Annotated in this window: 54 protein-coding genes and 2 pseudogenes (1 of these 56 running past the window's edge); 32 read left to right on the top strand and 24 right to left on the bottom strand. The window is 70.1% G+C overall.

All coding sequences use genetic code 11. The features are described 5' to 3' along the window. The 5 genes from ACZ52C_RS38655 to ACZ52C_RS38635 form a co-directional block, all read left to right on the top strand. A protein-coding gene (locus ACZ52C_RS38655; protein ID WP_469079222.1) for a hypothetical protein crosses the window boundary here: on the top strand, nt 1-718 show its 3' portion. The gene continues 539 nt to the left of window position 1, outside the view; 718 of the gene's 1257 nt are visible here — the last part of the coding sequence; the start codon falls outside the window, past its left edge; its stop codon occupies nt 716-718. A gap of 282 nt (nt 719-1000) precedes the next feature. Next, nucleotides 1001-1735: an LmeA family phospholipid-binding protein gene (locus tag ACZ52C_RS38650; protein WP_469079221.1), complete on the top strand. Its 735-nt coding sequence runs from the start codon at nt 1001-1003 to the stop codon at nt 1733-1735. Between the two features lie 463 nt (nt 1736-2198). Continuing rightward, on the top strand, nt 2199-3038 hold the full coding sequence (locus ACZ52C_RS38645) for a sulfurtransferase (RefSeq protein ID WP_469079220.1): 840 nt from the start codon (nt 2199-2201) through the stop codon (nt 3036-3038). Between the two features lie 77 nt (nt 3039-3115). Next, nucleotides 3116-3403, top strand: a complete 288-nt coding sequence (locus ACZ52C_RS38640; protein WP_019755963.1) for a DUF1416 domain-containing protein — start codon at nt 3116-3118, stop codon at nt 3401-3403. Between the two features lie 85 nt (nt 3404-3488). After that, nucleotides 3489-3749, top strand: coding sequence for a DUF3099 domain-containing protein (locus tag ACZ52C_RS38635; RefSeq protein WP_469079219.1), 261 nt, complete (start codon nt 3489-3491; stop codon nt 3747-3749). A gap of 54 nt (nt 3750-3803) precedes the next feature. Here ACZ52C_RS38635 and ACZ52C_RS38630 read toward each other — a convergent pair whose 3' ends face one another. Further along, a complete protein-coding gene (locus ACZ52C_RS38630) occupies nt 3804-4166 on the bottom strand; it encodes a DsrE family protein (RefSeq protein WP_033526014.1) in 363 nt (120 codons plus the stop codon). Nucleotides 4167-4484: 318 nt separating this feature from the next. Between ACZ52C_RS38630 and ACZ52C_RS38625 the strand changes: the two genes are divergently transcribed. Genes ACZ52C_RS38625 through ygfZ form a run of 3 tightly spaced genes read left to right on the top strand, consistent with a single transcriptional unit; the run spans nt 4485 to nt 6488 of the window. Further along, on the top strand, nt 4485-5060 hold the full coding sequence (locus ACZ52C_RS38625) for a heme-binding beta-barrel domain-containing protein (protein WP_469079218.1): 576 nt from the start codon (nt 4485-4487) through the stop codon (nt 5058-5060). A 15-nt stretch (nt 5061-5075) separates the two neighbouring features. Next, nucleotides 5076-5513 carry a Fur family transcriptional regulator gene (locus ACZ52C_RS38620; protein WP_045555945.1) on the top strand — a complete coding sequence of 146 codons (438 nt, stop codon included), beginning with the start codon at nt 5076-5078 and terminating at the stop codon, nt 5511-5513. A gap of 9 nt (nt 5514-5522) precedes the next feature. Then, nucleotides 5523-6488 (top strand): CAF17-like 4Fe-4S cluster assembly/insertion protein YgfZ, encoded by a 966-nt coding sequence (ygfZ, locus tag ACZ52C_RS38615; RefSeq protein ID WP_469079217.1) that lies wholly within the window; start codon nt 5523-5525, stop codon nt 6486-6488. A gap of 65 nt (nt 6489-6553) precedes the next feature. Here the strand turns inward: ygfZ and dtd are convergent, their stop codons facing one another. Further along, nucleotides 6554-6979, bottom strand: a complete 426-nt coding sequence (dtd, locus tag ACZ52C_RS38610) for a D-aminoacyl-tRNA deacylase (protein WP_469079216.1) — start codon at nt 6977-6979, stop codon at nt 6554-6556. Nucleotides 6980-7195: 216 nt separating this feature from the next. Here dtd and ACZ52C_RS38605 point away from each other — a divergent pair, with 216 nt between their 5' ends. The 3 genes from ACZ52C_RS38605 (at nt 7196) to ACZ52C_RS38595 (ending at nt 10636) form a co-directional block, all read left to right on the top strand. Further along, a complete protein-coding gene (locus ACZ52C_RS38605) occupies nt 7196-7843 on the top strand; it encodes an RsiG family protein (protein WP_469079215.1) in 648 nt (215 codons plus the stop codon). A gap of 286 nt (nt 7844-8129) precedes the next feature. Then, the gene (locus tag ACZ52C_RS38600; RefSeq protein WP_469079214.1) at nt 8130-9395 is read left to right on the top strand and encodes a GNAT family N-acetyltransferase; all 1266 of its coding nucleotides are present in this window, start codon (nt 8130-8132) and stop codon (nt 9393-9395) included. Between the two features lie 323 nt (nt 9396-9718). After that, nucleotides 9719-10636 (top strand): winged helix-turn-helix domain-containing protein, encoded by a 918-nt coding sequence (locus ACZ52C_RS38595; RefSeq protein ID WP_408990577.1) that lies wholly within the window; start codon nt 9719-9721, stop codon nt 10634-10636. Between the two features lie 11 nt (nt 10637-10647). Here the strand turns inward: ACZ52C_RS38595 and ACZ52C_RS38590 are convergent, their stop codons facing one another. Next, nucleotides 10648-10839, bottom strand: a complete 192-nt coding sequence (locus tag ACZ52C_RS38590) for a hypothetical protein (protein ID WP_469079213.1) — start codon at nt 10837-10839, stop codon at nt 10648-10650. A 236-nt stretch (nt 10840-11075) separates the two neighbouring features. Here ACZ52C_RS38590 and ACZ52C_RS38585 point away from each other — a divergent pair, with 236 nt between their 5' ends. Then, nucleotides 11076-11966: a GntR family transcriptional regulator gene (locus ACZ52C_RS38585; protein ID WP_469079212.1), complete on the top strand. Its 891-nt coding sequence runs from the start codon at nt 11076-11078 to the stop codon at nt 11964-11966. Between the two features lie 38 nt (nt 11967-12004). After that, nucleotides 12005-12733 carry an HAD family hydrolase gene (locus ACZ52C_RS38580; RefSeq protein WP_469079211.1) on the top strand — a complete coding sequence of 243 codons (729 nt, stop codon included), beginning with the start codon at nt 12005-12007 and terminating at the stop codon, nt 12731-12733. Here the strand turns inward: ACZ52C_RS38580 and ACZ52C_RS38575 are convergent. Next, a complete protein-coding gene (locus tag ACZ52C_RS38575; RefSeq protein WP_469079210.1) occupies nt 12724-12906 on the bottom strand; it encodes a hypothetical protein in 183 nt (60 codons plus the stop codon). The genes ACZ52C_RS38580 and ACZ52C_RS38575 overlap by 10 nt on opposite strands. Before the next feature lie 169 nt (nt 12907-13075). Here ACZ52C_RS38575 and ACZ52C_RS38570 point away from each other — a divergent pair, with 169 nt between their 5' ends. After that, nucleotides 13076-13957 carry a winged helix-turn-helix domain-containing protein gene (locus tag ACZ52C_RS38570; RefSeq protein WP_469079209.1) on the top strand — a complete coding sequence of 294 codons (882 nt, stop codon included), beginning with the start codon at nt 13076-13078 and terminating at the stop codon, nt 13955-13957. Here ACZ52C_RS38570 and ACZ52C_RS38565 read toward each other — a convergent pair. Then, nucleotides 13920-14732: an HAD family hydrolase gene (locus tag ACZ52C_RS38565; protein WP_469079208.1), complete on the bottom strand. Its 813-nt coding sequence runs from the start codon at nt 14730-14732 to the stop codon at nt 13920-13922. The genes ACZ52C_RS38570 and ACZ52C_RS38565 overlap by 38 nt on opposite strands. A gap of 229 nt (nt 14733-14961) precedes the next feature. On the opposite strand from ACZ52C_RS38565, the gene ACZ52C_RS38560 reads away from it, so the two are divergent. The 3 genes from ACZ52C_RS38560 to ACZ52C_RS38550 all read left to right on the top strand — a co-directional run bounded on the left by ACZ52C_RS38560 (nt 14962) and on the right by ACZ52C_RS38550 (nt 19048). Continuing rightward, complete coding sequence (locus ACZ52C_RS38560) at nt 14962-16080, top strand: phosphotransferase (protein ID WP_469079207.1); 1119 nt, start codon at nt 14962-14964, stop codon at nt 16078-16080. Between the two features lie 10 nt (nt 16081-16090). Continuing rightward, complete coding sequence (locus tag ACZ52C_RS38555) at nt 16091-16786, top strand: TetR family transcriptional regulator (protein WP_469079206.1); 696 nt, start codon at nt 16091-16093, stop codon at nt 16784-16786. 87 nt (nt 16787-16873) lie between these two features. Then, entirely contained in the window at nt 16874-19048 is a 2175-nt protein-coding gene (locus ACZ52C_RS38550; protein ID WP_469079205.1) for a HelD family protein, read from the top strand. Nucleotides 19049-19239: 191 nt separating this feature from the next. Here ACZ52C_RS38550 and ACZ52C_RS38545 read toward each other — a convergent pair whose 3' ends face one another. The 3 genes from ACZ52C_RS38545 to ACZ52C_RS38535 all read right to left on the bottom strand — a co-directional run bounded on the left by ACZ52C_RS38545 (nt 19240) and on the right by ACZ52C_RS38535 (nt 22305). Beyond that, on the bottom strand, nt 19240-20136 hold the full coding sequence (locus ACZ52C_RS38545) for a nitroreductase/quinone reductase family protein (RefSeq protein ID WP_469079204.1): 897 nt from the start codon (nt 20134-20136) through the stop codon (nt 19240-19242). Nucleotides 20137-20673: 537 nt separating this feature from the next. Continuing rightward, complete coding sequence (locus ACZ52C_RS38540) at nt 20674-21273, bottom strand: DinB family protein (RefSeq protein ID WP_469079203.1); 600 nt, start codon at nt 21271-21273, stop codon at nt 20674-20676. Between the two features lie 87 nt (nt 21274-21360). Beyond that, nucleotides 21361-22305 carry a GNAT family N-acetyltransferase gene (locus ACZ52C_RS38535; protein WP_469079202.1) on the bottom strand — a complete coding sequence of 315 codons (945 nt, stop codon included), beginning with the start codon at nt 22303-22305 and terminating at the stop codon, nt 21361-21363. Between the two features lie 543 nt (nt 22306-22848). Between ACZ52C_RS38535 and ACZ52C_RS38530 the strand changes: the two genes are divergently transcribed. The 4 genes from ACZ52C_RS38530 to ACZ52C_RS38515 all read left to right on the top strand — a co-directional run bounded on the left by ACZ52C_RS38530 (nt 22849) and on the right by ACZ52C_RS38515 (nt 26349). Further along, entirely contained in the window at nt 22849-23379 is a 531-nt protein-coding gene (locus tag ACZ52C_RS38530; RefSeq protein ID WP_469079201.1) for a toxin-antitoxin system HicB family antitoxin, read from the top strand. A 110-nt stretch (nt 23380-23489) separates the two neighbouring features. After that, nucleotides 23490-24326, top strand: a complete 837-nt coding sequence (locus ACZ52C_RS38525; protein WP_469079200.1) for a DUF4097 family beta strand repeat-containing protein — start codon at nt 23490-23492, stop codon at nt 24324-24326. Between the two features lie 137 nt (nt 24327-24463). Further along, the gene (locus tag ACZ52C_RS38520; protein WP_469079199.1) at nt 24464-25543 is read left to right on the top strand and encodes an ATP-binding cassette domain-containing protein; all 1080 of its coding nucleotides are present in this window, start codon (nt 24464-24466) and stop codon (nt 25541-25543) included. Next, the gene (locus tag ACZ52C_RS38515) at nt 25540-26349 is read left to right on the top strand and encodes an ABC transporter permease (RefSeq protein ID WP_469079198.1); all 810 of its coding nucleotides are present in this window, start codon (nt 25540-25542) and stop codon (nt 26347-26349) included. Before ACZ52C_RS38520 ends, ACZ52C_RS38515 begins: the two co-directional genes overlap by 4 nt. Nucleotides 26350-26583: 234 nt before the next feature. On the opposite strand, the pseudogene ACZ52C_RS38510 reads toward ACZ52C_RS38515, so the two are convergent. Beyond that, nucleotides 26584-26787, bottom strand: a pseudogene (locus ACZ52C_RS38510) (TetR/AcrR family transcriptional regulator); the annotation flags it as partial. A gap of 315 nt (nt 26788-27102) precedes the next feature. Further along, nucleotides 27103-27882, bottom strand: a complete 780-nt coding sequence (locus tag ACZ52C_RS38505) for a hypothetical protein (protein WP_469079197.1) — start codon at nt 27880-27882, stop codon at nt 27103-27105. Nucleotides 27883-28093: 211 nt separating this feature from the next. On the opposite strand from ACZ52C_RS38505, the gene ACZ52C_RS38500 reads away from it, so the two are divergent. From ACZ52C_RS38500 to ACZ52C_RS38490, 3 genes are all read left to right on the top strand, one after another. Continuing rightward, the gene (locus ACZ52C_RS38500; protein WP_469079196.1) at nt 28094-28618 is read left to right on the top strand and encodes a helix-turn-helix domain-containing protein; all 525 of its coding nucleotides are present in this window, start codon (nt 28094-28096) and stop codon (nt 28616-28618) included. A gap of 140 nt (nt 28619-28758) precedes the next feature. Beyond that, on the top strand, nt 28759-29370 hold the full coding sequence (locus ACZ52C_RS38495; protein WP_469079195.1) for a hypothetical protein: 612 nt from the start codon (nt 28759-28761) through the stop codon (nt 29368-29370). A 211-nt stretch (nt 29371-29581) separates the two neighbouring features. After that, a complete protein-coding gene (locus ACZ52C_RS38490) occupies nt 29582-29926 on the top strand; it encodes a DUF2516 family protein (RefSeq protein ID WP_093789906.1) in 345 nt (114 codons plus the stop codon). Nucleotides 29927-29938: 12 nt separating this feature from the next. On the opposite strand, the gene ACZ52C_RS38485 is transcribed toward ACZ52C_RS38490, so the two are convergent. From ACZ52C_RS38485 to ACZ52C_RS38475, 3 genes are all read right to left on the bottom strand, one after another. Beyond that, nucleotides 29939-31354 carry a PP2C family protein-serine/threonine phosphatase gene (locus ACZ52C_RS38485; RefSeq protein WP_469079194.1) on the bottom strand — a complete coding sequence of 472 codons (1416 nt, stop codon included), beginning with the start codon at nt 31352-31354 and terminating at the stop codon, nt 29939-29941. A 496-nt stretch (nt 31355-31850) separates the two neighbouring features. Continuing rightward, on the bottom strand, nt 31851-32960 hold the full coding sequence (locus ACZ52C_RS38480) for a C40 family peptidase (protein ID WP_469079193.1): 1110 nt from the start codon (nt 32958-32960) through the stop codon (nt 31851-31853). Nucleotides 32961-33326: 366 nt separating this feature from the next. Then, nucleotides 33327-34220 (bottom strand): class I SAM-dependent methyltransferase, encoded by an 894-nt coding sequence (locus ACZ52C_RS38475; RefSeq protein ID WP_469079192.1) that lies wholly within the window; start codon nt 34218-34220, stop codon nt 33327-33329. Nucleotides 34221-34472: 252 nt separating this feature from the next. On the opposite strand from ACZ52C_RS38475, the gene mshA reads away from it, so the two are divergent. Next, nucleotides 34473-35813: a D-inositol-3-phosphate glycosyltransferase gene (mshA, locus tag ACZ52C_RS38470; protein ID WP_469079191.1), complete on the top strand. Its 1341-nt coding sequence runs from the start codon at nt 34473-34475 to the stop codon at nt 35811-35813. 38 nt (nt 35814-35851) lie between these two features. Continuing rightward, nucleotides 35852-36367, top strand: a complete 516-nt coding sequence (locus ACZ52C_RS38465; RefSeq protein ID WP_086798311.1) for a type III secretion system chaperone family protein — start codon at nt 35852-35854, stop codon at nt 36365-36367. Here ACZ52C_RS38465 and ACZ52C_RS38460 read toward each other — a convergent pair. Continuing rightward, nucleotides 36312-37256 carry a helix-turn-helix transcriptional regulator gene (locus ACZ52C_RS38460; protein WP_469079190.1) on the bottom strand — a complete coding sequence of 315 codons (945 nt, stop codon included), beginning with the start codon at nt 37254-37256 and terminating at the stop codon, nt 36312-36314. The two genes, ACZ52C_RS38465 and ACZ52C_RS38460, sit on opposite strands and share 56 nt — an antisense overlap. Before the next feature lie 49 nt (nt 37257-37305). Between ACZ52C_RS38460 and ACZ52C_RS38455 the strand changes: the two genes are divergently transcribed. Continuing rightward, on the top strand, nt 37306-37782 hold the full coding sequence (locus ACZ52C_RS38455; RefSeq protein WP_469079189.1) for a DUF2000 family protein: 477 nt from the start codon (nt 37306-37308) through the stop codon (nt 37780-37782). 242 nt (nt 37783-38024) lie between these two features. Here ACZ52C_RS38455 and ACZ52C_RS38450 read toward each other — a convergent pair whose 3' ends face one another. Next, on the bottom strand, nt 38025-39554 hold the full coding sequence (locus ACZ52C_RS38450; RefSeq protein WP_469079188.1) for an MDR family MFS transporter: 1530 nt from the start codon (nt 39552-39554) through the stop codon (nt 38025-38027). A 175-nt stretch (nt 39555-39729) separates the two neighbouring features. On the opposite strand from ACZ52C_RS38450, the gene ACZ52C_RS38445 reads away from it, so the two are divergent. Further along, the gene (locus tag ACZ52C_RS38445; protein ID WP_469079187.1) at nt 39730-40491 is read left to right on the top strand and encodes a phosphoglyceromutase; all 762 of its coding nucleotides are present in this window, start codon (nt 39730-39732) and stop codon (nt 40489-40491) included. Between the two features lie 78 nt (nt 40492-40569). Here ACZ52C_RS38445 and ACZ52C_RS38440 read toward each other — a convergent pair whose 3' ends face one another. The 5 genes from ACZ52C_RS38440 to ACZ52C_RS38420 form a co-directional block, all read right to left on the bottom strand. Then, the gene (locus ACZ52C_RS38440; RefSeq protein ID WP_469079186.1) at nt 40570-41805 is read right to left on the bottom strand and encodes a tyrosine-type recombinase/integrase; all 1236 of its coding nucleotides are present in this window, start codon (nt 41803-41805) and stop codon (nt 40570-40572) included. A gap of 586 nt (nt 41806-42391) precedes the next feature. Then, on the bottom strand, nt 42392-42631 hold the full coding sequence (locus ACZ52C_RS38435; RefSeq protein WP_469079185.1) for a helix-turn-helix transcriptional regulator: 240 nt from the start codon (nt 42629-42631) through the stop codon (nt 42392-42394). Nucleotides 42632-42881: 250 nt separating this feature from the next. Next, nucleotides 42882-44567: an ATP-binding protein gene (locus tag ACZ52C_RS38430; protein ID WP_469079184.1), complete on the bottom strand. Its 1686-nt coding sequence runs from the start codon at nt 44565-44567 to the stop codon at nt 42882-42884. A gap of 38 nt (nt 44568-44605) precedes the next feature. Further along, nucleotides 44606-45304 carry an HNH endonuclease gene (locus ACZ52C_RS38425; protein ID WP_469079183.1) on the bottom strand — a complete coding sequence of 233 codons (699 nt, stop codon included), beginning with the start codon at nt 45302-45304 and terminating at the stop codon, nt 44606-44608. Next, nucleotides 45301-46425: a sigma factor-like helix-turn-helix DNA-binding protein gene (locus tag ACZ52C_RS38420; protein WP_469079182.1), complete on the bottom strand. Its 1125-nt coding sequence runs from the start codon at nt 46423-46425 to the stop codon at nt 45301-45303. The genes ACZ52C_RS38425 and ACZ52C_RS38420 overlap by 4 nt, the downstream gene beginning before the upstream one ends. A 275-nt stretch (nt 46426-46700) precedes the next feature. Here ACZ52C_RS38420 and ACZ52C_RS38415 point away from each other — a divergent pair, with 275 nt between their 5' ends. Then, nucleotides 46701-47474 carry a GntR family transcriptional regulator gene (locus ACZ52C_RS38415; RefSeq protein WP_469079181.1) on the top strand — a complete coding sequence of 258 codons (774 nt, stop codon included), beginning with the start codon at nt 46701-46703 and terminating at the stop codon, nt 47472-47474. Then, complete coding sequence (locus ACZ52C_RS38410; RefSeq protein WP_469079180.1) at nt 47471-48022, top strand: GNAT family N-acetyltransferase; 552 nt, start codon at nt 47471-47473, stop codon at nt 48020-48022. Before ACZ52C_RS38415 ends, ACZ52C_RS38410 begins: the two co-directional genes overlap by 4 nt. Nucleotides 48023-49078: 1056 nt before the next feature. Here ACZ52C_RS38410 and ACZ52C_RS38405 read toward each other — a convergent pair. Continuing rightward, a complete protein-coding gene (locus ACZ52C_RS38405; RefSeq protein WP_469079179.1) occupies nt 49079-49612 on the bottom strand; it encodes a hypothetical protein in 534 nt (177 codons plus the stop codon). Nucleotides 49613-50164: 552 nt separating this feature from the next. Between ACZ52C_RS38405 and ACZ52C_RS38400 the strand changes: the two genes are divergently transcribed. Further along, entirely contained in the window at nt 50165-50398 is a 234-nt protein-coding gene (locus ACZ52C_RS38400) for a YozE family protein (protein ID WP_469079178.1), read from the top strand. Between the two features lie 264 nt (nt 50399-50662). On the opposite strand, the pseudogene ACZ52C_RS38395 reads toward ACZ52C_RS38400, so the two are convergent. After that, nucleotides 50663-51663, bottom strand: a pseudogene (locus ACZ52C_RS38395) (tyrosine-type recombinase/integrase); the annotation flags it as partial. A gap of 571 nt (nt 51664-52234) precedes the next feature. Between ACZ52C_RS38395 and ACZ52C_RS38390 the strand changes: the two are divergent. Then, nucleotides 52235-52471, top strand: coding sequence for a ribbon-helix-helix domain-containing protein (locus ACZ52C_RS38390; protein ID WP_469079177.1), 237 nt, complete (start codon nt 52235-52237; stop codon nt 52469-52471). Between the two features lie 178 nt (nt 52472-52649). On the opposite strand, the gene ACZ52C_RS38385 is transcribed toward ACZ52C_RS38390, so the two are convergent. Together ACZ52C_RS38385 and ACZ52C_RS38380 are read right to left on the bottom strand one after the other, a co-directional pair. Beyond that, nucleotides 52650-52868, bottom strand: coding sequence for a hypothetical protein (locus ACZ52C_RS38385; RefSeq protein ID WP_469079176.1), 219 nt, complete (start codon nt 52866-52868; stop codon nt 52650-52652). Between the two features lie 342 nt (nt 52869-53210). Next, nucleotides 53211-53426 (bottom strand): hypothetical protein, encoded by a 216-nt coding sequence (locus tag ACZ52C_RS38380; RefSeq protein ID WP_469079175.1) that lies wholly within the window; start codon nt 53424-53426, stop codon nt 53211-53213. Nucleotides 53427-53918: the final 492 nt, after the last annotated feature.

Genomic DNA, 53918 nt, shown 5'->3' with positions numbered 1-53918 from the left:
GCCGATCATCGAGCCCGGTATGCAGCCGGCGCTGATCACGGCCGTACTGGGCCTGCTGCTGGCCGGTGCCGCCGCGCTCGGGGAGTACGCCCTCGCCGTACCCCTGGTGGTCCTCCAGGCCGTGACGGCGGCGGGCTGGTTCCGGCTGAACGGCATGTGGCCGGCCCGGCAGGGCATCGTGCTGGCCTTCGCGGGCGCCCTCGCGGCGGACGCGGCCCTCTTCGTGGCCGGCCGGGAGCACGCGCCCGCCGCGATCCTCGGGACGCTCGGCGTGTGGGTGCTGCTCGGCATCGTGCTGGGGCTGCGCAGCCACGCGGACCCGGACGAGCGGATGTATGGCCTGATGGCGACGGTGGCCTCGTCGGCGCTGGCGATCGTCGCGACCGGCTATCTGGCGGCCGCGGCGGACGCGGTGACGGTCGGCGGGGTCGCGGTCGCGGTGGCCGTCCTGGCCCGCGCGCTGCCGCTGCCCACTCCGGCCTCGGTGGTCGTCGCGCTGCTGGCGGCCACCGGCGCGGGCATCGCCGCCGGTGGTGCGACCGAGCTGGGCACGTCCGGCGCGCTCCTCGGGGCCGGAGCCGGTCTCTGCGCCCTCGTCGGCCACCGGGTCGCGAGCTACGACTACCCCTCTCGCTTCGTCCACTTCACCGCGGGCGTGGCGCTGCCGCTGACGGCGGCGGCGCCGGCGGTGTATCTGCTGGGCCGCGCGTTGGTCTGACGGCGGTACGTCGTCGGGTGCGGGTGCGTGGGGGCTGATCGTGCGGTTCCCCGCGCCCCTGAAGGTGCCTTCGGCCCTTCATGAAAGGCACGGGGCGCAGCCCCTGCTTCTCAGGGGCGCGGGGAACCGCGCGAGAAGCCCCGCCCACCCGCACCCGACAACGAACCCCTGTCACAGCTGATCAACAACGCGGGCCGCCCCTCCCCGGCCCCGCGCCCGCCCGATTACCCTCGCGTAGATACCGTTCGGCCGCCGAGTGGACTACGTGGGGAACACCGAGAGATGCGCGCACTGCGAATACTTGTCATCGTCGCCGTGATCCTGGGCGGCCTCTTCGTGGTCGCCGACCGCGTGGCCGTCGGTTTCGCCGAGGACGAGGCGGCCCAGCAGCTGAAGGCGAGCGAGGGCCTGACGAGCACCCCGGACGTGTCCATCAAGGGCTTCCCGTTCCTCACCCAGGTCGCGGGCGGCGAACTGGACGACGTCGAGGTCGGCATCGAAAACTTCGAGGCGAGCACCGGCAAGCCCGACGAGAGCATCCGCATCGCCGACCTGAAGGCGAACATGCGCGGCGTCGCGTTTTCCAGCGACTACAGCTCCGCCACGGCCACCAGCGCCACCGGCACCGCGACCATCTCGTACGACGAACTCCTCAAGGCGGCCAAGTCGGAGCCCACCGACGTGGGTCTCGGCTTCACCGCCCGCGTCGTCGGCCTCTCCGACGGCGGCAAGGGCAAGATCAAGGTCAACGTCGAGATCGACCCGCCGGCCCTCGAACCGCAGACCGTCTCCGTCCTCAGCACCGTCAGCGTCAAGGGCGACAAGGTCGAGGTGCAGGCCGACTCCCTGCCCAGCCTGGGCGGCACCGACCTCGCCGAGAACGTCGTCCGTTCGATCACCGACTTCCAGCAGGCCATCGACAACCTCCCCGGCGGCATCAAGCTCGACAAGGTCGAGGCGGCGCCGGACGGTGTGGAGATCACGGTGAAGGGTTCGAACGTCAGGCTGGCGGGGTAGGACGACGGTCGGCCCCGCCCACGGCCGTACCCGCGGGCACGGCCGCACCCTCCTCGCGGCCGCATCCTCGCCGATGTCCGAAAGGCGAGACGATGCCGTCCGAACCGTAGATGTGACGACGGCTACAGGGGCTCCTCCGCCCCGTCACCCCAGCCTCGTCAGCCACCGCATCCCATATTCCGGACGATCGCGTCTCAGAATACGACATGCCGGTGACACGCCCGCCCGTCCGTCCCTACGATCGACCACCATGAAGCGACAGGCGGATCTCACGAAGCGGCGGGCAGTAGACCTGTGCCGCGTCGCCGCCATGCTCTGTCGCACTTTCTGAGCGAGCGGCGGAGTCCTGCCGCCGCGGCCCCCGATGCCTGCCCTGTTCGAGCCAGGGCCCATCCCCGCGCGCCCCGGCCGAACCGCCGGAGGCACCCGCACCCCGCCGTAACTGCCCCGGAGGAGAAAGAGCATGAGCCGCAGCGACGTCCTGGTAGACGCCGACTGGGTCGAGGCCAACCTCGACGACCCGAACATCGCCATCGTCGAGGTCGACGAGGACACCACCGCGTACGAGAAGAACCACATCAAGAACGCGATCCGGATCGACTGGACGAAGGACCTCCAGGACCCGGTCCGCCGCGACTTCGTCGACCAGGAGGGCTTCGAGAAGCTCCTGTCGGCCAAGGGCATCGGCAACGACACCCTGGTCGTCCTCTACGGCGGCAACAACAACTGGTTCGCGTCGTACGCCTACTGGTACTTCAAGCTGTACGGCCACGAGAACGTCAAGCTGCTCGACGGCGGCCGCAAGAAGTGGGAGCTGGACGCCCGCGAGCTGGTCGACGAGGTGCCGGTGCGCCCCACGACCGAGTACAAGGCCAAGCCGCAGAACACCGCGATCCGCGCCTTCCGTGACGACGTCGTCGCCGCGATCGGCTCGCAGAACCTGGTCGACGTGCGCTCGCCCGACGAGTTCTCCGGCAAGCTGCTCGCCCCGGCGCACCTGCCGCAGGAGCAGTCGCAGCGTCCGGGCCACGTGCCCAGCGCCCGCAACATCCCGTGGTCGAAGAACGCCAACGACGACGGCACCTTCAAGTCGGACGACGAGCTCAAGGAGCTCTACGCCGAGGAGCAGGTGGACCTGGCGAAGGACACCATCGCCTACTGCCGCATCGGTGAGCGCTCCGCGCTGACCTGGTTCGTCCTGCACGAGCTGCTCGGTGTCGAGAACGTCAAGAACTACGACGGCTCCTGGACCGAGTACGGCAGCCTCGTCGGCGTCCCGATCGAGCTCGGCGCCAACAAGTAAGCACCTCCAGCGGTACCCGCACACCCCCGTTCGTCCCGACCGGCCTTCCTCCGGTCAGACCCCTTATGGAGAAAGACATGTGTGGAGCGAAGGCCGGCGGCCCGGACGCCTCGACGATCAAGCCCGGTGAGACCACGATCCAGGGTCAGGTGACCCGCGACGGCGAGCCGGTGACGGGCTACGTCCGTCTGCTGGACTCGACCGGCGAGTTCACGGCGGAGGTCCCCACCTCCGCGACGGGCCAGTTCCGCTTCTACGCGGCCGAGGGCACCTGGACCGTCCGTGCGCTCGTCCCCGGCGGCACCGCCGACCGGACCGTCGTCGCCGAGAAGGGCGGCCTGGCGGAGGTCGCGATCGCCGTCTGAGACGGGTTCGTCGAACAGTCGAACAGCTGAGGGCCGCACTCCCCGGAGTGCGGCCCTCAGCCGTGCGCGGACCTACGCTGGAGGTATGTACGCCCGCCGGCGCCACCTGTACTTCGCCATGATGGGCACGTGCCTGGCCCTCTTCGTCATGGCCTGGAGCGTCGTACGCCTCTGGTCGGTCCCGGTCGCGGTCGGCATGTGTGTGGTCGCGATGGTCATCCCGCCGCTCGCCGCCGTCGTCGCCAACCGGCGCGGCCCCGACGACCGCTGGTGGGACGACCCCTCCGGCGACCCGAAGTCCGACGAGTGGTGGGACGAGCTGGACGGCAAGAAACGCCGGCCGTGATCCGGAGGGCGCGATGCCCCGGATGCCCGTCGGTGCACCAGAACCCGGCTTGCGTCAGTACACGAGGGCCTGGGTGTCGTCCGTCATGGCCTCCTGCACGAACACCTGGGCGCCGGCGATCCGTACGCCCTCGATGACGTCCTTCTCGGTGATGTCCCGGCGGGCCGCGCACTGGGTGCACAGGGTGATCCGGCCGCCCGCGAGCAGCGAGTCGATCAGATCGGGCAGTGGGGCGGCGTGCGGCAGCTCGAACTCGGCGGCGCGGCCGGGCAGCGCGAACCACGCGGACTCGCCCGTCAGCCACAGGGACACCTCGACGCCGCTGGCGACGGCCACCGCCGCCACCGTGAACGCCTGCGAGCACCGCTCAGGGGCATCGGCCCCCGCCGTCACCTTGATCACGAGCTTCTTCGCCATGCCCGCAGCGTAGTACCCCGCCGGCCGGGCGCCCGGTCTCAGCAGGGCAGTCGTGCCGCCCGCGCCCCTGAGGCGTACCTCGCGGACAGGGCCGGACCCCAGCCGCGTAAGCTGGGGTCCGGCCCTGTGTGCGTACGCACGTCTCCCGCTCAATCGAGGAGCACCTCGTGATCATCTTCTTCGAGACCCTGCTGGTCCTGGTCGCCGTCGGCGTTCTCGCCTTCACCGGCCTGGCCGTGAAGAAGCTGTACCAGGGCCAGCGCTGACCCGCGCCCGACCGACGCCCAGGACCTCCAGGACTCCCAGGAACCGCCACTCATGATCGAGATCCCGTCCGACCTCCACAAGGACCTCGTCCCCCTCGCCTTCCTGCTCGGCGACTGGGCCGGCGCGGGCGTCCATGACTTCCCCGGCTCCGAGAAGTGCAACTTCGGCCAGGAGGTCACCTTCACCCACGACGGCCGGGACTTCCTGGAGTACCACTCCCACACCTGGGTGCTGGACAAGGACGGCAACAAGGTCCGTCCGCTGGAGACCGAGTCCGGGTTCTGGCGGGTCGACGCCGACCGCAAGGTCGAGATCGTCATGACCCGGGACGACGGCGTCGTCGAGGTCTGGTACGGCGAGCTGGCCAAGCAGAAGCCGCAGATCGACCTGGTCACGGACGCGGTCGCGCGGACGGCCGCCTCGGGCCCCTACAGCGGCGGCAAGCGGCTGTACGGCTATGTGAACAGCGACCTGATGTGGGTCGGCGAGAAGGCCACCCCCGACGTCGAGCTGCGCCCCTACATGTCCGCCCACCTGAAGAAGGTCGTCACCCCCGAGGACGTCGAACGCTGGGCCAAGGCCCTCCCGGACGACATGCCGGACGACGGCATCGCGTTCTTCAAGTAGTTCTAGACTCGTGGTGTGGTGAGCACCGACTGGAAGAGCGACCTCAGGCAGCGCGGCTACCGGCTGACGCCGCAGCGTCAACTCGTGCTCGAAGCCGTGGACACCCTGGAGCACGCGACCCCCGACGACATCCTCGTGGAAGTGAGGAAGACGGCGTCGGGGGTCAACATCTCCACGGTCTACCGGACCCTGGAGCTCCTGGAGGAGCTGGGGCTGGTCAGCCATGCCCATCTGGGGCACGGGGCACCGACGTACCACCTGGCCGACCGGCACCACCACATCCATCTGGTCTGCCGGGACTGCGAGAACGTCATCGAGGCCGATGTCTCGGTGGCGCAGGACTTCACGGCGAAGCTGCGCGAGACCTTCGGGTTCGACACCGACCTGAAGCACTTCGCGATCTTCGGCCGCTGCGAGAGCTGCACACTCAAGGCTTCAAGTACCAAGTCGTAGGCTAGGCATATGAAAAGCCCTCTGCTGTCCCTGCCCGGCGCCGTCCCCGCCGAGGGCGTGGACGAAGGCGTCGCCGCCCACTACGGCGACCTGTTCCGTGAACAGCGCGCCCTCGCCGACGGCACCGGATTCGTCGACCTCTCCCACCGGGGCGTGATCACCGTCTCCGGGGAGGACCGGCTCAGCTGGCTGCACCTGCTGCTCACCCAGCACGTCAGCGAGCTGCCCACCGGCGAGGCCACCGAGGCGCTGATCCTCTCCGCCAACGGTCACATCGAGCACGCGCTGTACCTGGTCGACGACGGCACGACCGTCTGGGCGCACGTCGAGCCCGGCACCCAGGAGGCGCTGCTGGCGTACCTGGAGTCGATGAAGTTCTTCTACCGTGTCGAAGTGGCCGACCGGACGGGCGACTTCGCGCTCGTCCACCTCCCGGCCGGCTCGATCGCCGAGGTCCCCGAGGGCACGGTCGTCCGCGAGACGCCGTACGGCCGTGATCTGTTCCTCCCGCGCGCGGACCTGGAGTCGTACGCGGAGAAGACGGGCCCCGCCGCCGGGCTGCTCGCGTACGAGGCGCTGCGGGTCGAGCACCACCGGCCCCGCCTCGGCTTCGAGACCGACCACCGCACCATCCCGCACGAGCTGGGCTGGATCGGCACGGCCGTGCACCTCCAGAAGGGCTGCTACCGGGGCCAGGAGACCGTCGCCCGGGTCCAGAACCTCGGCAAGCCGCCGCGCCGCCTCGTCTTCCTCCACCTCGACGGCAGCGAGGTCCACCTCCCGCCGCGCGGCGCGGAGATCCGGCTGGCGGACGACGGCGCCGAGGGCCGCAAGCTCGGCTTCATCACGACCTCCGTACGCCACCACGAGCTGGGGCCGGTCGCCCTGGCCCTGGTCAAGCGGAACGTCCCGGTCGACGCGCGGCTGCTGGCGGACACGACGGCGGCGGCCCAGGAGGTCGTGGTCGAGCCGTAGAGGGCGCGAGCGAGCCATCAGGCGTGGGACCTCGCCATCAGGTGGGGGAGCGCGCCTTCAGGGGCTCAGATCTCCAGCAGGACCGTGAACGGGCCGTCGTTCGTCAGGGACACCCGCATGGACGCGCCGAACCGTCCCGTGGCCACCGTCGCCCCCAGCGAACGCAGCTGGGCGACGACCTCCTCGACCAGCGGCTCGGCGACCTCACCGGGCGCCGCGGCGTTCCAGGTCGGGCGCCGGCCCTTGCGCGCGTCCCCGTACAGCGTGAACTGGCTGATCACCAGCAGCGGCGCGGCCACGTCGCTGCACGACTTCTCGTCGTGCAGCATCCGCACGGACCAGAGTTTCCGCGCCAGCTGCGCCGCCTTCTCCTTGGTGTCCTCGTGGGTCACCCCCACCAGGACGCACAGCCCCTCGCCCTCGATCGACCCGACCGTCTCACCGTCCACGACGACGCTCGCGCCGTCGACCCTCTGCACCACCGCACGCATGCCGACCATGATGCCGCCGCCGTCCATCAGGCGTTCGCCAGGGGGTCCCTCCTACGGGGGGTTTGTGATCACGGGGGTTTGAAGAGCGCTTTGCCCGGTCTTTCTCATTGATCCATTACCGCCCATCTGGGGTGGATCGCGGGGACTCGGTCACAAAGCGGCCACGGAGAGTGGCACGATGCTCACACACACCGGTCGAGGGGACGGTTGAGGCGCATGAGCACATCGAGTACCGGGCAGCCCCCGGGAACTGCGACGTTTACCCGTACGACGCCGGGGGCCGCCCCCGGTGTCCGTCGGCCACCGGTCCAGCGCACGGACAGCGGACCACTGCCGCCGCCGGACCCGGCCCAGTCCGAGCTGTCCCGGCTGCGGCTGCCCGAGCTGCGCACGCTGCGGCGGGACGCCCAGCGGGACGAGGCCGACCTCAGTTATCTGCGGCGGCTGCTCCAGGGCCGTATCGACATCCTGCGCGCCGAGCTGGCCCGCAGGGGCGGTGCGGCGGACCCCGTGGCGCCGGCACCGGGCTCCGGTGAGCGCTCGGCGCTCGTGGACCGGCTGTCGGCGATCCTCACGGACGCCCCGGCCCGGCACCGTTCGTCGGCCCGCCACGTCACCGTGGGCACGCCGCGCGGCGAGGAGTACCGCCGGCTGGCCGCCGAGATGCTGGACGAGGTCGAACTCTCCGACCTCGGGGCCCGCACCGACGAGGAACTCACCGCGGGCCTCGCCCGCCTGGTCCACCACGAGCAGCAGATCTCCGGCCGCCGCCAGCACCTGCAGCGCACGGCCGACGACTGCAGCGCGGAGATCGCCCGCCGCTACCGGGAGGGCGAGGCCCAGGTGGACGACCTGCTGACGTAGCGGGGGCGGTTGCCGGGGGCGTGGGGGGTGCGTTGTCGGGTGCGGGTCCGGTGGGCTTCTCGCGCAGTTCCCCGCGCCCCTGAAAGGCCTCCGGCCTTTCGGGCCGAAAAGCACGGGGCGCAGCCCCTGCTTTTCAGGGGCGCGGGGAACTGCGCGACCAGCCCCCACCGGACGGACGCCTGGGGGGCGAGGGGGCGCAGTCCCTTCAGGATGGGACGGGTAGCGGCGGCGCGGGGGCGGGGAAAATTCGGAGACACACCGCCGAGACCCCCCCTAGCGTGACCCCATGAGCCCCTCCCATGACACAGCCGTACGCCCCGTCACCGAGGACGAGATCCCGGCCTGGCTGAACGCTCTGAACGTCGGTTTCCTCCGAGCCCCGGAAACCCTGACCCCCCAGGAGCTCAAGGACCGCTCGTCCCACATAGACCCGTCCCGAACGCTCGCCGCGTTCGACCCCACCGCCCCCGACCCCCACGTCGTGGCGACCTTCCGCTCCTTCCCCCAGGAACTCACCGCCGTGGGCGGCCGCACCGTCCCCGCCGACGCCATCTCGAACGTCACGGTCAGCCCCACCCACCGCCGCCGGGGCCTGCTCACCCGGATGATGGCCCAGGACCTCTCCGCCGCGAAGGACCGCGGCGACGTCGTCGCCACCCTGATCGCCGCCGAGTACCCGATCTACGGCCGCTACGGCTTCGGCCCCGCCACCTGGACCACCGAGTGGACCGTCGACGTCCCCCGCACCGGCCTGGACCCCCGCTGGTCCGGCCCGGCGGACGGCGGCCGGGTCGACCTCGTCGACGGCGCGACCGTACGCGCCCTCGGCCCCGCCCTCCACGACCGTCTGCGCGCCGCGCAACCCGGCGCGGTGAGCCGCGACGAGCGCTGGTGGCGGATCAACACGGGCGACCTGCGGGTCTACGGCTCCTGGACCGAGCCGTTCTACGCGGTCTACCGGTCAGCGACCGGCGAGGTCGAGGGCATGGTCTCGTACGAGGCGGACGACACCTGGCGGATGAAGCAGCCGCAGAACACGGCCGACGTCAACTGGCTGATCGCGACGACCCCCGCCGCCGAGCGCGCCCTGTGGCACTACCTCTGCTCGATCGACTGGATCACCAAGGTCAAGTGCGGCTGGCGGGCCCCCGACGACCTCCTGCCGCACTTCTTCCCCGACCCGCGCGCCGTGAGCGTCACCGCCCACGCGGACTGGCTGTGGGTACGGATCCTGGACGTCGTAGGGGCGCTGGAGGCGCGTACGTACGCGGGCACCGGGACGCTGGTGCTGGAGGTCGTGGACAGGGACGGCTTCGCCGACGGGCGGTACCGGCTGGACGCGGGCCCGGACGGGGCGAGTTGTGTGCCGACGAGCGAGGACGGCGACCTCGTCCTGGACGTCGCGGACCTGGCGACGCTGTGGCTGGGCGACGAGTCCGCCGTACGACTGGCCGCGCTCGGGCGGGCGCGGGAACAGCGGAAGGGCGCCGCCTCCGTGGCCGACGCCCTGCTGCGGACGTCCAGGCGCCCGTGGTGCCCGGACATCTTCTGAGGCCTCTGGGGCCTCTGGGGACCTTTCTGGTGTGTGCGGTATCCGTAGCTGTTCAGTTGTGGTTGTGGCTGCGCATTCAGTTGTGGCTGAACCATTCAGTTGTGACGGTGCGGACCGGTCGAACTCCCGGCTCCCCTCCGGAAGGGAGGTCAATCGGTCGGTCTGTGGGACGGTCGGCGGCAGTTGCCAGAGTCACCAACCATCCGAAAGTTTGACCATGTTGCGAAAGTTGGCGACCAACTTCACCTTACTTATCTCCGCTTGGAGTCGGCTCATAACCACCTTCCCACGAACTGCCCAAAGATGGCGAGAAGTTGTAGTGTTTGTGCGTGGAGCGGGAACGCACGGCCGTCGATGGGCGGAAGTCGTCACAGCGGCCCCAGAGGTCACACCACGAGGTGGCCGACGTGTTGCGCGGCCGGATCAGGTCCGGCGAGCTGCGACCGGGACAGCGCATGCCCACGCAGGCGAAGCTGGCCGACGAGTTCGGCGTCGAGCGCGGAGCCGTACGGCAGGCCTTGCGCATCCTGCAGTCGGAGCACCTGCTCACCAACGTTTCCAAGGGCAGCCCGGCGACTGTCGCCCCACGCGTGGGCGCGGCGGCCGTCGGCGGGCCGGGTGCCGCGCCACGGCCGACGATGGTGGAGCTGGCTCCGCGCATATCCGCCGCCTTCGCGGCCCCGCACGTGAAGATCGACGCCCTGTGCCTGACGTCCGTGTCCCTCACGCTCGCCGTGGGTGAGTCGTTGCGCGAGATTCACGCGGGGCGCATAAAACCGGCCAGGGTCGACGTCCGGGTGATGCTGCCCAGCAGGGACATCCCGCTCGCCTTCCCGGCCCCGGTCGACGCGTCGGTCGACGGCCGGCTCCAGCGCCGCTGGCTCGCCCAGCGCAACGCCCAGGGGCAGGTCCTCAAGCACAACCTGCTGGCGTTACGGTCCACGCACGGCGTGGACGTCCATGTGTCCTTCCGAGCCCTGCCCTTCACGCCGCCCGTGAAGCTGTACCTCCTCAACGGGCAGGAGGCGCTGTTCGCGTACTACACGGTGCAGCGGAAGGAGGCCGAGGTGGACAGCGAGCAGCTGGAGATGTACGACGCCGAGGGCACCCAGTCCACGCTGTTCGCGTTCGAGCGGAGCGCGGTCGCCGCACCCCGGGACACGACCTTCGTCGAGCAGTCCCGTCTGTGGTTCGACGCGCTCTGGGAGACCATCAGCTCGGACCTGCTGCTCACGAGCTGAGGACGGCCCGCTCACATCGCCGGTCCGGCGAACATCAGCGCGAGGATGACCGCGCCGATCGAGCTGCACGTGTGGTTGTTCGCCTTCAGCCCGACCGTGAGGAACAGCAGGCCGACGATTCCCATGGTGCCGTAACGCCATTCGACGAAGCGCTGGAGGGCGACGACGGCGAGGGCGGAGACGAGAGCGAGGGCAGCGGGCATGGTGGTACCTCCTCCGAGGGCTGGCGCGGGCGTGCTCGATGCGGTGGCGGGGCAGGGGTGGCGCGGGGGCGAACGGTGGAGCGCGCCGGAGAGAGCTGGAGAACGCTGGAGAACGCTGGAGAAGTTTGCCAACTTGACCAAGTTGGCAACCAACTTTGTTTAAATGGTTCCCACTTGGTCTATGTTCATAACCACCTTTCCGTGAACTCCCCAAAGATGGGTGAGAGTTGTAGCGTTTGGTCGTGACTCAGGAGAACGTTGCAGTGAACGACGGCAGAAAGCTCTCGTCCCAGGAGATCGCCGCCACCCTGCGGGACCGCATCCGCGGCGGCGACCTCAGGCCCGGCGAACGCCTGCCCACCCAGGCCGAGCTGGCCGAGGAGTTCGGCGTGGAGCGCGGCACGGTCCGTCAGGCCCTGCGCGCCCTCCAGGACGACGGCCTGCTGAGCAATGTCAGCAAGGGCAGCCCGCCCCGGGTCGCCGAGGTCGGCCCCGCCGCGAGCAACGAGCCGCAGCCGACGATGGTGGGCCTCGGCCCGCGTCTGGCGGAGGCCTTCTCCACGCCGCACGTCCGCATCGACGCGGCCTGCCTCACCGCCGAGACCCTGATGCTGGCGCTCGGCGAGCCGGTCCGCCGTATCCATGAGGGAACGATCCGGCCGGAGTCCATCGACGTCCGTATCCTGCTGCCCTCCCGGAAGATCAACCTGGCGTTCCCGGTGCCGGTGGAGGGGCGCGGCGAGGACGACGAGGAGGACCCAGTCCACAGGCGCTGGCTCGATCAGCGCAACGCCCAGATCCGCGTCCTGCGCCACAACCTCCAGGCCCTGCGCACCTCGCACAAGCTCGACGTCAGCGTGACGTTCCGGGCCCTGCCCTTCACCCCGCCCGTCAAGCTCTACCTCCTCAACGGGCAGGAGGCCCTGATCGCCTACTACATGCTCATGAAGCGCGAGGAGCAGATGGCCGACGGGCCCCTGCAGATGTACGACGCCTTCGGCACCCAGTCTCTCCTCTTCTCCTTCGTGAAGGAGACCGGCCCCCGCGACGCCGCCTTCGTCGATCAGTCCCAGCAATGGTTCAACGCCCTCTGGGAAACCATCACGACGGACCTGACACTCTCCTAGTGACTCCTGACACGGCTGATACGGCGCAGACTGAACCGGTGACAGAAGAGACAGAGTCCCTTCGAGAACTTCGAGAACTGATCACCCCGGTCCGCTTCGTGCTCTGGGACCTGGACGGGCCGATCTGTCGACTGTTCTCCGGGCATCCCGCGCACCAAGTGGCCAGAGATCTGGTGGGGTTGATCGACAGGCGGGGACTCGGGGGTCTGCTGACGGAGCGGGAGCGCGGTACGGCCGACCCGCAGGTGGTCCTCCTGGGTCTGGGCCGGCGCCATCCGCGCAGCGACCTGATCATCGACGTGGAGGAGTGGCTCACCCAGCAGGAGCTGACCGCCGCGCCCAAGGCGTACCCCACCACCTGGGCCGACCCGCTCATCCGGACCTGGTCGCGGCGGGCCAGGTTCGCCATCACCACCAACAACTCGGCGCTCGCGGCGTCCCGTTACATCGCGACCCGGGGTCTCACCGACTGCTTCCCGTACATCTACGGCCGTACGCGCGACCTCGACCGTATGAAGCCGCACCCCCACACCCTGCGTCAGGCCCTCAACGCGATGGGCGCCGAACCGTCCCGCGCCCTGATGCTCGGCGACGCCCCCACCGATTTCGAGGCGGCCCGCGATGCCGACGTCCCCTTCCTGGGCTACGCGCGTAACGAGCACAAGCTCAAGGCGCTCCTGGACGCGGGAGTCCCCCTCTCGCACACGGTGAACTCCCTGAAGCCGGTCCTGGACGTCCTCCGCACCCACCTCCCGGATCAGGCCTGAACCATCAGGAGGAGGAAGAGCAGCGCCGTCCACCAGGCCAGGCGTGCCTGGCCGACCCGCAGGGCCACGGCCACGACGACCATCAGGAGGAGTCCGAGAGGGCCGAGGGCCCGCCCCACCAGATGGGCCGCGAGGAATTGGACCGCTGCCACCAGCACTTCCCAGAACACCATGTTCTCCACCCCCGTTCGGCCGACTGCCCCCGGCAGCCAGTCCAATTGGCCAGTGATTGACCTGTAATTGGTATTCCCGATTGGGCTGATCCCTTAACTAGCAGTCCAGTTGGGCTGCTCTCTGACCGGAACTGGTTTGCCTGCGGGCGGGGAGCGGTACGGTCGGGACGTGGGCGATACATGGACCGGTGAGGGTGGCGGCAGCAAGTTCGAGCATGCCCTGGAGACACTGCGGGCCGGGATGGAGGACGGCACGTACCCGGTGGGGACGTCACTGCCTCCCCAGCGGCAACTCGTCGAGACGCTCGACGTCTCCCGTGACACCGTGCAGCGGGTCCTGGCCCGGCTGAGGGAGGAAGGCCTGGTCGAGACCCGGCGGGGGAGCGGGACCCGGGTGCTGGGCGGCCGGCGGGCGCGACCCCGGGCGGCGAGCAAGGTGACACCGCGCTCCTTCTTCGACTCCGCCTTCGAGCAGAACGAAGTGCTCCTGGACATCCACACCCTGACGTCGGAGTCCTTGAGCACGCACATCCGGCTCCAGGCGGAACGGGTGCGCGAGGGGGAGATCACCCCGGAGCGCATCGTGCTGCGCATGCTTCTGCCCCGCGAGTCGATGTCCCTGCCGTATCCGACGGCCAGGGGGTCCGAGGAGGACACGCGGCCGCAGGAGCGCCTCCGGGACATCACCCGGGTGCAGGAATCGTCGCTGCGCGAGGCGCTGGAGGATCTCCAGCGCGCGGGGCTCGTCCGCCAGGTCGACGTCCTGGTGCGGCATGCGCCGATCACGCCGACCTTCAAGGTGTATCTGCGCAACCAGACCGAGGCGCTGCACGGCTTCTACACGGTCGTCGAACGCCCGATCGAGGTCGGTGGGGGCGAACTGGTCGATGCCCTCGACGTACTCGGCCTGGGCGCCACGCTCACCCACCACGTCAAGGACGCCGATCCGTCGTCCCCGGAGAGCGTCTTCGTCGATTCCGCGCAGGCCTGGTTCGACTCGGTCTGGAACCTGCTCACGGACGAGGGCGACGAAGCGGCGGGGGCTGACTGAACCCCTGAGGGTGATGGTCCGGTCGAGGCGCGCAGGCCGCGATCAGTTCGGTGTGTGAGGCGACCACGGTGCGCGCGCCCGCCCGGCGCAGCAGGCGGTCCCGCTCATGGTCCGGTGCGTAGCCCAGAAACCGTACGCCGGCGGACGCGGCCGCCCTGAGGTCGCCGGGCTGGTCGCCGATCAGCACGGCGGCTTCCGGCCCGATGTGCCCCAGGCGCTCCAGGGCGAGCCGCACCGCGCTCGGATCGGGCTTCATGCGGCGCGGGTCGCGCGGGTCGCGGCCGCAGACCGCCTCGAACTTCCCGGACATCTTGTGAAGTCCGAGGAACTTGCGTACAGGTCCTTCCGCGTTGTTCGTCACGATCGCGAGCCGCTTCCCGTGGTCGACCAGGGTGTCCAGCAGCAGATCGACCCCCGGCGCCGGCACCGCGGCATCCACGGCCGCCTCCTCGTACCGCGTGACGATGTCGCTCGCCGCGCGCAGGACGGCGGGGTCGAGGGCGGTGGGCCCGAGGGCGGCGTCCCTCCTTCGGTCCAGCATGTCCCGGAGGAGTTGAAGGACGGTGTGGGAGTCGTCGCACGCCTCCACGGCGGGGTCGAGCACATTCCACTTCTTCCGTGCCATGGCCTTGATCTCCCTGGCGACAGGCCGGGTCGACCGTCCGCCGAACAGGTCGCAGACCGGGCCGTCGAAGTCGAGGAGGACGGCTCGGGCCCCGCCGAGCAGCTGGCGCGGTCGGAGCGGCTCGGTCGTCTCGGGGAGGGTGGGGTTCATGGCAGTCATCGTGATCAGTGTGGTGCAGTCGACCGTCCGACCCACGCGTGGGACACCTTCGGACAGTCGCGCGATGCGTGTCAGTACGGGCCCGGGGACGTGAGCGTTCAACCGGTGGACAGCCACCTGCGAAAGCCCGGCTTCTGCCACGATGCTCGCCTTCGGAGGAGTACCGTGCCTCCACTTCCTGGATTTCACCACGGGTGCGACCACGGCGAGAGAACGGGCGATGCCAGCTGATTCGGATTCCAAGGGGCGGCGCCGCGCCGATGAGATGAGCGCCGACCCGGGTGCGGTGGAGGGACCACTCAGCGGCTACCACCACGAGACCTATGTCTTCCGGCTGCCCCCCGAGGCCGGAGCCGGCGCGGGGAGCGGCGTTGGCGCGGGTGGACGCTGGAAGTGCCGTGAGCCGCGCGAGAGTCTGCTGTGGTTCGACCGTCGCTGCTTCGACTCGGAGGAGCGTCTGCTCACCGAGCTCCAGGGGCGTATCGACAACATCCCCGAGCTGATCGAGGTCGAGGGCACCGTCCTCCAGCGGTTCGTCGAGGGGGAGACGCTCGGGGCGCTCCACCCGTCCGGGACGCCCGTTCCCGACAAGGAGTTCGGGCAGATCCTCGCCCTGTTCCGGCAACTGGTCGCCGTCCGCCCCCGGAGCCTGCTGGTGAAGCGGAGGTGCGAGCGGCGGGACCGCGCGGGGGAGGGCGACAGCGCGGGCTTCCTCGACCGGCTGATCTGCTTCACCGAGGACCGGGTGTACGGGGACAATCTGCCGGAGTACGGCGAGCTGTTCGCGGACCTGAACCTGGACTCCGACTCGTTCAAGCAGCTCAGGAAGCACGTGTCAGGCCTGCGCGAGCGCCCCTTCTGCCTCCTGCACGCCGATCTCCACCGAGAGAACCTCATCGTCGACCGCGACCGCCGCCTCTGGGCCATCGACTGGGAACTCGCGATGTTCGGCGACCCGCTCTACGACCTCGCCACCCACCTCTACCTGATGCGCTACCCGCCGGAACAGGAACGGTGGATGACGCAACGCTGGTGCTCGCTCGTGGAGGAGGTCCGGTCGGGAAGCTCCCGGGGCTGGCGGGAGGACCTGCCCAAACTCCTCGACTACAAGAAGGCCCAGTCGGTGTTCACCGACGTCATCCGCACCTCGCAGGCGCTGCGCCTCGCGCCCGCGACGGATCCCGCGACGCGGCGGGCCATGCTGCGCAGCGCGAGCTGGACGGTCTGGGACGTGCTGAGCCGGGGCGCGTATCCGCTGGGTGTCGAGAAGGTCCCGGGCGTGACGGCGATCGAAGCCGCGCTGACCCGGTGGCTCCGGCCCGGTGCCGGTGATGCCTAGGCTCGACGGTATGAGCGAGAGCGGCAGCGGCGTCGGTAGTGGCAGCGGCGTCGGTAGTGGTGGCGGGAGCGGTAACGGCAGCGGGCACGGTAGCGGGAGCGGACTGCGGGAGCGTAAGAAGCGGCGGACGTACGAGACGGTCTCGGACGTGGCGATCCGGCTGTTCCTGGAGAAGGGGTTCGACGCGGTGTCCGTGGCCGAGGTGGCCGCGGCGGCGGAGATCTCGAAGCCGACGCTCTTCCGGTACTTCCCGGCGAAGGAGGACCTCGTCCTGTACCGGATCGCCGATCACGAGGACGAGACGGCGCGGGTGGTCGCGGGGCGGGCCGAGGGGGAGTCGGTGGTCGGGGCCGTGCGGGCGCACTTTCTGGACGGGCTGGCCCGGCGGGACCCGGTGACCGGGCTGAGCGACCATCCGCAGGTGCTCGCCTTCCACCGGCTGCTCTACGGGACCCCGTCGCTGGTAGCGCGGGCCTACGGCCATCTGGAACGGGCCGAGTCCGCGCTGGCCGAGGTGCTCGGGGGCGGGCTCGACGCGCGGGTCGCCGCCGGGCAGATCGTGACCGTACGGCGGGTCCTCGCGGAGGAGAACCGGCGGCGGGTGGAGCGGGGGGATCCGCTGGAGGAGGTCGAGCGGGACGCCGTCGCCGCTGCCGAGCGCGTGTTCGGGCGGTTGGAGGGGGCGCTGCCGCTCGGGACGCGGTGAGGGTGAGCGGCCGGGGCGGCCCTCCGAGGGTGACTGATCCTCGGTAATAAATTTAACTCGGTTACGTTTTTCGGTACGCTCGGCGGAATGACGCCTCGCGATCCGGCCGACCTCACCGCCGACCCTGCCGCCCTCCAGGACGTCCTGGCCCACGAACGCGCCTACCACGACACCTGCCGTGCCGCTCTCGCCGCGATGGTCGAGGGGGCGGGCGAGCAGGTCGTCGCCGGCGAGGACGTCTCCGCCTCGGGCGCCGACGCGGAGGTGCTCGGGTATCGGCTGCGCAGCCGGGCCAAGGAGATGCGAGAGCTGCCGGAGGGGCCGTTGTTCTTCGGGCGGCTCGACTTCGCCGCTCGGGCCGACAGCGACCACGCCGGGCAGAGCTGTCACCTGGACCACGCCGGGCAGAGCTATCACCTCGGGCGGCTGCGGATCAGCGAGGACCCTGCCGTGCCGCCGCTCGTCGTGGACTGGCGGGCGCCGGTTTCGCGGGCCTTCTACCAGGCGAGTGCGCGTGACCCCCAGGGCGTCGCCGTCCGGCGTCGCTTCGGGTGGGCGCCGGGGAGCCGGGGGAACTCGACCGACCTCACGGGGCTGGAGGACGAGCACCTGGCCGGTACCGGTACCGGTACCGCTGCACGTGTTGATACGTCCGCCCCGGGCAGCCTGCTCGCCGCCGAGATCGAGCGGCCTCGGCTCGGTCCGATGCGGGACATCGCCGCCACCATCCAGCCCGAGCAGGACGATCTGGTGCGCGCGGATCTCGCGACCTCCGTCTGTGTGCAGGGCGCCCCCGGCACCGGCAAGACCGCCGTCGGGCTGCACCGCGCCGCGTACCTCCTCTACACCCACCCCCAGCGCATCCGTCGCGGCGGTCTGCTGATCCTCGGCCCCAACCGCACGTTCCTCTCGTACATCGCGGAGGTGCTGCCCGCGCTGGGCGAGACGGGTGTACGCCAGTCGACGGTCACGGACGAGATCGCCCGGCACGAGGTGCGGGCCGAGGACGACGAGCGGGCGGCGGTCGTGAAGCACGACGCCCGGATGGCGGAGGTGCTCCGACGAGCGCTGTACGCCGGCGTCGCGGGTGGGCAGCGGGCGCGGGCGGAGGCGGTCGGGACCCTGGTGCTGGCGGAGGGCTCGTACCGCTGGCGGGTGGACGAGGACGAGCTGCGACGGATCGTGGCGGGCGTACGGGCCGAGGAACTGCCGTACGACGTCGGGCGGGAGCGTGTCCGGGCACGGGTGGTCCGGTTGCTGCAGGAGCAGGCGGAGCGGCGGGCGGGGCCGCGCCCGAACGCCTGGCTGTACCGGATCTCGCGGTCGCGGCCGGTCGGCGCGTACGTCGACGCCGTATGGCCGAAGGTCCGGCCGGAGGAGGTCGTGGCCCGGCTGCTCGGCGACCCGGACGTGCTCGCCGAAGCGGCGGAGGGGCTGCTCGACGCGGACGAGCAGAAGGCCATCGGCTGGGCGAAACCGCCGCGCACCTGGCGGTCGGCGCGCTGGTCCGCCGCCGATCTCGTCCTCCTCGACGAGGTCGCGGGGCTCCTCGCCCACCCCGACGGCTACGGCCATGTCGTCGTCGACGAGGCCCAGGACCTCTCCCCGATGCAGTGCCGCGCGATCGCCCGCCGGGCGGCCTACGGCTCGGTGACCGTCCTGGGCGACCTCGCCCAGGGGACCACCCCGTGGGCCGCCCGCGACTGGCCCGGCCTCCTCGCCCACCTGGGCAAGCCGGACGCCCATGTCGTCCCGCTGACCACCGGGTTCCGGGTACCGCAGGCCGTCGTGGGACTGGCGAACGGGTTGCTGGACCGCCTGGGCGTGGAGGTGCCCGCCGCTCGGTCCCTGCGGCGGGACGGGGAGTTGCGGATCAGGAGGGTGGAGGGGGCTGAGAGGGCCGAGTCCGGGGCGGTCGTGGTCGGTGGGGAGGTCGTCGCCGAGGCCGTGGCGGCCGTGCGGGACGCGCTCGCGTGTGAGGGGTCCGTCGGGGTCATCGCTGCCGACGGACCCGACGTCGTACGGCTGTGTCAGGCGCTCGACGAGGCCGGGATCCCGGTGAGCGGCCCGGACGAACTCCGGGCGCGCGTCACGGTGTTGGGGGCCGGGGTCGCGAAGGGCCTGGAGTACGACCATGTCGTGGTCGTCGAACCGGCGGCGATCGCGGCGGCCGAGGAGCGGGGACTGCACCGCCTGTACGTCGTCCTCACCCGGGCGGTGTCGCGACTGGACGTGGTGCACGCGCGAGCGCTGCCGTGGTGACCCGGGCGGGGACGTGTTACCGGAAGGCGGCGGAGTCATGACCGTACCGGCACCTCGCTGATCAGGGCCGTGGCTACGGTGAGCGGGTGCCGGTGAGCGGCGGCGCGAGCTCGATCTCCCTCCCCCCAGGGGGCTCGTGCGCCGCTCACCGGTGGGTCACGCGGTGCGGAGGGCCGGCCTCCGTGCCCCTCTCACGAGGCCGCGGTCTCGTCCTCGCGTTCCGCCGTCCACTCGGCGGGCTGCACCGCGGCTTCCAGCACCGGGATCAACTGCTCCTCCTCGTAGGCGAGATGGGCTTCGAGTTCGTCGATGAGGCGCTCGACCTCGGGGAGTACGGAGGCGGGGGCGGCGTTCTCGGCGGTGACCACCCGGCGCAGCTCCTCGACGAGGGCGGCGATGTGCTCGTGCTCCTCGTGGAGGCGGCTCAGGGCCGGGGCCAGCTCGGGGTGGTTCTCGCCGAGGAAGGGGAACAGGCCCATGTCCTCGCCGGTGTGGTGGTTGTGCAGGCCCTGGCAGAAGGTGAGGCAGTTGACGCGGAGCTGGGCGCCGAGGCCGGCCCGGCCGCCGCTGGCGGTCAACTCCTTCTTGATCAGCGCGAGTTCGCGCCGGAAGGCGTTGTGGACGACCTTGAGTGCCTCGCCCATGGAGTCGGCGTTGACGTTCGGCGGTCCGGCCACGGGCAGCTCGCGCAGGGCGACGACCGGGATCGTGCGGTCCGTCTTCGCCTGGTACTCGGCCCACCCCGGTTCGTCCTCGACGGCCCGCGCGAACGCCCGGTCCCGTTCCTCGCCGTGCAGGACGACGGCCTCGGCCTCGTAGGTGAAGGCGCCGGTCTCCACGGTGACCCGGGGGTCGGCCGTGATGTTCCGGTACCAGTCGGGGTGCTTCGGTGATCCCCCGGCCGACGCGATGACGAGGACCGAGCCGTCGCCGTCGTGGAGGTAGCCGAGGGGGGTGGTGTGCCGGTTGCCGGTGCGGGCGCCGGTGGTGGTCAGGAGGATCAGACGGGCGCCTTCGAAATAGCCGCCGACCTCGCCGTGACGGGAGCGGAATTCGTCGATGACTTGCTGGTTGAAGGGGTTGGGCATTCTCTGCTTTCGGTGGACGGCGGCATGGTCTGCCGCGGAAGGCGTATTCGGGAAGGGTGTATTCGGGCATGGGTGATTGCCGCGGCGCGTGGTTATTGCCGCGGCGCGTGGTTTGGCGCATGGCCGCCGGAATGCGTGCCGAAAGGCATGGGGGGCGGCGGAGTGCGCGTCCGAATACGGCGCGGTGAATACGGCGCGGTGAAATGCGGCGCGGGGGAGTGCGGCGCAGGGGAGTGCGGCCTGGCGAAATGCGGTGTGGCGCGGCACCACGGTGTGGTGTGGCATGGCGCAGCACGGTGTGGGAGGACGTCGTCGGACGTCGTCGTCAGGCGCGCGGAATTTCGACGGGCGGGCTCCTGGCCCGCCCCGGCCTCACTCGGAGGCCGGGTAACCCATCCGCTCACGGCTCAAGGCCGACCCGGCAGTCATGCGCCCACGATAAGGGGTGGCGGTCGGGCCGGGCAATATGGATTCGGCCGGAATTCCGGCTGATTCGGGAGGTGGTTCCAGCGTGAGCGGAAAGGGCGACCTCATGCCTCACGCCCTTCCGTCGGCCTCCTTGGCCGCGCTTTCCAGCCGGTCCCGGTAGTCCTTCCACCACGCCGGGTCGTTCGACGGGATGCTGGTGTTGCCCTCGTTCATGCCCACCGCGCCGTCGATGAGTTCCCGGACGATGTCGGCCTGTCCGGCGTGCCGGTGGGTGTCGGCGATGACGCGGACGACGGCATGGTGCAGCGTCACCTCGTCCCGGCCGTCCGGCCACCACGGCACCCGGCCGAGGGTGTCCAGCGGCAGCGCCTCGATGGTCGCGTCCGCGTGGGCCCAGGCCCGGCGGTAGAGGCCGACGATGTCCTCGCGGGACTCGGCGGCGGTGGCCCACATGTCCGCGTTGGGCTCCGCGTCGGCGTCGAGCCAGGGCAGCGGCTCGCCCGACGGCCGACCGAAGGTGTCGCCGAGGTAGCCGAGTTCGACGCTCGCGGTGTGCTTCACCAGCCCCAGGAGGTTGGTGCCGGTCGGTGTCAGCGGGCGGCGGGCGTCGTACTCCGAGAGTCCTTCGAGCTTCCACAGCAGGGCATCGCGGGCGGATTGCAGATAGTGGTGGAGGTCGGCCTTGGCGTCCGTTTCGGCGGCGGTCATGACCTCAGTCTCCCGCCCACACGATCTTTGTCCACCGCCTGACCGCTCTCCCCCGGGTGCGTCGAGGGCCGCGCCGCAGGGCCGTTCCTACGCGGACGCGGACGAGGACGAGGGCGAGGGCGAGAACTCGTACACCGTGAAGTCGGTGAGCCGGACGTATCCCAGGCGCTGATAGAGGGCGTTGCTGGTGGGGTTGCCGGGGTCGGTGAAGAGCACGACCTCCTTCGCGCCCGCGGCCAGCGCGGCGCGGCTCGCCTCGACCGTGACGGCCGCCGCGTAGCCGCGGCCCCTGGCGTGGGGCGGGGTGTAGACGGGGTCCACCCTGACCATGCCGCCGACGATCGAGGTCGCGGCCGCCATGGAGACGGGGGTGCCGCCCGGCGTCTCCCAGAACGTGAAGTTCCTGTCGCCGAAACGGGATTGGTCCCAGGCGCCGGCGTCGATCAGGTCGATGGAGTACTGCTCCCCGACGTCGACGCAGAACTCACGGCACCAGCGGACGAGTTGCTCACGGTCCTGCTCGCCCACGAGGTGCCCCCGACCCTCGGGGAAGGGGTCCGGCGGGGTGAGCGTGCCGAGACGGTAGAGGTGCAGCCGCGTGGTGACCACCGGCTCCGCACCCGTCCGCCGCTGCCAGGCCTCGGCGAAGGCGGACGACGCGTCGTGGTCCGCGCTGACGCCGGGTACGGGGTGACCCAGGTCGGCCAGGCGGGCGGCGAGCGCGTCGGCCTGCTCGGGGGTGACGGAGGTGAGGCTCAGGGGACTGGTCGGGGCGCGGTGGTAGAAGCCGGCGTGGACTTCGCCGTCGTGCTCCAGTCGGCCGAACACGGGGGTCTCGGGGCGGTGCGAGGACGTTCCGTTCGCGGTGGTGCCGTTCGCGGTCGTGCCGGGCGTGGGCGTTCCGTTCGCTCGGTGCTTCTCGGTCACCGTCAGCTGCATGGTGTGCAGGGCGGGGCGCGAGCGCAGGAAGTCCCCGGCTCGGGAGAGGAACTCATGGACGTCTTCGGTGAGGTGCCAGTCATCCGGGCGCATGCCTCATGATTTCCCGCGCCGCGGAGGTGCCTCGCGCTTTTCCGCCAGGACGGGGGAGCAGGGCCCACAAGAGGGGCGGCGCGGGGCGGGACCATCGGCGGTGCAGGGGGCGGCGTGGTGGGCGAGGGCGCCACCACGATCGTTGTCCGGAAAACAGCGGCACGGGGTGACGCCACCTCGGCGTTCGGTGCGCCATCGAGTGTCCGATGGCGGCATGCGGCGCCACGCAGTGTCATGTGGCGCCACGCGGGCGTTGCGCGGTGCCATGCAGTGCCATGCAGTGCCATGTGGTGCCACGCGGGTATTGCGCGGCGCCATACGGCGCCACGCGGCGCCATGTGACGCCATGTGGCGCCATGCGTATGTCGATCGGAGCCGCCGATGGCTCGTTGGGCACCAGCTCGCGCAGCGTCGCGTGGCGCACCGCAAAAGGCCCCTGACCTGCGCTGACTACTCCATCCCTGCCCAGGTGTCGACTCGATCGGCGCCTCGCCTGCGCCATTCCGGCTTCACGTGGCGCCATCGATGTGCCATGATGGCGTCATGGACCTCACCCCCTACGTCGACCGCCTCCGCCAGGAGCTCATCGTCGCCGCCGAGGCCGGCGGTGACGAGGCCCGGGCGCTGGCCGAACGTCTCGTCGCGCCCCTCGACTCCGCCACCCGCCTCACCCTCCTCACCGCCCTCTCGGCGGCGATGGGCGAGGTCACCCGAGAGCTGGCTCCGGGTTCGGTCGACGTACGACTCCGGGGCGCCGACCCGGAGTTCGTGGTGACCCTGCCGCCCGCGCCGGTCCAGGAGACGGCCGCGCCCTGGGTCGAGTCGCCCGCCCCGCCCCCCTTCCCGGAGAGCGACGACGGTGCCTCGGCCCGGATCAACTTCCGCCTCCCGGCCCATCTCAAGGCCCGGTTGGAGGAGGCGGCCGGCCGCGAAGGGCTCTCCGTCAATGCCTGGCTGGTCCGCGCCACCTCCGCCGCCCTCACCCCGGGACCCGGCGCCCGTACGGCCGCGCCGCCCGCCCCCGGGCCGAACCGCGCACCCGGCGACCGGAACTTCACCGGCTGGGTCCGCTGACCCCTGCTCCAGAGCCCCGCTGCCACCCGCACGGGAACAAGCACGCGCACCCACACCCGCACTCGCACTCCACCGTCACCCACACCTCCAGAGAGGACGGGAGATCCGTCATGCCTTCGTACGACACCCCTGAGCCGATCACCGCGATCGTCGAGTACTCCATCGGCAGCACCCGGATCATCGCCTCCGACCGCACCGACACCGTCGTCGAGGTCCAGCCCGCCAACCCCTCCTCCGACGCGGACCTCAAGGCCGTCGGTCAGACGAAGGTGACCTGCTCCGGCGGCGTCCTCACGGTGAAGGGGCCGCGCAAGAACTCGCCGTTCGGGAAGATCGGCGGCATCGACATCACCATCGCCCTGCCGGCCGGCTCCACCCTGGAGGGCACCACCCAGGTCGGTGACTTCCACTGCTCCGGACGCCTCGGCGAGACCCGGCTGCAGACCTCGGTCGGCGACCTCCACGTCGAGGACGTCGCCGCCGCCCGGCTGAAGAGCGAACTCGGCATGGTCCACCTCGACCACGCCACCGCCTCGGTCGAGATCATCGCGGCCGGCCGTGTCACCGTCGGCACGGTGAAGGGCGGCCTGGTCGTCAAGAACGGCAACGGCGACACCGAACTCGCCGAGATCACCGGCACGTTGGAGGTCTCCTCCGCCAACGGCCGTATCGACGTCGGCGCCGCCCACGCCGACGTGGAGGCCAAGTCCGCCAACGGCGGTATCCGGGTGGGCCGGGTCACCCGCGGCAAGGTCACCCTGCGGGGCTCCACCGGCGACCTGGAGGTCGGCATCCCCGAGACGACCGCCGCCTGGCTCGACGTCCACACCAAGGTCGGCGTCCTGCGCAGCACCCTCGGCTCCGCCGACGGCCCCGGCGACGCCGCCGACACGGTGGAGGTCACCGCCCGCACCTCGGTCGGCGACATCCACATCCGCCGAGCCTGACGGCTACGGGCGCGACGTACGCCCGTAGCCCCTGCTCCGCCCTCTCCTCCTCGCCCCTCCAGGCCTTCGCCCACGCCTTCGCCTCTCCCTCCGCGCCCCGCGCCCCCTTCTCGTACTCCGCCAAGGAGCTATCTGTCATGCCCATGTCCATTCCCGCGCACTCCTCAAGCGCGTCCGGCACGCCCGGCACCACGCCCGGCACATCCAGCGCCACGAGCCCCCCACCCCCCAGCCCGCACACGACCACCGCCGGTCTCACCACCGCCGGTCTCACCGTCTCCGGTCTCACCGCCTCCGGTCTCACCAAGTCGTACGGCGACAAGCAGGTCCTGCGCGGTATCGACCTCGACATCCCCGGCGGCACCGTCTTCGCCCTGCTCGGGCCCAACGGCGCGGGCAAGACCACGACCGTCCAGATCCTGTCGACGCTCATCGCCGCCGACTCCGGCACGGCCCGCCTCGCCGGTCACGACCTGGACCGCGAAGCCGACGCCGTACGCAAACTCATCGGTGTCACCGGCCAGTTCGCCGCCGTCGACAACCTCCTCAACGCCGAGGAGAACCTGATGCTCATGGCGGACCTGCACCATCTGTCGCGCCGCGAGGGCCGGCGCCGTACCGCCGACCTGCTCGCCCGCTTCGACCTCACCGAGGCCGCCCGCAAGCCCGTCGCCACGTACTCCGGCGGGATGCGCCGCAAGCTGGACCTGGCGATGACGCTGGTCGGCGACCCGCGCATCATCTTCCTTGACGAGCCCACGACCGGCCTGGACCCGCGCTCCCGCCGCACCATGTGGGAGATCATCCGCTCCCTGGTCGACGAGGACGGCGTGACGATCTTCCTCACCACCCAGTACCTGGAGGAGGCCGACCAGCTGGCGGACCGGATCGCCGTGCTCGACGGCGGAAAGCTGGTCGCCGAAGGTACGGCGGAGGAGCTCAAGCGTCTGATCCCCGGCGGTCACATCTCGCTCAAATTCGCCGATGCCGAGGCCCTGGAGCTGGCCGCCTCCCACTTCGCCGCGACCGCCCGCGACGACGAGGAACTCACGCTCCAGATCCCCTCCGACGGCACGGTCCCCACCCTGCGCGCGGTCCTGGACATCCTCGACGGCGCCGGCGTCACCCCCGAGGCGCTCTCGCAGCACACCCCGGACCTCGACGACGTCTTCCTCACCCTGACCGGCGACAAGCAGCAGCAGGAGATCTCCCGATGAGCAGCCTCACCTACGCGGCCCGTGACTCCGTCACCATGTTCCGCCGCAACATGAAGCGCGCGATCCGCTACCCGTCCGTGGTCGTCACCATCGTGATGATGCCGGTCCTCTTCCTGCTCCTCTTCAACTACGCCTTCGGGGGCGCACTCGGCGCCGGCATCCAGGGCCCGCAGGTGCCGCAGGGCGAGGGCGTCGCCGGCACCGACTACATCGACTACGTCGCGCCCGGCATCATCCTGATGACCGTCGCCACCGGCTGCATCGGAGCCGCCCTCAGCGTGTGCATGGACATGACCGAGGGCATCGTCAACCGCTTCCGTACGATGTCGATCTCCCGGGCCTCGTTCCTCACCGGCCACGTCCTGGGCAACCTCGTCCAGACCGTCCTCGGCACCGTCGTGGTCACCGGCGTGGCCCTGGCCATCGGCTTCCGGCCGAACGCCACCGCCCTGGAGTGGCTCGCCGCCGCCGGCCTGCTGACCGCCCTGGCCCTGGCCCTGACCTGGCTCGCGGCCGGCATGGGCCTGGTCGCCAAGACGGTCGAGTCCGCCAGCAACATGCCCATGCCCATCACCTTCCTCCCCTTCCTGGGCAGCGCCATCGTCCCCACCGACTCCATGCCGACCGGTCTGCGCTGGTTCGCCGACCACCAGCCCTTCACCCCCATCAACGAAACCCTGCGCGGCCTGCTGATGGGCACCGAGATCGGCGACAGCGCCTGGATCGCCCTGGCCTGGTGCGCGGTGATCGGCCTCACGGGCTACCTCTGGTCCAAGTCCGCCTTCAAGCGGGGCGTCCGCGGCTGAGCCCGCGGAGCCTTCCGCCCCCCTCGCAGAGCCCTTCCGCCGAACGTGCGGAGGGGCTCTGCGGCTACGGCTGTTGAGGCGCGGGCGCGGGCGCGGGCGCGGGCGCGGGCACGGGCTCGGGCGGGTCCGCGTGGGTCTCGGGCTCGGGCAGGGGTTCGGGGTGTTGCGGCTGCTGATCCCGTCGAGGGAGATGCGCAGGAGGCGGCGCCAGTGGCCCGCGTGGCTGGCGCCGGTCGTCAGGACGGCCTGGCTCAGGGAACCGCTGAGCAGGACCAGATCGGCGGTGGTGACGTCGGGGCGCAGGTGGCCGGCGTCCATGCAGCGGGTGCGCAGTTCGTCGATGAGGGAGTAGCAGTGCTGGGCGCAGGAAGGGGTGGGGCCGCCGCGGGTGGTGTAGCTCTCGACGACGGCGCGGTTGTGGGCCTGGGTGGTGAGCATCTGCTCGAAGAACCCGGTCAGTGCCTGCCAGGGGTCCTCGGTGGCGGTGGCCTGCCGGTGGCCTGCCGGTGGGCGTCGGTGAGCCAGGAGTCGAACTGCTGTTCCAGGACGGTCAGGAGCAGGTCCGTGGGCGAAGCCCTCCACTTGGGCACCCCGCCCCAGACGCCGCCCCCACCGACTCGGGCGCCCCGCTGCCCGCCGCGAGGCTGCGCACCCTGCTCCCCGACCCTCCCCGCCGACCGCCTGATGGCCTGACGGGCCGACGGACTGACGGACCGACGGACTGACGGACTGACGGACCGACGGCCAGAGCGGCTATCGCACGGTGACGTGGTCCCCGGTCGACGACTTCGCTCCGGAGGTGGAGTTCCCGTAGTACGTCCACCGCCACGTCCCCGGCCCGGTGGCCTTCGCCGTGGCCCTGAGCGCTCCCGTCGAGCTCGATGTCGCCTTCGCGACGGTCGTGTACGAGGAGGAGTCCGCCGCCTTGAACTGCAGGCTCACCGTGCGGCCCGCGTAGCCCTGGTACGTGTGGGTGTCCCAGTTCGCCCGTGTGATCCGGCCGGTCACGGTGAGGGTCTTGCCCTTCGTGACCGGCTCCGGCGAGGCGTTGACGGTGACGCGGGTGGCCCGCTGGATCCGCAGGGGGAGGTTCTCGTCGTCGGCGTCGTGGCCGTCGCCGGCGAGGAAGACCCGGGCGCCGGTCCGCCAGGTGCCGGCGTCCTCGTTCCCGAAGTCGAGGTGCCGCGGGTCGATGTACAGCCACTCCTCGAAGTCGCAGATGCCCTTCGCCTTGTCCACGACCTCGCAGTCACTGGTGATGACGGCGCTGTGCACGGTGTCCGCGTTGTCGAGCTTCCCCCGGTAGGGGAAGACGGTCGGCCCGAAGTCGTACGTGAGCTTGGTCGTCATCCGGAAGGCCGCACGCACCTCTACCTCCTCCTTGACCCCGATCACGATCGGCTTGCCCCCGTTCACCGTGACCCGGCTGAAGGAGACCCCACCTTCCGCGGCCCCGGCCGGCACCGCCGCCACCCCCGTGAACGCGATCGCCGCTCCACCGGCCACCACCGCTCTCCACAGCGACTTCCTCATCCTGCGACCCACCCCTCTCCTCGCTCCTGGCCCGAGCACGTCGGCGCGCACCGGCCGGAGACTCATCCGCGCGACTGAAGAGGGGACAGCGAAGGGCCGTGCCCGGTTGTACGCGACGCGACAACGATTCGATCACCACCGCCGCGTGGCGTAGCGCACTTTTGCAAGCGGGTGCTTGCAAAAGTTAGCGAGGGTGGGGCATGGTGGAGGCATGGCATCGCTCAACGTCGGCAATCTCGGTGAATACCTGCGTGAACAGCGGCGGAACGCGCAGCTGTCGCTCAGGCAGCTCGCCGACGCCGCCGGGGTGTCCAATCCGTATCTGAGCCAGATCGAGCGCGGGCTGCGCAAGCCGAGCGCGGAGGTGCTGCAGCAGGTCGCCAAGGCGCTGCGGATCTCCGCCGAGACGCTGTACGTGCGGGCCGGCATCCTCGACGCCGAGCGGGACCGGGACGAGGTCGAGACACGTGCCGTCATCCTCGCCGATCCCACGCTGAACGAGCGGCAGAAGCAGGTGCTGCTCCAGATCTACGAGTCCTTCCGTAAGGAGAACGGATTCGAGATCGAGGCCGACACCGACACCGACGTTCACGTCGACGTCGCGGCGGAGGCCGGCACTGGTACGGACACGGACACGGGCACAGCGGCGGATGCCGCGGGCGCCGAGGAAGCCTCGGCCCCCGGCACTCGTACGGCCGACGGCGACGATGCCGGTCCGCGACGGACGGCGAGCTGACCACGACCATGTCAGCGACCACGACCGTGACACCGACCCCGACCGCGTCGACGTCGGCTTCCACGACCGTGACCGCGCCGTCGAGCCGGACCGGAACGACACAAAACCCTCAGCTGCAAGCAACCCGGAGGACCATCACCATGGCCATCACCGACGACATCCGCAAGGCCGTCACCGACCCGACCCCCTTCTACTTCGCCGCCGGCACGGCCGATCTCGCCCTCCAGCAGGCGAAGAAGGTCCCCGGGCTCGTCGAGCAGCTGCGTGCCGAGGCGCCGGCCAAGATCGACGCCGTGCGCCAGACCGACCCGAAGGCCGTGCAGGAGAAGGCGACCGCCCGCGTCAAGGAGACCCAGGAGAACCTCCAGACCAAGGTCACCGAGATCATCGGCACCCTCGACACCGACCTGAAGAAGCTCGGCGAGACCGCTCAGGACCTCGCGCTGCGCAGCGTCGGCGTCGCCGCCGAGTACGCGGTGAAGGCCCGGGAGACGTACGAGCGCGTCGCCGAGCACGGTGAGCAGGCCGTGCGCACCTGGCGTGGCGAGGCCGCCGAGGAGATCGAGGAGCTCGCGATCGCCGTCGAGCCGAAGTCCCAGCCGGTCGAGGTCAAGGACGAGCCGGCGGCCGCCAAGCCGGTCCCGGCCCAGGCCGCCCCCGCGCCCGCCCCCGCCGCCAAGAAGGCCGCGCCGAAGAAGGCTCCGGCGCGCAAGACGACGGCCGCCAAGAAGACCACCCCGCCCGCCAAGTAAGCGGCACGGCGAGCCGCCGAGTGGGCGACATAGCCGACGACGCAGTCGGTGACAGAGCGAGAGGCACGCGAGCGAGGCCTCTCAGTACCTCGCGGTACGGAGACGGGCCGGGCACCTTTGGGGTGGCCGGCCCGTTCTACGGGTACGGTGGCCGCGTGGGAGAAACGGTCGGCATTCGTATGCGTGAACGGAACGGGCGGTGGTGGGCACCATGCTGATGAACGGCTTCGCGGGGTTCATGGGGCTGTTGCAGCTCGTCGTGATCGCACTCGCCGCCTTCGCGGTGATCGACGCCGCGTTCCGGCGGGAGGACGCGTTCCGCGCGACGGACAAGCAGACCAAGGTGTTCTGGCTGATCATCCTCGGGATCGCGCTCGTCGTGAGCCTGCTGTTCCCGCTCCTGTCGTTCCTGCCGATCATCGGTCTCATCGCCAGCATCGTCTACATCGTCGACGTACGCCCCGCCGTGCGGCAGATCTCCGGCGGCGGTGGCCGGGGCGGCAGCCGAGGCTCCAGCAGCGACGGTCCGTACGGCCCGTACAACGGCGGCCGGTGACCTCCTCGGAGGTCAGACCTCCCGGTCCAGCAGCAGGACCGCCACGTCGTCGGTCAGTTCGCCGCCGTTGAGGTCGCGGACCTCGTTCACGGCGGCTCGCAGCAGCTCCTCGCCGCGCAGACCCTCGGCGAGCTGGCGGCGGACCATCTCCACCATGCCGTCCTGGCCCAGCCGCTCCTTGCCCTGGCCGATCCGGCCCTCGATCAGGCCGTCGGTGTAGAGCATCAGACTCCAGGCGGCGCCCAGTTCGATCTGGGTGCGCGGCCAGCGGGCGTTCGGGAGCAGCCCCAGGGCGGGACCGCCGTTGTCGTACGGCAGCAGTTCGGCCGGCGCGGTCGGCCGGCCGCCCTGGCCGTGCCGGGCTATCAGCGGGGACGGGTGGCCCGCGAGGCAGAGGCCCGCGCGGCGGCCGTCGGGGGCGATGTCGACCGTGCAGAGCGTCGCGAAGATCTCGTCGCTCTCGCGCTCGTGCTCCAGGACGCGCTGGAGCGTGGACAGCAGTTCGTCACCGCAGAGCCCCGCGAAGGTCAGCGCCCGCCACGCGATGCGCAGCTCCACGCCGAGCGCCGCCTCGTCGGGGCCGTGCCCGCAGACGTCGCCGATCATGACGTGCACCGTGCCGTCCGGGGTGCGGACGGTGTCGTAGAAGTCGCCGCCGAGCAGCGCGCGGGAACGGCCCGGCCGGTAGCGGGCGGCGAACCGCAGGGACGAGCCCTCCAGCAGGGGCGTCGGCAGCAGGCCGCGCTCCAGGCGGGCGTTCTCCTGGGCGCGCAGCTTGGACTCGGTGAGCCGGCGCTCGGCCGTGTCGGACCGCTTGCGCTCCACCGCGTAGCGGATCGCGCGGCTCAGCAGGCGGCCGTCCACTTCGTCCCGGAACAGGTAGTCCTGTGCGCCCACCCGGACCGCCTCCGCGCCGCGTTCGGCGTCGCCCGAGTCGGTGAGGGCCAGGACGGCGTGGCGGGGGGCCAGGTCCAGGACGTGCTTGAGGACGGCGAGTTCGTCGTCCGGGTGGTCGGCCGACTCGGTGTCCGGGTCGGCGGGGCGGGCCGGGGCCGGCAGGGCCAGGTCCAGGAGGATGCAGTTGACGTCGTCGGTCAGCAGCCGCTGGGCCTCGGTGAGGTTGCGGGCGGTGCGCACGCGGATCGGCTTGCCCGCCGAGTCGAGCACGTCGGGCACGTTGAGGGAACCCGCCGGGTCGTCCTCGATGAGGAGCACCGTGAGGTTGGTGGGGCCGGGCTGTGCGGCCGGGCCCGTGGTGCCGGGGCCGGAGGCGTGCGGGCCGGGCGGGTTTGTGGAGTTGTCAGGGGCCAGGGCCGAGGCGTTCATGGCAGCCCCCTCTCCGGACGGTCCGCCGGGCGCGGACACGGCGTGCGCCTGACCACTTTCCGCGGCCGGGATCGCTCTCTGCCGCGGTACGGGTACGGGCATCGTGTTGGGTTCCTTCCCTCCCCCCGAGGGCACGGCGGGCGAGGGACCTCGACCCACCGACGGGGACCTTAGCGCCAGGCGCCGCCGCAACGGAATGGGCGGCGGGTCGCCGGGTGGCAAACGGCCGCCGTCATATGCCGCATCCTGTACCGCACTTGGACATGGCAGGGCTTTCTCCAGGGATGACGTATGTCACGCGTCGGAGGTTGAGCCCGGAGGGGAAGGTGGCGAGAGTCACGTGGGGTGGCTCACGGGGGAAACGGTGCGCGGGCTGGGGAGGGCGAGGGGGTGCGGTCGCCGTCCGTCCGCCGCAAGCCCAGGTCCACACCGGCCCTGTCCTCCGGCTCACACCGGCCCTGTCCTCTGGCTCGCGCCGGCCCTGCGCTCTGGCTCACGCCGGCCCCGGCCGCCGGCTCACGCCAACCCCGGCCTTCGGTGCAACCTCCGGCTCACGCCATGCCTCCCGCTGAACCCCGGCTCCCGCTCAACCCCCGGCTCACGCGTCCGGGCGTACGACTCCCAGGATCTGCATCGTGCCCGCGCCCGCGATCGTCACCTTTCGGTTCGGGCGGGGGGCGTGGACTATCGAGCCGTTGCCCAGATACATGGCGACATGGCTGGCGTCGGCGTTGTAGATGATGAGGTCGCCGGGGCGCATGTCCTGGATGTCGATGTGCTTGAGCTGTCGCCACTGCTCCTGGGAGGTGCGGGGGATGGCCAACCCGGCGGCGGCCCACGCCTCACTGGTGAGGCCGGAGCAGTCGTATGTGTCGGGGCCCTCGGCGCCCCATTCGTACCACTTGCCTATTTGCTTCGTGGCGAAGTCGACCGCCTTCTTGCCCTGCGGCGACGCCTTGCCGTTGATCTCGGCGAGGATCCCGGAGTCCAGCCACGCCGCCTGCGACTTCTGCGCGGCCTCGTCCTCCAACTGCGCCAGCCGCTCCCGCTCGTCGTCCTCCAGCTGCGCTTCCAGCTCCTCGGCGGCGGCGATCTGCTTCTTGATCTTCTTCTTGGCCTTCTCCTTGGCCTTGCGGTTGGTCTCCAGCTTCTCCCAGCGAGCGGAGGCGTCCTTGGAATACTGCTCCAAGTCCTGCTGTGTGCGGGTCATTTCGGCGAGCAGGCCCTTGGTCGCGAGCTGGCCCTGGCGCAGCCGGTCCGCCCCTTCCAGGAAGTCCTGCGGGTTCTCGCTCAACCACAGCCGCACCTCGGGCGGGAGGCCGCTGCCCCGGTACTGGGCGCGGGCCGCGGCGCCGATGAGGTCCTGCAACTTGTCCAGCTTCTGCTGGCCCTGGACGACCTCGTGGGCCAGGTCGACGAGCTCCTCGGACTGCTTGTCGGCCTTCTCCTCGGCCGCGTTGTACGCGTCCGTGGCGACCGCGGCGTCGTGGTACAGGCCCTCCAGCTTGGTGCGGACGCGCTCCAGGTCCTCGTTCGTCACCGGGGTCGACCCGGGGGCGGGCGACGCCGAGGAGGAGGCGGTCGGACTCGGGGTCGGCTCGGTCGGACTCGTCTGGCTCGCGTACGCGGTGACCGGTGCGCCCAGGACGGCCATCGCGCAGACCACGGCCACGGCCGCCATGGTCAGGTTCCGCTTGCCGACTGCCATACCTCTAGCCCCCCACCCCAGTGGAAACAGAAATGATTAACCGTCAGTAACTTGCTGGTGCCCGGGTGATCGTGTCACGGCGTCGCGGAATGCGACAGAGGTGGGCAAGAACTCACTTCTTCCCACCGCCACTTCCCTCCTCCCCTGCTCCCACCTGCGTGACATCGTCCCCGCCTGTCTGACGAACGGTCCGAGGGGATCGTTCCCGTGCGTCACGAAACTATCGCTCTGTGTAATCACGGTTCGCGCGGCGCGCACGACGGCGGCGGGCCGTTGAACGGCCTTCATCGACCGCGCCCGCCCACCGAACGGCCTTCATCGGCCCGCGCCCGCCCACCGAACTGCCCAACTGCCTGCGGCCGCACGTCAGCCACCGAATCGCGGGGCCAACGCCTCCCAGGCCACCGTGACTTCGCCCTGGCGCCAGCGCGACACCCCGTCCCGCACCGGCCAGTCCGCGCTCAGCGCGCGGATCGTGCGGATCCAGCGCTGCCGCGCGCCGTACGAGGCGTACGGTGCCGCCGCCGCCCAGGCGTGGTCGAAGTCGCGGAGGAAGGCGTGGACCGGTTCGCCGGGGACGTTGCGGTGGATGAGGGCCTTCGGCAGGCGTTCGGCGAGGTCGGAGGGGCGGTCCAGGGAGCCGAGCCGGGTGGCGAAGGTGACCGTACGGGGTCCCTCCGGGCCGAGGGCGACCCAGACGTGCCGACGGCCGATCTCGTCGCAGGTGCCCTCGACGAGCAGACCTCCGGAGGGGTACGGGGCCGTGGGGGAGTGGGGACCCGTGGGGGAGTGGGGACCCGTGGTGGGGTGGGGGCCCGTGGTGGGGTGGGCCCTGCCGGGAGGGGACGGTACGGCCGGTTCGAGGCGGGCGCACAGGCGGGCCCAGACGGCGGCGACCTCGTCCTCGTCGTACTGGCGGAGCACGTTCGCGGCCCGGATGAGGGTGGGCCGGCCCGGTACCGGTACCTCGAAGCCGCCGTGCCGGAAGGTCAGGCCCTCGCATGCGTAGGGCTCCGCCGCGGTGACCCGGGCCGGGTCGATCTCGACGCCGACGACCTGCGTGCGGGGTGCTGCCGTGCGGAGGCGGTGGAGGAGTTCGACGGCGGTCCAGGGGGCGGCGCCGTAGCCGAGGTCGACGGCGAGAGGGGTGGCGGCGCGGCGGAGTGCGGCACCGTGGGTCGCCGCGATCCAGCGGTCCATGCGGCGCAGCCGGTTGGGGTTGGTGGTGCCGCGCGTCACGGTTCCGACTGGTCTTGCCATGGGGCGAGCGTAAGTCCGCCGCTCGGGACCGTGCCCCCGCCCCCGCCTCATCCGATCCCAGGGCGCGGCACACACCTCATCCCGATCCAGGGCGCGGCACCCACTCCCACTCCCCACGTGCTCGAACGGTTGAGCGAAGCTCGGTAATAATTGTGCAAAGGGGAAATGGAACAGCCTCCTCCGGTGTTCCCCCTCCCGAGAGGGACCCCACGCCCTCCCAACGGCATGCCTGGAGCGAGGAGGAACCGCCACGTGAGCCACTACGTCAGCAGGCTCGGGCGACGCTCCCCGGCCGGAGCGGGGCGGCTTCGGCTGCACCGCAAGCCGCGCCGGGTCGCCATGCTCTCGGTCCACACGTCACCGCTGCACCAGCCCGGCACGGGCGACGCGGGCGGGATGAACGTCTACATCGTGGAGCTGGCGCAGCGGCTGGCCGCCCAGGGCATCGAGGTCGAGATCTTCACCCGGGCCACGACCGGCGCCCTGCCCCCCAAGGTCGAGCTGGCGCCCGGCGTCCTGGTCCGGCACGTCGACGCGGGCCCGTACGAAGGGCTGGCCAAGGAGGAACTCCCGGCCCAGCTGTGCGCCTTCACGCACGGCGTGATGCAGGCCTGGGCGGGCCACCGCCCCGGCCACTACGACCTGGTCCACTCGCACTACTGGCTCTCCGGCCACGTCGGCTGGCTCGCCGCCGAACGCTGGGGCGTCCCCCTGGTGCACGCCATGCACACGATGGCCAAGGTCAAGAACGCCGCGCTCGCCGTCGACGACACCCCCGAGCCCGCCGCCCGTGTCATCGGCGAGACCCAGATCGTCCGCGCCGCCGACCGCCTCATAGCCAACACGGCGGAGGAGGCCGGCGAACTCGTACGCCACTACGAGGCCGACCCGGCCAAGGTCGCCGTCGTCCACCCGGGCGTCAACCTCGACCGGTTCCGTCCCGCCGACGGCCGCGCGGCGGCGCGGGCCCGCCTCGGTCTTCCGCAGGACGCCCTGATCCCCCTCTTCGCGGGCCGTATCCAGCCCCTGAAGGCGCCCGACGTGCTCCTGCGCGCCGTCGCCGTCCTCCTCACCGAGCGCCCCGAGCTGCGGTCGCGGATCGTCGTGCCGGTGGTCGGCGGGCCGAGCGGCAGCGGGCTCGCCAAGCCGGAGGGCCTGCAGAAGCTGGCCGCGCGGCTCGGCATCGCCGATGTCGTACGGTTCCGGCCGCCCGTCGGGCAGGAACAGCTCGCGGACTGGTTCCGGGCGGCGTCCGTGCTGGTCATGCCGTCGTACAGCGAGTCCTTCGGGCTGGTGGCCATCGAGGCGCAGGCGGCCGGTACGCCGGTGCTGGCGGCGTCGGTCGGCGGCCTGCCCGTCGCCGTGCGGGACACGGAGACGGGCTTCCTGGTCCAGGGCCACGATCCCGTCGCGTACGCGCGCGTGCTGCGCGATTTCGCCGACGCCCCCGACCTGCCCGCCCGTATGGGCGCGGCCGCCGCCCGCCACGCCGAGTCCTTCGGCTGGGACACGTCGGCGGCCGCCACGGCGGACGTGTACACGGCGGCCTTGCAGGACCACCGCCGCCACCGGGTGCGCGCCCACTACGGGTGAGCGACCGGCCTGTCCGTACCGGCGGGTACGCTCGCCCCATGGCTGACGAAGCGTCGATCATCGAGCAGGTCCTCACCGAGGCCGAGCTGGAGTGGGAGAGCCCCGGACCCGGCTCCTACGTCGTGAAGCTCCCCGGCACCCGCAAACTCTCGACGACCGTCTCCCTCATCGTCGGCCGGCACTCCCTCTCCCTCAACGCCTTCGTGATCCGCCACCCCGACGAGAACGAGGCCGGCGTCCACCGCTGGCTCCTGGAGCGCAACCTCAAGCTGTACGGCGTCAGTTACGCCGTCGACCCGCTCGGCGACATCTACGTCACCGCCCGCTTGCCGCTCTCGGCCGTCACCCCCGAGGGCATCGACGGCCTCCTCGGCCAGGTGCTGGAGGCGGCCGACGGCGCCTTCAACACCCTCCTGGAACTGGGCTTCGCCTCCGCGATCCGCAAGGAGTACGCCTGGCGCGTCTCACGCGGCGAACCGACCCGCAACCTGGACGCCTTCAGCCATCTGACGCGGGACGTGGCGGCCGACCGTTCCGATAGCGGCCAGGGGTGACCCCCACCCACCGTCTGAAGTGCCGCGTCAGATGCGCCTGGTCGTAGAACCCGGCCTCGGCCGCCGCCTCGCCCGGCCGCATGCCCTCCAGCAGCAGCCGCCTGGCCCGCTCCACCCGCCGGGACATCAGGTACTGGTGCGGCGCGATCCCGAAGGCCGCACCGAACGCCCGTACGAGATGCGCGGGGTGGGCCTGGACCGTCCCCGCGGCCTCCTCCAGCGTGATCCCGTCCGCGACCCGCTCGTCGAGGAGTTCACGGAGCCGATGGGCGACGGAACGAGCGCCGGGAGCGGCCCCCGCCCGAGCCCCTGCCCCAGCCGCTGACCCGGTCCCGGTCCCTGTCCCTGTCCCTGCCCCGGCACCTGACGTGGTCTCCGGTGCGGCCGTCGGCCGCAGATGCCACCGCAACCGTTCCCCGACGAGCGCGAGCCGGCTCTCCGCCTCCAACTCGTCGCCCGGCCGGGCGAGCGCCGCGTGCAACTGCCCCACCCGCCGCCGCAGTACGGGATCCCGCAGGTCAGGACCGTCCACCGCGGCCCCCACGAGGCTCGCGTCGAGCGCGGCGAGGGGCCCGTCCGGGTCCAGGTACAGCACCCGCTTGCGGAATCCCCGCTCTGTCACCGGTGCCCCGTTGTGCGGCACGAACGGCGGCAGCAACGACACCGTGTCGTGCGGCGTCCCGTGCTCGTGCCGGTCCAACTCGTACCGCACGGCCCCGTCGTCCACGATCAGCAGCGTCCACACGTCGTGCACATGCATCGGGTACGCGTACTCCGTGTAGTGCGCGTGGAAGACCTCGACGACGCCGGGCACACGCGGCCGCCAGGCGGTGACGTCACGCCGCGGGGAACCGGACCGCTGGGGGGAACCGGACCGCTGGGAACCCATGCAAAGAACGTACAAGACGGGATCGTCCGGCGATCGGCAGTCTCATCCCATGAACAGCGACACGCTCGACGAGGCCCCCGGCGCGACCACCGTGCCCTCCGTGGGTACGCCTCCCATCCGCTTCGACACCAAGATCGCCGTCCTCCTCCGCGACGACCTCGCCACCTGGCAACGCCTCAACGTCACGTCGTTCCTGGTCAGCGGACTCGGTCAGACGGTCCCCGAGGTGATCGGCGAGCCGTACGAGGACGCCGACGGGGTGGGCTATCTGCCGATGTTCCGGCAGCCGGTCCTCGTCTTCGAGGCCACGAAGGAGGTCCTGAAGGCGGCGCACACGCGCGCGCTGTCCCGCGCCCTCCCGCGCGCGCTCTTCACGTCCGACCTCTTCGGCACCGGCAACGACCGCGACAACCGCACAGCCGTACGGTCCGTCACGACGGGGGAGCTGGACCTGGTGGGCTTGGCGGTCTACGGCCCGCGCAACGGAGTGGACAAGGTGGTGAAAGGGGCGCGGATGCACCCGTGAGACGCGGCCGGGGGCGTACGGCCAGGGGGGCGTACGGGCTGGGATCGTACGGCCGGGGTCGTACGGGCTGGGATCGTACGGCCGGTCGTATCGACGAGGCCGTGCAGCGAGTCCTGTTGCCGAGGCTGGGTCGCCGAGGCCGGGTCGCCGAGGCCGTCAGGGAGAGCCCGTGAGGTGGCGGCGATCGCGGGCATCGGCGCCGAGGCCGTTCCCCGACGCCCGGACCGAACCGGCGGCTCGCCCTAGGCGGAGGCCGACTTCTCCACCGGCACGGCGGCAGCACCCCCGGCCGGTGCGGCGATGGCCGCGCCGGCCGGCACTGCGACGGCATCCTCGGCCGACACGGCGACGGCACCCTCGCTCGGCACGGCGGCAGTCACCTGCCCGGGCACGGTGGCGGGCACCTCCTCCGGCACGGCGGCGGCCACCTGCGAGGGCATGGCCACAGCGCCCTCGGCCGGCGCGGCGACAACCGCCTGCTCCGCCGTCGGGACGACCGCCTGGCCCGCCGCTGCGACGACCGCCTCCTCCGGCATCGCGGCGGCCCCCTCCACCGAATCCGTATCCGTCATCCGCCGCATAAGCGCCCAGTACCCCACCCCCGCCACGGTCCCGATCACCGCGCACAACCCCCACAGCCACTCCGCGCCCCACCGGTCGATGACGACGCCGGACATCAGCGGAGCGACCAGCGCGGCGACGGACCACGACATCGTGTACATGCCCTGATAGCGGCCACGCCCCTGGGCGGGCGAGAGGCGGACGACGAGCCCGGTCTGGGTCGGCGCGTTGACGATCTCGGCGAGGGTCCAGACGCAGACGGTGAGGGCGAACACCCCGATCGACCCGGCGAAGGCGGTGAGGCCGAAGCCGTACCCGGCGAGCACGGACGAGACCACCAGGAGCCGCCCCGGGTCCCGGTGCTCGATGAACCGGGTGACCGGGATCTGCAGGGCGACGATCAACACCCCGTTGACGGCGATGGCGAGACCGTAGTCCGCCGGCGTGAAGCCCGCCGTGCCCATCGCGACCGGCAGCCCCACGGACCCCTGCTGGAAGATCAGCGCGACGAGGAAGGACAGCCCGACGACCCCCATGAACCGCCCGTCGCGGACCACCGTCCCCAGCCCGACCGCGTCCGAGGCGCCGCCGTCCTTCCCCAGCGCCGTCCCGCTCTCCGGCCGGGACTCCGGCAGCTTCAGGAAGACGAGGATCGCGCAGGTCAGCGTCATCCCGGCCTCCAGGAGGAAGCCGGCGCGATAACTGACCTCGGCGACGAACCCGGCGGCCATGGAGGAGACGGCGAAACCGAGGTTGATGGCCCAGTAGTTGAGGGAGAACGCGCGGACGCGGTCCTCCGGCCGGACGATGTCCGCCATCATCGCCTGCACGGCGGGACGGGACGCGTTGCTGGCGGCGCCGACGAGGAAGGCGACCGCGGCAATCGCGACGGGATCGCGCACGAAGCCGAGCAGCGCGACCGAGAAGGCCGTCGAGACCTGCGCGACGAGCAGCGTGGGCCGCCGCCCGAGCCGGTCGGCCATGACCCCGCCGCCGAGCGACGAGACGACTCCGCCGAGCCCGTGCAACGAGGCGACGAGTCCGGCGTACGAGGCGGAGTACCCGCGGTCCAGCGTCAGGTACAGCGCCATGAAGGTGGCGACGAAGGCGCCGAGCCGGTTCACCAGCGTGCTGGTCCACAGCCACCAGAACTCGCGGGGCAGCCCCGACACCGTTTCCCGGACGGCACGTCTGGCAGCGACGAGTGGCATGGAGCTCCCCCACGGGCGTAAGCGGCTAAAGCGGTGAACACAACTTACGAACGCGGGAGACGCCCGAGCCACCCAATTAGCAACCCCCGTCAACTGTCATGGGCGGGGAGCAGGGGGGTGTCCGCCTGTCGGCCGGGCATAGGACGGTTCTCGGCCGTCGATTACGCTCGGGGCCATGGCCGACGCACCGTACAAGCTGATCCTCCTCCGCCACGGCGAGAGCGAGTGGAACGAGAAGAACCTGTTCACCGGCTGGGTGGACGTCAACCTCACTCCGAAGGGCGAGAAGGAGGCGACGCGCGGCGGTGAGCTGCTGAAGGACGCCGGCCTGCTCCCGGACGTGCTGCACACCTCCCTCCAGCGACGCGCCATCCGCACCGCGCAGCTGGCCCTGGAATCCGCCGACCGCCACTGGATCCCGGTCCACCGCAGCTGGCGCCTGAACGAGCGCCACTACGGCGCCCTCCAGGGCAAGGACAAGGCCCAGACCCTCGCCGAGTTCGGCGAGGAGCAGTTCATGCTGTGGCGCCGCTCGTACGACACCCCGCCGCCTCCGCTCGCGGACGACTCGGAGTTCTCCCAGGCGGCCGACGCGCGCTACGCGACGATCCCGCCGGAGCTGCGCCCCCGCACGGAGTGCCTGAAGGACGTCGTCACGCGCATGCTGCCGTACTGGTACGACGGCATCGTCCCCGACCTCCTGGCCGGCCGCACGGTCCTCGTCGCCGCCCACGGCAACTCCCTCCGCGCCCTCGTCAAGCACCTCGACGGCATCTCGGACGCCGACATCGCGGGCCTCAACATCCCGACCGGCATCCCCCTCGCGTACGAACTCGACGCCGACTTCAAGCCCCTCACCCCCGGCGGCACCTACCTCGACCCCGAGGCGGCGGCAGCCGCAATCGAGGCGGTCAAGAACCAGGGCAAGAAGAAGTAGAGTTTGTGATCATGCCCCTGAGCTGCGCATACAGCGCGGCTCAGGGGCATTTTCATGGTCTGGAACCTCCCTGGAACCTCAGCCCTCGTGACCTTGAGGCCGGAGAGCCTGCCCGAGAGCCTTCCGGGCCCGCTCCCGACTGCTCGGCATGAGGTGTGCGTACACCTTCAGCGTCAGTCCTGGGTCCGAGTGACCGAGGTACTCCGCGAGGGCCTTGATGCTCTCTCCAGCGTCCAGGAGCACGGACGCGTAGAAGTGCCGCAGCGCGTGCATGCCGTGCTCGCGGGCGGCGGCGTGCTCGCGGCTCTTGGCCTTCGGGATGACGCCCGCCTTGGCCAGAGCGGGCTTCCAGTGGTCTTCGTTCAGCGACGTACGCCAGACGTGCCCACCGTTGGGGCCCGTGAAGATGAGCCGTCGCGTCACAGGCTGGCCGTTCGCTCGCATCCACGGCAGCTTGATCTCCACGGGCGGAAACCGCTCGATGTGCTCCCGCAGAGCCTCCGCCACGGGATCGGGCAGCGGAACGTCACGGAGCTTGCCGCCCTTCGGGGGAGCGAACACGGCCTTGCTCAGGCTCAGCTTGAGTTGCTGCACCACGTGCACGGTGCCGCTGTCGAAGTCGATGTCATCGACGGACAGCCCGAGGATCTCCCCTTGCCGCAGGCCGCATCCGGCGCCCACATCGACCATCGGTCGGAAGCGGTCGACCATGGCGGCGCGCATGGCGAAGACGCGCTCAGGCTCCCAGGGGACGACGCGGCGCGCACCGATGGCCGGCGGGGTCACCGTGTGCGAGTGGCAGGGGTTCCGGCGGAGGCATCCGTCCTCTACGGCGGCGGAGAGTACGGCGCGGACGTTGGAGAAGATGACGCGGGCGTACGAGCCGGACATGCCGGTCTCTTCGAGCTGTGTCACGAACTCGCGGATGTGGCTCGGCTGGAACGACCCAAGCTGACGCGATCCGATGCGAGGGAAGGCGTGCAGCTTGAGCTGAGACTCCATCGACGCACGGGTGTTGGGGTCGCCGCTCTGGCTCGCGAGCCACTTCTCCGCAAACTCCTGGAACGTCGTACGGGACGCGTTCGGGTCGATGAAGTCGCCACGGGCCACGTCCGCTTGCATGGCGCTCAGCCACTGCTCGGCGATGCGCTTCTGTCCGTCGGGGAACGACTTGTTCTTTCGCTTGCCGTCAGGCGTGAGGTAGCGCGCTTGGTAGCGCATCCCCGTGCCGTAACGGTCGGTCTTGATGCGGACGGCCTTGCCGTCGGTGTCGGTGGTGGTCTTGATCCAGCGATCGAAGATGTGGCCAGCCATGTGGGCTGACTCCCTTCTCGGTAGCAGGGCGCGGCGGGGCCCGGTGGGGTCCGTCCGGCCGGTTTGGGGTGTGCTGGGTCGGGCCCGCTGCTTGCTAGGGGCCTGATCAGTGGGGGTTTGGGTTGCTAGCGGGGTTGCTACCGGTAGCGGGTGGGGGTGCTACCGGTAGCAGCCTCCGGCGGGGTCTCAGGGAGGCTGAGACAGGGGGTGTCGGGTGGCTTCCAGAGGGGGTTTTCGGGGGTGTCGGGGGTTCGCCTCCCTGGCTCCCTGATGGGGTGTCCGCGCTGGTCAGGCAGAGGGAGGCGGGTCAGGGAGGTGGTCAGGGAGTTCTCCCTGCCTCCCTTGGCCGGGCGGGTGTTCCTCCCTGCCGGTCGCGGTGTCCGTCGGGGCTTGGCGGGGAGGCGGAGACAGGGGCTCGGAGGGGCTTCCGGAGGGGGTTTTCGGGAGGGTTCCGGCGGTGCCTCCCCGCCTCCCCGAACGGGTCTTTGCGCTGGTCACTGCGGAGGATGTGGGCCGGGGAGGCGGTGGGGGAGTTCTCCCCGCCTCCCCGGCCCGGCGGGCGGTGCCTCCCCGCCGGCCGGATGGCTCAGGCCGCGTCGCCGAGGGCGGTCCGTTCGGCCTCCCATGCCTGTACGGCGGCGGGGTTGAAGCGGAGGTAGCGGCCGACGCGGAAGCCGGGCGGTCCGATGCGCTTGCGGCGCCACTGGTAGACCGTCTCGACGCTCGGGAGGCTGAACATGGTGACCAGGTCTTCGGGGGTCAGGTAGCGGTCGGGGAGACCGCCGCGCAGGGTGGCGCGCGGGTCGGTCGGCTGGTCGGTGGCCATGGTGGTGGTGACTCCTCGTGTCCGGGGTGCGGTGCGTGGGAGTGGTGCCGGGCGGCCGTCCTAGAGAGTTGGTGTATCGCAGCGTCCGCAGCGCCCTAGCGTCCGCACGCCCTTATTCGTGCAGGCCATTGAGGGTGAGGGGTGTGGACGCTAGGGCGGACGCTGTGGATGTTGGACGGCCGTAGCGTCCGCAGCTTCGACGTGTCCGGGCCGCTGGTGTGCGGCCCGGCCCGGGGGCGTTCCGGTTACGTCAGTGCTGGTCGGGTGGGGTTCTGCCGTGCCCCGGCGGGGCGACCTCCGGCCAGAGGGAGGCTTGTTCGGGTGCGGACGCTGACTCCTCTTCGTCGGGTGCGCGGGAGAGGGTGAGGAGTCGGTGTCGGTGCCGGTCGCGGCTACGTTGCGTGTCGTCCACGGTGATCCCGATAGACCGCAGCAGCGGGGCGAGGCGCTTGACCCTGCCGCTTGCGCGGGTGGCGTCCTTGGGCCAGTTCGGCGGCCGTACGAGCGGGGCGGGGAGGACTTCAAGCAACTGGGCGGCCGTGCCCTGCCAGGTGCCCGCCTGGTCGACCAGGGCGGCAATGGCCATGGCGAACTGGTCGCCCTCCATCGCGTCCGTGGCGACGTTCGCCGACGTGGCCAGGTAGTCGCCCAAGGTGTTCCAGCCCTGGGTCTGGTCGACGGCCGCGAGGACGCGGGCGAAGTCGGCCATGCGCGGCATGGACTCCAGCCGCACGCTGGGAAGCACGGCGAGCGCGCACGCCAGCACGTCGAACAGGGCCCCGAGCACGGCCGGGCGGACCGCCTCAAAGGTGGCGTCCAACTCCTCCTCCGAGCGGCGCCGGGTGGAGTCGATGAGCTGCAAGTCGAGCAACAGCACCCGTTCGGCGAGGTCCCCGGCGAGAGCTCCCGCGTCGATGGTGGTCATGGCCAGCACCCGCTTGAAGGTGAGGACCACCACGTCGTCGTCGGTGTACAGGGCCCGGTCGACCACCCCGTCCCCGGTCACGGCCTTGCACAGGGTGTCCGAGAGCCACGGCGGGATGGTGCTGATGTTGTCCAGGCAGAGCGCCCATGAGCTGAACGCCTGCCGCGACCACGCCTTTTCGTCCCGTGGCTGGCTGCGTTTGGCGGCCGGTGAGGGGTCGACCAGGTTGATGAACATCTGCGCGGCCTTGGACTTGCCGGTGCCCTGCTCGCCCTTGCACACCAGCGCCGGGTGGGGGATGTCCGGAATCCAGGCCGCGACCAGCCAGCCCACGAGCTGACGGAACGCGGACTCGTCCATGTTCAGCAGCGCGTGCAGCTTCGCCAGCCCGTCACCGTCCAGCACCGGCGGCGGCATGGGGGCCATGGCGCCGGATCGGCGGAAGAGCACCGGGGCCCGGTCGACCACGTTCCAGCCGACACCGGTCACCAGGACCGCGCGGCCGTCAGCGCTGCCGAGGTCGACCACGATGGCGCCGGCGGGGTCCCGGCCCACCCGCAGATTCACCACTACCGGGTCGGTGTCCTCCGCGATGCCTTCCAGCACGGTCATGGCGTCCGCGAGGGCGGACTGTGAGGCGACCTCTCCGGGGTAGGCATCCGCGAACTGCCGGGCCAGCCGCTGACGCACACCGGCCCGGCCCCGCAGCGGCAGAGCGATGTTCGGCCCGTCCAGGGCGACCGCGTAGGGGCGGCCGTCGGTGGACATGACGAACCGGTACTGCTCGCGCGCCATGGCCACGATCCGCGCGGCGGCGGGCGGGGGCTTGTCGTCTCCGTCGGAGTGCGGGGCCCGTGCGGGCTTGCGACCTGCCCGTGTGGGCGTGCGGTCCGCACGGGCGGGCCCGGAATCCGCACGTGCGGGCGTGCGGTCGACCCGTGCGGGGTCGGTGTGCGGATCGGTGTTCACGGCCGCGTTCACCGTGTTCACCGGTCGGGCTGTTCCGTTCACGAGTCGACTCGATCCGTTCACGGGGGTGTTCACCGCGTTCACGCGGCCACCGCCTCTCCGGTCGGGCCCGCGCACGTCCGCGCTGGTCGGGGCGCGTGCAGGCAGTTCGGTCGGGCCGACGGACGCTGTTCACGGCGGCCGTGGCAGGTCGATTCACGCCGGTCAGGGGTAGACCGTCGGGCGGTCGGGTCGGGCGACCACACGGCCGCGAACGTCGGCTGGTGGGCATGTGCGAGTCGGGCCAGCAGCCGCCAGACATCGAGCGTGAACGGCGCCGTGAACACGTCATGAGCGGCCGTGAACGCGGGACCGTCGACGTGAACAGTCGAGACGTCGACGGGCCGGTTGACGGGCGTCGAACCCGCGTCGATCGAGGGCGTGCCGTCCGGCGTGACGGTGGGTGTGACGCGGGTCGTCACGCTGGTGAGAGACGTGCCGTCGACGGGCGTCGAAGCGTTGTTGACGCCCGTCGACGGGAACGTCGCGCACAGCAGCAGCGCGAGCGAGAGCGGGAGCCGGTTGGCCTTCGCGTCGTTGCACGACCGGCAGGCCAGCACGAGCGCCGACACCGCCCAGGTACGCCACAGACTCACCGGGACGATGTGGTCGGCGGTGGCTTCCCGGAGCTCCCGGAACGGGCGACGGCAGTAGTAGCACTGCTGTCCGTCGCGGGCGGCGAGCCTCTGCTTACGGGCTCGCCGCCGGTGCGAATTCAGATGCGGAGGGCGGTGGCTCACGCCGCAACCGCCAGGTCACGGGCGGCCGTCGCACGGAACAGGCCGTACGGGCGGATCATGGTGACCAGCCCTTCGGCGCGCAGGATGTTCATGGCCGCGCGGACCGTCTTCACGGAGCACTGGAAGCGGGCGGCAAGAGCCCGTTCCGCCGGTACCCGCTCGCCCGGCTTCAGCACCTCCACCTCACGGCGCAGCGTCTCGGCCAGGGAACGGGCGGCGGCCCCCTTCTCACGGAAGGTGCCACGCATGGTGACCTGCCCGGCCGTCTTGAGCGAGGTGGCGCACGTGTACGTGCTCATGATGACGGTCCGCTCGGCCCCGAGCCGGGCCGCGACCTGGTGGCTGTCCAGACCCTCGACCAGGTGCAGCAACAGCACCTGACGCGGCAGGTCTTCGATGCGAAGCAGCGCCTCCCGCCGGATCTCGTCCAGCGTGGCCAGCGCCTTTTGCTGCCAGGCCGGAAGAGACTCCGGCGCGACCGGCTCGCGCGCCATCTCGGGGTGGCACAACTGGATCCGCAGCAACGCCGTTTCGGCGAGCCGGTCGGCCGTGTTCAGGGTGCACCCCAGACGCTCAGCCGCGACCACCTTGGAGCAGCCGTCCAGACGCAGCAGCAGCGCCTCACGCTCCCGGTCGGGCAGGTCGGCCAGCAGCCGCAGCAGCGCCTCGGACGGCTCAGCGAGCGGAACTTCCTGCTGCTCTTCCACCAGCGGGGCCAGGACGTATGAGGTGATGGGGTCGCTGAAGTCCATCGGCCGCTCGTACGACGACGACCGCTTGAAGTACTTGCCGAGCCGGTTCTGCACCCGCACGCTCAGGAAGGCCCGCGTGTCGCTCTCGCTCAGCGGCTCAGGGGCCAACAGGTCCTTCGCACCCGTCCGGGCCACCTCGATCCAGGTGCACTGTGCGATGTCCTCCGCCAGCGTCTCAGCCGCCGCGCTGAAGCCGTAGCAGACCAGCTTGCGCTTCGCGTACCTGACCAGGTAGCTGCCGTACTTCTCGCAGAGAGCGCTCAGACGCTGCGACTGCTCAGCCGTCAGGGGAATGTCCTCCCCCTGCCGCAGACGACGCCCACCAGGACCATTGCCCTGACGTACGCCCTGCACAGCCTCACGTTCCATCGCGATTCCAGGCATGATGGATGAACCCCTTTTGGGTCGGGGAGCGGCTGACTGCTTGGCGGTAGGTGGCCGCTCCCTGTTACGGAGCCCCGGTAAGCCCTGTGCTGCCGGGGCTTACCTATGGGCACAGGTGGGCACACCTAGGCGTGTTGGTCCACCTGCTCAACTTGTTGGTACAAGCTGATGTAGTGATGCTGCACCGACGGAGCGTGAGACGTCAAGGGGTTGAGGACTGCATGTACCAACAAGTTGACCGAGTGCGTCATGATGGGGACATGGGAAAGCAGCCGAAGTACCACCAGGTGGCCGATGCCCTGCGCCGCGACATCGTGGGCAGCGTGTACCCACCGGGGGCCCGCCTGCCATCGGAGAGCGACCTGCAGACGCGTTTCGACGCATCCAGGAACACCGTGCGGGCTGGGCTGAAACTGCTGGCCAGTGAGGGCCTGATCTCGTCAAGCCAGGGGCTGGGGTACGAGGTACGGAAGCACGAAGTGTTCGAGCTGAACGCCTCCCGCTTTGAGAACTTGACCTTCCCCCAGAACGGCGACGCCTACAACACAGACGTCACGAACGCGGGGCGCCGGCCGCATCAGACCTTCCGAGTCGAGATGACTCCGACGCCGGACTACGTCGCTGCCCGGCTGAAAGTCGAGAAGGGCTCCACCTCGGTACTTCGTTTCTGCCACCGCTTCGTGGATGACGTGCCGTGGTCGACTCAGGCCACGCACTACCCGGAATGGCTCATCTCGGCGGCTCCGCGCCTCACCGAACCCGGTGACATCGCCGAAGGAACGACCCGCTACATGGCAGGGCTCGGGATCGAGCAGGTCGGTTTCCACGACGAGATTGCAACACGCATGCCAACGCCCGATGAAGCCCGTTTGCTGGAGATCGGGGCAGGGGTACCGGTGCTGCTGTGGACCCGGACGGGCTACTCCTCGGAGCGGCCCATCCGATGCACGGTCACCACCTTCAGAGGTGATCTGAACCGGATGAACTACGAGATCGGCGACCTGTCCGCCAGAAGCGAGAACGAGCCTCAGTGAAGATCACCCTTGCTCAGCCGGAGGACTTGCCCAAGCTGCTTGCCTTCCGGCAGGAGGCGGCCGGGTGGCTCAGCAAACTCGGATCCGACCAGTGGAGCCGCCCCTACCCGGCTGACCGCCTCTTGGGGACGATCGAATCGGGGACCGTCTTCATGGTGCGGGACGGAGAGGTGACCGCAGCCACCATCACGCTCACGCCGGAGGCGGAAGAGGGATTGTGGAGCGAGCGGGAGTTGAGCGAGCCTTCGCTGTTCGTCAACAAGCTGACGGTTGCCCGAACGCATGCCGGTCAGAACCTCGGCGGCCGCCTGCTCGACTGGGCGGGGGACAGGGCATTCCGGGCTTCGGTGAAGTGGTTGCGGCTCGATGCCTGGACGACGAATGAGGCCCTACAGCGCTACTACCTCCGGCAGGGCTTTGAACATGTGCGCACCGCCCGAGAGGGCGTCGCCGTGAACGGCGGGCCGCGCGTCTCGGGATGGCTCGCTCAACGAGCCACGCACCCAGCCGACCACGGGTTCGTGGACGAGACGCCCGCAGTGCGATGAGAAGAAGGTGCGGCCTACGGCCGCGCAACCTTTGGCAGCACGCTGCGCTCGCGCGCGATGACCGCCGTTCCTGCCGGGCTCCGTCGCGCGCGAAGTGTGACGCTGGCCGGTGGGCGGGAGCTCCCGAGGGCTCAGGCGCCGCACAAGCAAGAGGAGCACACCTTGCCCGTGGTGCTCCTCTTGCTCGTACCAGAGTGACCGTCCGACTTGGCGCGGGCGCGGACGAAGAGGCCACTCCGGCGGCGAAGAGGTGGTCTCTTCTCGTCGGACCGTCTCAGGGCTGACACCGGTCTGACGCGTCAGACGCGTCTGACACAGTGACCGGCCCAACGCGCGGGTTGTACGTGCGCGCGAGGGCCGTCAGACGCCTCTGACACCCGCCTGACGCGTCAGGCCCCACAGGCGCCCAGTGTCCACAGCGTCCGTACCTGCCGCTTCCTAAGAGCACGCCCTGACCTGCGAAAACCGGCTCTTAGTAGCGGGGGGTGGCCGGACGCTGCGGACACTGGCGGACGCTCCACATTCTGTTTAGCGTCCACAGGAACAGTGCAGGTCAGAGGCGGCAAGAGAGAACCGGCGGACGCTGCGGACACTGTTCTCCCCCAACTCTCTAGTAGGGGAGTAGGGACGGCTTTTCAGGCGGGGAGCGGCGCGGTGGAAGCGGCCGTCGTGCCCCGCTGAAAAGCCTCCAGAAGCCTCCCGGAGCGGTAAGGCCCGACGGGGCCCGGCCTCGTATGCCGTCTGCCCCTTGGAAGGCTTGAGGACGGCATTCCAGGCGGAGGCGGCGGGGGTCCCCTGCCCTGGACTGCCGTCCTCGGACGCGTACAGGGCAAGGTGTCAGGCCGGGTGTCAGAGGATGTCAGCGTCAGGTGTCAGGCGGGTGTTAGAACGGGTGACACCCGCGTTTGCCTAGGACTTGTCCGGCCGATCATGTCCGGAACCAGATGTCGAGGGCTGCGGCGCCGTGCGAGCGGGCCGGGCCCTCCCTTTCTGCACCACCTTCACCCGGCGTTCAATCAGCCTGTGGACCTTGCACAGCCTGACTATTTGAGGGGATCACGGCGGGGTAGGTCCGTCGCCCCAACGTGTCCACCGACCTGCGCCCCCCTCTTGTGGCGGCTCGGGATCTACTATCACGTACTTCCCATTCTCAATCTTGACTCTGCCACTGTTCGAGAGCGACGATATGGCATCAACATAGATGGACCTATTGAGGCGGAATAGATAGCCGTCCCCACATATCCGGGCTCTAATTTCGCTGCGCCTCAATGGCTCTTCGCTGAGGTACTCCAAGATAAGAACCTGAGCTCGCTGAAAGAGCGTCTCTCGAATATTTTTGAATGCCCAGGCGAACCCACCAGCAAGCACTCCGGAGACTGCGATCAGCCCGGTGAGCTGGGCGTCCGATCGGAATCCCAGAACGAGTAGGAGGATGATGTCAACAAGGAGCGCCAACCCGCTCACGAGTGCGGCTATCGCTACCGTGCAGCTGATCTGGCTATTCTCAAGTCCAGCCCCCACGACGGCAAATACGATCACGAAAATCACAGCCAAGACCGGGAGCAGGATCAGTAGCCATGTGATCGACATTGCGCCGCCTCCTTAGCGCCGCCCTCCTCGAATTGTATCCACGCACGCTCCACGATGCATTCTGCATAGAGGGGCGCCCAGTCGCGCGACGTCTTGCGGATCATCCGGCGATGGACTTTGCCCTGGCACGGCCACCGCGGCAGCCCTTGTCATCTGGCTCAGGACATGATCGGCCGGACAAGTCCTAGGGGTTTGGGTGTCAGAGGGCCGTAACGGTGTCAGGTGTCAGACGGCCGTTAGGGCGGGGGTGAGGTGTCTCGATGCGATGCTCTGGCGGTAGTTCGCCGACATGGCGCGCGACGGACGTGGGTGGGCGCCTTAAAGACGCGCGGCCGGAGGCCGCTCCTTCTTGCCCTTCCGTCGTCGGCGCCGGTACCGCTGATGCCCTTGTCGCTTGTCTTGTCGCTTGTCGTGACAAGACGGGACCGCGCTGCTGAGTAGCCCAGCACAGGCTCTGACCTGCAAGCCGACAAGCGACAAGACAAGCGACAAGCGACAAGCCGGCCAGGCCCCCGGGGTTAGCCTGGACACCGGCGGCGGAAGGATGCTGACATGCCCAAGCCGAAGAGCTTCACCGCATGGTTGAAGACCCACGCCGATCAACGCAATGCCGTTGGGGATCTCGCGCGGGACGTCTCCACTGACCCCGACTGGCCCTCACACAAGGGACGGCAGGGCCAACTCGACTACCTCGAAGAGCGCGGCGCCATCGACGCGGCTATCGAGACGCTCGAACGTGCCTGGACTCAGTACGAGGCATACCGGGCCGCTCAGACAGGTACCTGAGTGGTCTGTCGTCTGGCGTACACATGAGCGCGCCAGGGCCCGGAACCTGTCTGGAACCTCCGAGGTCAACAGGCAACGACAGACAACGACCACCAACGACCGCTCGACCCCAGGTCAGTTGGGGTTCCCACCCCTCTGACCTGGGCCGGAAAGCGGGCCCCCCAGACCCAGGGCAAGAAGAAGTAGAGTTTGTGATCATGCCCCCGACCTGCGCTTATGGCGCGGATCGGGGGCGTTTTCACGGCCTGGGCCCACTGTGGGCCCTCAGTCTCCCGGCTCGGGCGGCCGGAGCGCCATGCCGAGAGCCTTCCGAGCGCGGTCCCGGCTACTCGGCATGAGGTGCGCGTACACCTTCAGAGTCAGCCCCGGGTCGGAGTGCCCGAGGTACTCGCTGACGGCCTTGATGCTCTCGCCGGCGTCCAGGAGGACGGACGCGTAGAAGTGGCGCAGGGCGTGCATACCGTGCTCGCGGGCGGCGGCGTGCTCGCGGCTCTTGGCCTTCGGGATGACGCCGACCTTCGCGAGGGCGGGCTTCCAGTGGTCCTCGTTCAGCGACGTACGCCAGACGTGCCCGCCCTTGGGCCCACTGAAGATCAGGCGCTTCGTCACGGGCTGGCCGTTCGCCCGCATCCACGGCAGCGTGACCTTGACGGGCGGGAAGCGCTCGATGTGCTCCTTCAGAGCCTCCGCCACGGGATCGGGCAGAGGCACATCACGAAGCTTGCCGCCCTTCGGTGGCGCGAACACGGGCTTACTCAGACTCAGCTTGAGCTGCTGCACCACGTGCAAGGTGTTGGTGTCGAAGTCCAGCTCATCGACACACAGGCCGAGGATCTCGCCCTGTCGCAGGCCGCAGCCAGCGCCCATGTCGACCATGGTGCGGAAGCGCTCGACCATGGCAGCCCGCACGGCAAAGACGCGTTCCGGCTGCCACGGGACGACGCGGCGCAGGCCCATCTCGGGGAGCGTCACCGTGCGGGAGTTGCAGGGGTTCCGGCGAAGGTAGCCATCCTCGACGGCGCGCTGAGAACGGCGCGGACGTTGGAGAAGATCACACGGGCGTACGCGCCGGACATGCCGGAGGCTTCGAGTTGCGTCACGAACTCGCGGATGTGACTCGGCTGGAACGACCCGAGCGGACGTGACCCGATACGAGGAAAGGCGTGCAGCCTGAGTTGTGACTGCATCGACGCTCGGGTGTTCGGGTCTCCGCTCTGGCTCGCAAGCCACTCCTCCGCGAACTCTTGAAAGGACGTCCGGGACGCGTAAGTGGCAGCAATGTGGCCAGGATGATCAGGCTCACTTCGAACTGCCACGGCACACCTGCTTCCACCAGGTGCAATGCGCGCGCCATGAGATAGGGGCCAAGAGCTGACCCTCCGACGCCAGTGGCGACGGCAAGAACCCTCACCAACATTCCGGATTCCTCCGCTGGCACCCCCATGGCAATCGAAGGGCCTTCCGGAGTGGTCCTGAAGGTGACATGGGCCGCAGCAGTCGGCTGGTCGTCACTCGGGACGTACGCATTGCTTTGATTACTCATAAGTAGCTGCTTTCAGCGGGTTTGCTGCTGGCTGCTTGTGCTGCTACTCGGACCCTCAGGTGCACAGAGGACGCAAAAACTCCGACTGCTCCCATGACACACGTGGTGACTCAGGCGGGGGAGAGCCGTACTTGGGCAGAAGTGTTGTTCACGCCGTAGGTGATGCGGCTACGGCAGCCGAGGCTGGGAACGCGCGCCCAACCTCAACGTTGGTGACTCCAGCAGTCGCGGTGCATGGACGCACCAACCTGGTGCAGATACGATGCGTGCGCCAGCACAGCAGGAGGAAGCGCATGCCCGAGTCCGCGAGCAAGCCTCGAAAGTCGGCAAACGAGCGCTACTCGGTGACGCTCGTGCCGCCCACTGTGGAAGCCATTGCCGAGTTGACCGAGAGCACTGGTCTCTCAAAAGCCGATGTCATCAATCGAGCAGTACAGATCTACGCATACCTCGACGCGCAGACACGAGGTGGGGCGGATCTACTGCTGCGTCAACCGGATGGCGCACCGGAGAGGCTGCACATCATCTGATCAGCCCCTTTACAATCGTCCACCCGTCTCGAGTTTCCGTCTCACTACGAGGTGCCTGGTCCGATGGACCGGGCACCTCGTAGTTTCCGTTGCTCAACTCGACCAGCAGCAGGACGCGTTACCAGTCGTGGTTCTGCGAAGAGGGGCGATTCCGGCGAGGCGCGCCCGATGTCGTGTCCTACGGGGTGCGCTTGAGATAGGCCAAGACGCCGATGCCGGCGCCGAACGAAGCGGTGAACGCACTGCCGCTACTGGCGACGGCTACCAGAGGGCTAGCGCCGAAGGCCGTCACGGTGATGACGGCAATGAGGGCAACCACAGCAGAGCCGAGGACGACGATCGTGACGTCCCGTGCCGGGTGATTGCATACCTGATGGGTCGAATTGGTCGACACCATTCCTCCATTAACTTGTCCGCTCAACGACTAAATGCGGGCACGCCTCACCGGGGTGAGTGGTGCCAATTAGTCGTGCGCCGTCGGGCTTGGGAGCCCGCTATCAGCCGGGTGGCGATAGGTGCGCAAAGAGCATCCGTGTCAACGGAGCCTCCATCAGGGAGAGACGAGGTGGGGCCATGATACCGGGTGTCTTCGCTGCGGTGATGGCCTGTGGCCAACCTCTGGCCAGGAAGGCACGTCATGCCGTTCCTTCGTCCATGTACGTGCTGGTCAGCTACCTACTTGGTCTCGTGCGAGGTGCGGTCTGAGACGCCGTACTGAAACGGAGTCCTATGCACCCGTCTACGGGCGTGCGGCCGGCATGTTCGGCTGGACAGGGAGATACTGACCGGGATCGAGGGTATCGCCGGACCCGCCGGACCCCCGCGAGCGCGTCAACCATTCCCAGTCAACAACGTCAATCATGACCCACAGCAGCAGGGCGATGACCCCCAGCAGCAGCAGGGCGAGGGCCCCTTGGATGCAGATTGAAATCGAATCCCTGACCTGTTGCGGCATCAGACCTCACTCCCCGAGCGTCCCCCACTGTGAGAGACGGCACCTAGAACTGTTCCCGCTCGGCTGCCGCTTGAAGCTGGAGACGTTCGGTCGTGGCCATCTTCTGGCCAAGATGTCGCTCGATGCCGAGGTCGCGCGGAGGAAAGACCAGGTCATGAGTTTATCTGGTGCTGCTGATTGACCGCTCTTGTAAACCGCTGTGGTGTCGGGTCTCTGGGGAATCGCCGCCCCCGGCAGGTGTGTCGGTCGTGTCGGTGGGGAGAGCAGGACCGACAGGCAAACAGCGGAGGGGACGATTCGTGTCGGCATGGGAGCAAAAGGCTGCAGCGCAGGCCAAGCGGGCCGAGAACCGGACGGGCGACGGCCAGTTGACAGACGCGGTTGGAGAGGGCCTAGGTGTATTGATCACGAGCGTTGTTAACGTCGGTCGGATTTGATCGTGGCGAAGGCCTCCGTGTGTGGTGGAGGTGTCGAATCTTCACCGCACGGAGG

This window comes from Streptomyces sp. NPDC034049 (assembly GCF_055575575.1).
Note: the sequence above shows the minus strand (reverse complement) of the source record. Positions and strands in the feature narration are given on the sequence as shown.

What these genes read in the sequence shown, in the direction of transcription:
- ACZ52C_RS38650 (WP_469079221.1), top strand. Translation starts at nt 1,001, where the DNA reads ATGCGCGCACTGCGAATACTTGTCATCGTCGCCGTGATCCTGGGCGGC.
- ACZ52C_RS38645 (WP_469079220.1), top strand. Translation starts at nt 2,199, where the DNA reads ATGAGCCGCAGCGACGTCCTGGTAGACGCCGACTGGGTCGAGGCCAAC.
- ACZ52C_RS38640 (WP_019755963.1), top strand. Translation starts at nt 3,116, where the DNA reads ATGTGTGGAGCGAAGGCCGGCGGCCCGGACGCCTCGACGATCAAGCCC.
- ACZ52C_RS38635 (WP_469079219.1), top strand. Translation starts at nt 3,489, where the DNA reads ATGTACGCCCGCCGGCGCCACCTGTACTTCGCCATGATGGGCACGTGC.
- ACZ52C_RS38630 (WP_033526014.1), bottom strand. Translation starts at nt 4,166, where the DNA reads ATGGCGAAGAAGCTCGTGATCAAGGTGACGGCGGGGGCCGATGCCCCT.
- ACZ52C_RS38625 (WP_469079218.1), top strand. Translation starts at nt 4,485, where the DNA reads ATGATCGAGATCCCGTCCGACCTCCACAAGGACCTCGTCCCCCTCGCC.
- ygfZ (WP_469079217.1), top strand. Translation starts at nt 5,523, where the DNA reads ATGAAAAGCCCTCTGCTGTCCCTGCCCGGCGCCGTCCCCGCCGAGGGC.
- dtd (WP_469079216.1), bottom strand. Translation starts at nt 6,979, where the DNA reads ATGCGTGCGGTGGTGCAGAGGGTCGACGGCGCGAGCGTCGTCGTGGAC.
- ACZ52C_RS38605 (WP_469079215.1), top strand. Translation starts at nt 7,196, where the DNA reads ATGAGCACATCGAGTACCGGGCAGCCCCCGGGAACTGCGACGTTTACC.
- ACZ52C_RS38600 (WP_469079214.1), top strand. Translation starts at nt 8,130, where the DNA reads ATGAGCCCCTCCCATGACACAGCCGTACGCCCCGTCACCGAGGACGAG.
- ACZ52C_RS38590 (WP_469079213.1), bottom strand. Translation starts at nt 10,839, where the DNA reads ATGCCCGCTGCCCTCGCTCTCGTCTCCGCCCTCGCCGTCGTCGCCCTC.
- ACZ52C_RS38575 (WP_469079210.1), bottom strand. Translation starts at nt 12,906, where the DNA reads ATGGTGTTCTGGGAAGTGCTGGTGGCAGCGGTCCAATTCCTCGCGGCC.
- ACZ52C_RS38565 (WP_469079208.1), bottom strand. Translation starts at nt 14,732, where the DNA reads ATGAACCCCACCCTCCCCGAGACGACCGAGCCGCTCCGACCGCGCCAG.
- ACZ52C_RS38560 (WP_469079207.1), top strand. Translation starts at nt 14,962, where the DNA reads ATGCCAGCTGATTCGGATTCCAAGGGGCGGCGCCGCGCCGATGAGATG.
- ACZ52C_RS38555 (WP_469079206.1), top strand. Translation starts at nt 16,091, where the DNA reads ATGAGCGAGAGCGGCAGCGGCGTCGGTAGTGGCAGCGGCGTCGGTAGT.
- ACZ52C_RS38550 (WP_469079205.1), top strand. Translation starts at nt 16,874, where the DNA reads ATGACGCCTCGCGATCCGGCCGACCTCACCGCCGACCCTGCCGCCCTC.
- ACZ52C_RS38545 (WP_469079204.1), bottom strand. Translation starts at nt 20,136, where the DNA reads ATGCCCAACCCCTTCAACCAGCAAGTCATCGACGAATTCCGCTCCCGT.
- ACZ52C_RS38540 (WP_469079203.1), bottom strand. Translation starts at nt 21,273, where the DNA reads ATGACCGCCGCCGAAACGGACGCCAAGGCCGACCTCCACCACTATCTG.
- ACZ52C_RS38535 (WP_469079202.1), bottom strand. Translation starts at nt 22,305, where the DNA reads ATGCGCCCGGATGACTGGCACCTCACCGAAGACGTCCATGAGTTCCTC.
- ACZ52C_RS38530 (WP_469079201.1), top strand. Translation starts at nt 22,849, where the DNA reads ATGGACCTCACCCCCTACGTCGACCGCCTCCGCCAGGAGCTCATCGTC.
- ACZ52C_RS38525 (WP_469079200.1), top strand. Translation starts at nt 23,490, where the DNA reads ATGCCTTCGTACGACACCCCTGAGCCGATCACCGCGATCGTCGAGTAC.
- ACZ52C_RS38520 (WP_469079199.1), top strand. Translation starts at nt 24,464, where the DNA reads ATGCCCATGTCCATTCCCGCGCACTCCTCAAGCGCGTCCGGCACGCCC.
- ACZ52C_RS38515 (WP_469079198.1), top strand. Translation starts at nt 25,540, where the DNA reads ATGAGCAGCCTCACCTACGCGGCCCGTGACTCCGTCACCATGTTCCGC.
- ACZ52C_RS38505 (WP_469079197.1), bottom strand. Translation starts at nt 27,882, where the DNA reads ATGAGGAAGTCGCTGTGGAGAGCGGTGGTGGCCGGTGGAGCGGCGATC.
- ACZ52C_RS38500 (WP_469079196.1), top strand. Translation starts at nt 28,094, where the DNA reads ATGGCATCGCTCAACGTCGGCAATCTCGGTGAATACCTGCGTGAACAG.
- ACZ52C_RS38495 (WP_469079195.1), top strand. Translation starts at nt 28,759, where the DNA reads ATGGCCATCACCGACGACATCCGCAAGGCCGTCACCGACCCGACCCCC.
- ACZ52C_RS38490 (WP_093789906.1), top strand. Translation starts at nt 29,582, where the DNA reads ATGCTGATGAACGGCTTCGCGGGGTTCATGGGGCTGTTGCAGCTCGTC.
- ACZ52C_RS38485 (WP_469079194.1), bottom strand. Translation starts at nt 31,354, where the DNA reads ATGCCCGTACCCGTACCGCGGCAGAGAGCGATCCCGGCCGCGGAAAGT.
- ACZ52C_RS38480 (WP_469079193.1), bottom strand. Translation starts at nt 32,960, where the DNA reads ATGGCAGTCGGCAAGCGGAACCTGACCATGGCGGCCGTGGCCGTGGTC.
- ACZ52C_RS38475 (WP_469079192.1), bottom strand. Translation starts at nt 34,220, where the DNA reads ATGGCAAGACCAGTCGGAACCGTGACGCGCGGCACCACCAACCCCAAC.
- ACZ52C_RS38465 (WP_086798311.1), top strand. Translation starts at nt 35,852, where the DNA reads ATGGCTGACGAAGCGTCGATCATCGAGCAGGTCCTCACCGAGGCCGAG.
- ACZ52C_RS38460 (WP_469079190.1), bottom strand. Translation starts at nt 37,256, where the DNA reads ATGGGTTCCCAGCGGTCCGGTTCCCCCCAGCGGTCCGGTTCCCCGCGG.
- ACZ52C_RS38455 (WP_469079189.1), top strand. Translation starts at nt 37,306, where the DNA reads ATGAACAGCGACACGCTCGACGAGGCCCCCGGCGCGACCACCGTGCCC.
- ACZ52C_RS38450 (WP_469079188.1), bottom strand. Translation starts at nt 39,554, where the DNA reads ATGCCACTCGTCGCTGCCAGACGTGCCGTCCGGGAAACGGTGTCGGGG.
- ACZ52C_RS38445 (WP_469079187.1), top strand. Translation starts at nt 39,730, where the DNA reads ATGGCCGACGCACCGTACAAGCTGATCCTCCTCCGCCACGGCGAGAGC.
- ACZ52C_RS38440 (WP_469079186.1), bottom strand. Translation starts at nt 41,805, where the DNA reads ATGGCTGGCCACATCTTCGATCGCTGGATCAAGACCACCACCGACACC.
- ACZ52C_RS38435 (WP_469079185.1), bottom strand. Translation starts at nt 42,631, where the DNA reads ATGGCCACCGACCAGCCGACCGACCCGCGCGCCACCCTGCGCGGCGGT.
- ACZ52C_RS38420 (WP_469079182.1), bottom strand. Translation starts at nt 46,425, where the DNA reads ATGGAACGTGAGGCTGTGCAGGGCGTACGTCAGGGCAATGGTCCTGGT.
- ACZ52C_RS38415 (WP_469079181.1), top strand. Translation starts at nt 46,701, where the DNA reads ATGGGAAAGCAGCCGAAGTACCACCAGGTGGCCGATGCCCTGCGCCGC.
- ACZ52C_RS38405 (WP_469079179.1), bottom strand. Translation starts at nt 49,612, where the DNA reads ATGTCGATCACATGGCTACTGATCCTGCTCCCGGTCTTGGCTGTGATT.
- ACZ52C_RS38400 (WP_469079178.1), top strand. Translation starts at nt 50,165, where the DNA reads ATGCCCAAGCCGAAGAGCTTCACCGCATGGTTGAAGACCCACGCCGAT.
- ACZ52C_RS38390 (WP_469079177.1), top strand. Translation starts at nt 52,235, where the DNA reads ATGCCCGAGTCCGCGAGCAAGCCTCGAAAGTCGGCAAACGAGCGCTAC.
- ACZ52C_RS38385 (WP_469079176.1), bottom strand. Translation starts at nt 52,868, where the DNA reads ATGGTGTCGACCAATTCGACCCATCAGGTATGCAATCACCCGGCACGG.
- ACZ52C_RS38380 (WP_469079175.1), bottom strand. Translation starts at nt 53,426, where the DNA reads ATGCCGCAACAGGTCAGGGATTCGATTTCAATCTGCATCCAAGGGGCC.